Genomic DNA, 57,018 nt, shown 5'->3' with positions numbered 1-57,018 from the left:
GCAGGCTCGGGCCGATCTGGCCTCCCCGTCGGCGGAGAGCCCGATGCACACCTACGAACGGCTCTCCGGTGAGTTGACCGCTATGTCGGGGCGCCGCCGCCGTACTCCGGTGGCGGTCGTGGTGACCAAGTGGGATGTGCTCCATCGCCTGGGCTCGCTGCCGAAGCTGAGTGACGGCGTCGACCTGTGGCTTCGGGAGGTGGGACTGGAGAATCTGGTGCGCGCACTCGAACACGACTTCGGGGCCTGTCTGTTCACCGCGCTGAGTGCGGAGGACGCCGTCGGCGCGCAGTCCTCCGAGACCGAGCGGCGGCGTGCGGCTGAGCCGGTCCTCTGGCTACTGCGCGGAACCGGACTGCGGATCAGGAAAAGCCCCGCAGCGGTTGCTTCCGGTCGGATTCCGCCACGGCCTACCACGGACCCCGGCGTTGCCGAAAGCTCCTGACGACGGCTCAACGTCGCGAGTATCTTCAATGGGGCAGCTCAGAAGAGAGCGAGTCTGCGGAGGGGGAGCCGGAAATGGCGCTGGTGCCCACCCACGTGTGCTGGCAACGCCGCATGATGTTCGGGATGTTCGTGGTGTCGACGGCCGTCGTGCTGCTCTCCCTCGGTGCCCTGGTGTTCGCTGTTGCGAACGGCTAGCCGATCTGACTGAGGGGGACGAACCGTGAGTGACATTCCCGGCGGAGCAATGGCCAATCGTCCGGTCCATTTCTTCTGGATACTGGATTGCTCGTATTCCATGGGGGTCAACGGAAAGATCGGCGCGCTCAACTTCGCCATCAAGGAAGCCCTGCCCGAGATGCGGGCGGTGGCCAAGGACAATCCGGCCGCGTCGCTGATGGTGCGGGCCCTCACCTTCTCCACCACAGCGCGCTGGCTTCAGCCGTCCTCCACCGCGGTGGAGGACTTCCACTGGCAGGACGTACAGCCGGACGGCACCACCAACCTCGGCGAGGCGTTGAAGCTCGTGGCCCGCGAGCTGGAGATGCCGCCCATGCCGGAGCGGGCACTCAAGCCCGTCCTCGCGCTGGTATCGGACGGGCAGCCCACCGACGACTGGCGCTCCGGCCTCAAAGCGGTCGACGCCACCCCCTGGGGCAAGCGCGCCGTGCGGGTCTCGATCAGCATCGGCGAGGACGCCGACAAGGCCATGCTCAAGGACTTCCTCGCCAACCCGGAGCTGGAGCCGCTCGACGCCAACAGCCCCAAGCAGTTGGCCGCCGCGATTCGATGGGCCTCCACCGTGGCGGTCAAGGCGGCCTCCACCCCGATGGCGGCGGCCTCCGATGCCAAAACGCTCGGCGGCTACACACCGTACGCGCCGCCCAAGGTGACGTCGGCCGACGATGATGACGATGTGTGGTGACCGTGCCTGGCGCATCTGACGCGACCAGCCTGTCCTCGGCAGACCACTGGACGACCCTCTGCGAACACGCGGTCGGCCCCCACAAGAAGACGTACCAGGACTTCGCGTACGCCGACCGGATCCCCGGCCAGGACGCGGCCGTGCTGGCAGTCGCCGACGGGCACGGTTCAGCCGCCCACGCCTACAGCCACGTAGGCGCCCTGTACGCGGTAGAGGTCTTCGTCCGGCTCGGCCGGGAATTCGCGGAGCGGGTCCTCCGCGCCCAGGACCGGCTGCCCCGGCTCAAGGCCCATGCCCAGGACCGGCTGCCCCGCGAGTTGGTCCGGCTCTGGCAGGACGAGGTCCTGAAGCACGCCCGCCGCACCGTCACCGAACTGGCCGCGACGCAGCCCGCCCCGGACCGGGTGCGACAGCAGGACCTGCTGCCGTACGGGACGACGCTCATCGGCACTGTCATCACCCCGGAGCTGCTGGTCGGCTGGCAACTCGGTGACGGCGAGCTGGCGATGGTCGACCGCTGGGGAAACATCCGGCTTCCTCTCGACTCCGGCCAACCGGAGTTGGGCGACGAGACGGATTCGCTGTGCAGTCGGCAGGCATGGGAGCTGATGCAGGTGCACTGGTCCCCGATCACCGCTCCGGACAGTTCGCCCGCACTGGTACTGCTCTCGACGGACGGGTTGTCCAAGAGCTTCGTGGACCGCCAGGGCTACCGGGAATTCGTCCGGGGCACCTATGAACGACTCCTGGAGCAGGGTCCCTCGACGGTCGGGGGTGACCTGCCCAAGTGGCTCGCCCAGGCGGCGAAGTACTCGGGGGACGACACGACGGTGGCCGCGGCCTGGCGTGCCGTGGCAGGCAAAAGCGGCACCGCGGCGAGCACATGGACCCGAGCGGAGGAAGAATGACGAACGGCATGCTCCCCACCGGAACCACGCTCACCGCCGAGGACGGCTGGGGCGTCACGGTTGTCGATCTCCTGGGCTCCGGGGGACAGGGAGAGGTCTACCACGTGCGCACCCCCGCCGGGGAGCGCGCCCTGAAGTGGTACTACCCGGGCTGCGCCACCGATCAGCAACTGCAGATCGTGGAAGACCTAGTGGGCCGCGGCTTCACAGACGAGCGGTTTCTCTGGCCCCAGCAGGTCGTCCTCGACAGCACTGGAGGCTTCGGCTATCTGATGGACCTGCGCCCGGACCGCTTCCGGGGTCTGCCAGAACTCTTCCGCCGTCAAGTGCGCACCCACTACCAGGCGTTGGTGACCGCCGGGATCCACATGGTGGAGGCGTACAAAGCCCTGCATTCCCGGGGCGTCGCCTACCGCGACATCTCCTGGGGCAACATCTTCTTCGACCCCGCCAGCGGGGACGTCCTGGTGTGCGACAACGACAACGCGGTGGTGGAGGGGGCCGTCTCGGGCATCTCCGGCACGATGGAGTTCATGGCGCCGGAGCTGGTGCGCGGCGACGACGGCGCGATGCCCAGTACCCAGACGGACCTGCACTCTCTGGCCGTCCTGCTCTTCATGCTTCTGATGAACCATCATCCCCTCAAGGGCGTCGCAGAGTTACGTATCCGATGTCTCGACGAGGCGGCGGAGAAGAAGCTGTACGGCACCAACCCGGTGTTCGTCTTCGATCCCCACGATGCGTCCAACCGCCCCGACTCGCATGAGCAGCCCACTGTGCTGGCCACCTGGGGAGCCGCGCCTCCCGCCCTGCAGGATCTGTTCGTGCACAGTTTCACGGAAGGGCTCAGGGAACCGTCCCGGCGAGTGCGCGAATCGCAGTGGCGGGAGACGCTGAGCAAGATCCGCGACACCATCGTTGTCTGTGCCGACTGCGGGCGTCAGAACATGACGGAGCCCGACGTGCTGACAGCCTCCTCATGTTGGAGCTGCCTGAAGACACTGGTCATGCCGCCCCGGTTGGTGGTCACCACCGCCCATCCGCGCGCCGTTCGCACGGTTCGGCTGGGCCACGACGCCCGTCTCTACGCCCACCATCTGGAGGCGGAGCCCAAGCGCCACGACTTCTCCCGCTCCGCCGTCATCGCGGAGCTGTCGGAGAACCCGAAGCGCCCAGGCCAGTTCGGATTGACCAACTGTTCCCAGCAGGTCTGGCACGCCCGCCGTACAGACGGTACGGCGCAACAGGTCGAACCCGGCCGCTCGGTCTCCCTGCGGTCGGGCCTCGGGGTGGATCTGGGCAACGGGGTAGAGGCCGTGGTCCATTCATCCTGACCATGGTGTCGCGGTCCAGCCGCCGCGGTCACCGGCCCGTACAGCGTTCCCCGCACAGCATTCGGAAGTCAGCCGCCGAGGGCCCGCATGATGCCCTCGGTCAGCACCAGCGCACTGCTGCCGGTACCGACCCCCAGGCTCACGGTATTGAGCCATTCGCGGATCCGGCCGTGATCGGGCGGCTCGTGGCGCTCGGCTGCACGGGCCAGTTCGGCGCGCACGGCTTCGGCCTCCGGCGGCGCCGCCGGGCCGAGTTCACGGACGAGATCGGTGGCAAGCCGTAGCGCTTCGGCGGTCGATATTCCGCTGTTGTACACGGTGTTGTGCTGGGTGTTGTGGTCGCCCGCCTGGATCTCGCCGCTGACGGGACCGTGGAAGTTGAAGGTGCTCATGGGGTGCTGCCTCCTTGGGGAACTACTCACGAACGGCCCGGCGGACCCGGCTGGTTTCCTCCACTTGGCGGGGGCGTGGGCTGCTGTTGGTTGACCTGTTGTAGGTGGCTGCCAAATTGCGCGGGGCCGGTGATCGGGCCGGCGAAGTTGTAGGTCTGCGCGTTGACGATCCGTTTCTCGGTGTCCTCGAAATCGGAGGTGTCGACGCGGTGTTCTCTGAGAAAGGCGCCGGTGGCCAGGAGTACGCCCTGCTCCAGCCGTTTGAAGTAGTGCGAAGTGTCCCGCCGTTCGATGTATCCCATGCGTTCCCAGTCCGCGACGGCCTCGCGCAGCCCGTTCTCCGCGCCGTAGTCCCAGTCCGTCCGGCCCTTGCGGATCTCCTTGCGCACCTGGTTCAGCCTGCGGGCCTTACGACGCAGCCGCGTGCTCTCCCCGTTCAGCCTGCCCGGAGCGCCGAACAGGGTGTGCCGGAAGCCCCGGTTGACCGTGCGGACGGTGTGCCACCGGAGCCGCGCCGGGCCGGTCGGCACGTACTCCACGGCATCGAAACGCTCGGACAACGGCGGGATCACATACGCTGTGACCTCCCACGTCAGTCGGGGCATCAGCAGATGGGCGCGCAGATGCATGGTCACCACCACACGTCCGCCAGGGCCCAGCATGCGCAGACACAGATATGTCTCCGCGCCCGCGCCCGCCTGAACCGCGCCGGTCTTCACCAACTGCTTGGGCACGACGACGGCCGGGGGGCGGGTCGCGTCCGGAAGCACATCCGCCCCCAGGTACGCCACATGGAGTCCGCGGACATAGAGTCGATTACGGGCCTGGAGCGTCTCCAGCCCTACGATCTTGGGCATCTCGACGGCCAGGTAGTGGTGCAGATCGGCGGCGTCGAAGGGAATGATCTTCTCTTCCCTGCCCTGGTCGTCCTTGGCCGGACGGCTCACATCGACCGCGTCCCAGACCGCCTCGGTGATCCTCCAGCCGCTCCCCACGAAGGGATTGATCCTCTCCACTTCGGAGTGGTAAGCGACGAAGTTGGCCCGCTTCATCGACTCCAGCCGCTGTTCCACCGCCGGGTCGACGGCCCGCGCCAGGTCCGTCACCGGGGCTCCCTCACGCCCGAGTCTCAACGCCGCCCGCCGTGCGCTCAGTTCGGCCTCGTACGCCACACCCCAGGCCGCCACCAGCGTGACGGCGGCCACTCCGGCCGCGATCGAGGCCGCATCCTGGGCCCCGACGACGACCTGCCACAGAGCGAGCGCCGTCGCCATCGGCAGCAGGAGTGCCGCCACGGCCAGGCCCCTGTCCCGTCGCCGCCATCGGGCCAAGGCTTGCCCCGTGTGTCGCACCAACGCGACCAGGTTGATCCCCTGCGGCAGCGCCACCGCCTGTAGCCCGTCCTCGACGTATTCCTCCCACACCGCCCGCGCGAGGATCTGGTCGAGGTGCGTCGCGGCGCAGAGCCGGCGCGTGACGAGGTCCGTGCGGTATTTCGGCAAGGGCGTGAGAGTGGTGAGCGGCATACGTCCCCCCGGCTGCCCGGCACATCCCGGAATCCGGGGTTGTGCGCTGCGTCCACGGTAGAGCTTGCAGAGGTCGCAGGGTTAGCACTTCACTCAACTTCCCCCTTGTCGGTCATCCTTGTCCTCTCCCGGGCCGTTTCCAGGGTTCCGGGGACGGTATGCGCCGTACAATCCGCTCAGCGCAATGGCGACCGTGGAGAGCGAATTGGGGGTCACTCCCAACGCGATGAACACGATGCCGGCCGCCAGGACCGCGAGGAAGACGATCAATTCGCTGCGTCGATGCATGGGCGGGCCTTTCGTTGGAACTTCGGATGTCCCACCAAGGTTTCCGCGGCGCGTACATGTTGCGGCAGGTGCAATGGTTGCCAAAAGTCCGCAACATCCGGGGCGAGTCGGGGGGCTTGGCATGCGGCGCTTCAATGAACTGGACGCGGATCTGTCAGTACAGAACCGGGCACTCGCCGAGGCGTTGCGGAACCTGTTCTTCCTTCTCGACGAGTCACTGAACGCGTACGCGAAGCGCCTCCCCTACAACAAGGGAGCCATGTCGCGCTACCTGGCGGGACAGCGGATTCCCCCGTGGAAATGGATCTGCCGGCTTCGCTGCGAAGCCGTGGCGAAAACCAAGGACGATGGATCCGTGATAGCCGAGGCAACCCTGCAGGACCTCTATCTCGCGGTGTTGCGAGCGAGTTCGGGCCTCGGCCATCAGACCACGCTGCTGACAAGCAACTGGCGTCCGCACGAGCTGTTGTTGCGACCTCCGCAACACCCCGAGGAACCGCAACAGCGTCCGGAACCCCAGCCGGAACCGCGCCCCGTGCCCTGGCGCCTCGCCCAGATATCGGCGGAGATCGAGCACGGGCTGCATATGGAGCGGCTGCCTGAACTCATCAGAGAGCTGCAGGCACTTGAGCGGGACGCCGAGGCGCAGGAGCTGCTGACCGTGGCGGCCCGGCGTCCCGTCCCTCAGGCCCTCCACGCACTGCGCTGCTTGGAGAAGGACGGTCTGGCCGGGGAGGCCAACTTCCTCATCGCATTCGCCGCGGCCCGGCCACCGGGAGACGCCGCGAAGCTGGCGGAGACAATGCTCAGCAGTGAGAACCGCAACAACGGCTACCTGTTGAAGAATCTACTGTCCGCGATGTCGCTCCGGGAGCCCGCATCGGTCGCCGACACGGCACAACAACTGGCGCTCGGCGACCGAGCACGTGGTGGTGGCCGCATGCTCTGGTGGGAAATGCTGTCCGCGTCCGGCGACCGACCGGTGGAGAAGGTGGCCGACGTCATGGCCGCACTGGGCGGGACGAATCTGGGAGCGGAGGGCGTGCGTGCGGTGTTCTCCGGGGATTCCTGCCGCAGGAGGGACCGCTGCTCGAAGACCGCCAGGCTGCTTCGTCTCCTCGCTGACAGAGGGTGTACCTGGCAACAGGAAACAGTCATGCAGGAGGTTGCCAAACCGCGCATCGCAATCGACGAGGTCGTCGGCACCGTCAACGCCCTGCATGAGGTTCGGCTGCACCCTCTGGCCGAGGCCCTGGGGCCGCGGGCGGCCCGTGCCCGCGGTGAGGGGAAGTGGCGCGACAAATTGGCCCACGCCCTCCTCCGCGCCGGCCTGACTGCCGAGGCCGAGCTTGTCCGGCAGACGCCACTCGCCTGACGGACCACGGAACAAGACAAGCGCTTCCGTCAGACGGAAGCGGCCTTGCCGAGCCGTGGCTCCCCTCACGAGTGTGGTGACCAACACGGCAGCGCGGGGCGACGGCGCCCCGCTCGAACGGGACGGGACCGCCCATGCCTCACATGATCGCTTTTGCCAGGAACCAGTGGTACGTCGCCGCCTACACCCATGAGGTCGGGCGGGAGCTGCTCGGCCGGACGATCCTCGGCGAACCCCTCGTGTTCTACCGCACCGAGGACGACGGGACGGCCGTCGCCCTGTCCGACCGCTGCGTGCACCGCCGCTACCCGCTCTCCGAGAGCCGGCTCGACGGGGACAAGATCGTGTGCGGCTACCACGGCTTCACTTATGACACGACGGGCGCCTGTGTGTACGTGCCGGGCCAGAAGCGCATTCCGCGTACGGCCCGCGTCGCCTCGTACCCGGTGGTGGAGCAGGACGCGTTCGTCTGGGTCTGGATCGGCGACCCGGCCCTCGCCGACCCGCAGACGATTCCGCGCGCCCGCCACATGGACTCGCCGGACTGGACCACGGTCTCCGGCATGGAGCCGATCGACGCCGACTACGGGCTGCTCGTCGACAACCTCCTCGACCTCTCCCACGAGACGTACCTGCACGGCGGCTACATCGGTACGCCCGAGGTCGCCGAGACGCCGATCACCACCGAGGTCGACGAGGGCGCGGGCATCGTGCGGGTCAGCCGGCACATGGCCGACGCCGCGTGCCCGCCGTTCTACGCACGGTCGACCGGCATCGAGGGCCGCATCACCCGCTGGCAGGACATCGAGTACCACGCGCCGTGCCTCTACCTCCTGCACAGCCGTATCGCGCCGGTCGGCGTGCTGCCCGAGGCGGACGGCAGCGACCCGAACGGCTTCCACACCGAGATCACGTACGCGATCACACCGTCCGGCGACGGCAAGGTGTACGACTTCTGGGCGGTCTCCCGGGACTTCGCGCGCGAGGACGAGGAAGTCACCACGTTCCTGCACGACTTCAACCACACGGTCGTGATGCAGGACGTCACCGCGCTCAACCTGCTGCAGAAGACGCTGGGCACCGAGCGGGCCGGGTACCAGGAGCTGAGCATCAACCTGGACACCGGTGGTCTCGCCGCCCGCCGGATTCTGGCCCGGCTGGTCGAGGAGGGCGAGAAGCCCATGGAGAAGGTCCAGTGACCGCCCCTTCCCCCTTCGGTACCCGCGAGGTCTACCGCATCGACTGGGTGCCGGGCACCGACGTGCTGCACGGCACCTGTCACTGCGGGGCCGAGCACCGCTCGGAGGACCCGATCGAGATGTGGGAGTGGATGCTCGGCCATCCGCAGGGCCACTCCCCCGAGCACGCCCGAGGACACGAACGATGACCCTGTACGAAGCCGAACTCGTCGTCGACCGGCGGGAGGTGGCCGCCGACGGCGTGCTCGCCCTCACCCTGCGCCATCCGCTGGACGAGGAGCTGCCCTCCTGGGAGCCGGGCGCCCACATCGACGTGGCCCTCGGCCCTGACCTGGAGCGGCAGTACTCGCTGTGCGGCGATCCGGCGGACCGTCGCGGCTGGCGGATCGCGGTCCTGCGGGAGCCCGAGGGGCGGGGCGGATCCGCCTATGTGCACGGGCAATTGGCGGCGGGCGACAAGGTCCGGGTCCGGGGTCCGCGCAACAACTTCACCCTCCAGCCGGCCCCCCGCTACCGCTTCGTCGCGGGCGGCATCGGCATCACCCCGATCCTGCCGATGCTGGCGGCGGCCGAGGCAGCGGGCGCGGAGTGGACGCTGCTGTACGGCGGGCGGACGCGCGAATCCATGGCGTTCACCGAGGAGTTGAACCGCTACTCGGCAGGAGGGGAGAGGGTGCGGGTCGCTCCGCAGGACGAGACCGGGCTGCTCGACCTCGACTCCGTGCTGGGCACGCCGGAGCCGGACACGCTCGTCTACTGCTGTGGTCCCGGTCCCCTCCTCGACGCGGTGGAGGAGCGGTGCGCGGTCTGGCCTAAGGGCGCGCTGCACGTCGAGCGCTTCCAGCCCAAGGTCCAGGAGACGGGCGGGGACACGGAGTTCGAGGTGGTCCTGGAGCGCTCGGGCCACACACTGACCGTCCCCGCGGACGTCTCCGTGCTCGACACCGTACGGGCCGCGGGCGTCGAGGTGCTCTTCTCCTGCACCGAGGGCACCTGCGGGACCTGTGAGACGGACGTCGTCGAAGGCACCCCCGACCACCGGGACTCGGTACTCACCGACGAGGAGCGGGAGACCGGCGAGACCATGCTCATCTGTGTGTCCCGGTGCCACGGGAAGCGCCTCGTGCTCGACCTGTGACGGACAGGTCCGCCTCGATCCGGGCGACCGTGGCCAGCAGCGGGGGCAGCAGGTCGCGGCGCACGGACTCGACGGAGTTGCGGCTGGCGTGCACCGGGATGTTCACGGCCGCCACCACCTCGCAGTCCCGGTCGCGCACCGGGACCGCGACCGAGCGCAGCCCCTCCTCCAGCTCCTGATCGACGATGGCGTACCCCTGGCGGCGTATCCGGCGCAGTTCGGCGCGCAGTACGTCGGCCGAGACGATCGTGCGGGCCGTCAGGGGACGCAGGTCCGCGCGGGCCAGCCGGGCGTCGCTCTCCTCGTCCGGCAGATACGCGAGGATCACCCGGCCCACGGACGTCACATGCGCCGGGAAACGGGTGCCGACGGTGATCGTCGCGGTCATGATGCGACGCGTGGGCACCCGCGCCACGTACACGACGTCGTCACCGTCCAGGACGCACAGGGACGACGACTCCCGTATCTGTGAGACGAGTTGCTCCAAATGCGGCTCGGCGATCTCCGGCAGGGTGAAACTGGACAGGTACGAATAGCCCAGTTCGAGGACGCGCGGAGTGAGCCGGAACATCCGCCCGTCCGTCTGCACGTACCCCAGGTCGAGGAGCGTCAGCAGGAAGCGGCGGGCCGCCGCACGGGTCAGATCACAGCTGCGCGCCACCTCGCTGAGCGTCAGTTCGGGGTGGTCGGCGTCGAAGGCACGGATGACGGCGAGGCCGCGCTCGAAGGATCGGACGAAGTGCGGTTCGCGAGCTCCAGCAGGCATCAGCGCCTCCACGGGGCGCACGGAAGTGCGCTCTGCGCACGCTAGGAGCACGGTTCGGTCACTGTCAACGGCCCTGCGCGTCAAGGGCATTGACCCGTTCCCGGCGGCGCTCTACGTTCACGCTGAGCACTTCTGTGCGGTCTGCGCACAGCCTGTCGAAGAGCTGGTCCGGCTCAACTGCCGGTTCCACTAGGGGGAGTCATGCGTCGTCTGCTCATCGGCCTCGCGGCCGGCGCCGTGTTCGTCGCCGCGACAGCCTGCGGTTCGTCCGACTCATCCGACTCGTCCGGGTCGGACGGCGGAGACAAGGCATCCGAGGGCACCACCACGGTCAAGGTCGGCGTCATTCCCATCATCGACGTCGCTCCCCTGTACCTGGGCCAGAAGAAGGGCTTCTACAGCGAGCGCGGCATCAAACTGGAGCTCACCAGCGCGCAGGGCGGGGCGGCGATCGTGCCCGGCGTCGTGGCCGACCAGTTCGACTTCGGCTTCAGCAACACGACGTCCCTGCTGGTCGCCCAGTCCAAGAGCGTGCCGATCAAGGCCGTGGTGAACGGTGTCGCGTCCACCGGCAAGCAGAAGGCCGACTTCGCGGAACTCGCGGTGAAGAAGGGCAGCCCCCTCAAGTCCGCCAAGGACGTGGAGGGCAAGAAGGTCGCCGCCAACACGCTCAACAACATCTGCGACACCTCGGTGAAGAACTCGGTCCGCAAGGACGGCGGCGACCCGTCCAAGGTGGAGTTCGTGGAGATGCCCTTCGACCAGATGCCGGCCGCACTCGACGGCGGCCAGGTGGACGCGGCCTGCGTCGTGGAACCCGCGCTCGCCACCATCAAGTCCAAGGGCGGCACGTCGATCGCGTCGCTCTTCGTCGACGTGTCGCCGGACCTCACCGTGGCCATGTACTTCACCTCCCAGAAGTACGCCCAGAAGAACCCGGAGATGGTGAAGAAGTTCCAGGAGGCGACCGCCGAGTCCCTCGAGTACGCCGACAGCCACCCGGACGAGGCCCGCGAGATCATCGCCACGTACACGAAGATCCCGGGCAACCTGCTGGAGACGCTCACCCTGCCCCGCTGGCCCGCCGAGCCGGACCGCGCCTCCATCGAGAAGCTGGCCGAACTGGGCGAGCAGGACGGCCTGTTCGACAAGGCCCCGGACCTGGACAAGCTGCTGCCGTGAAAGGCACCAACGCCGTCCTGGGCGCGGCCGGGCTCGCGGTCTTCCTCGCCCTCGGCGAGGCGGTACCGCGGCTCGGCCTCGTCAAGGAGGACTACTTCCCGCCGACCAGCCGCATCGCCGACGCACTGGCGACGGAACTCTCGGACGAGGCGTTCTGGACCGCGCTCGGGGACACGCTCACCGGCTGGGGGCTCGGGCTGGTGATCGCCGTGACCGCCGGAATCCTCGTGGGCGTGGTGATCTCGGTGACGCCCTACCTCCGCGAGGTGACCGCCTCGACGATCGAGTTCCTGCGCCCGATCCCCTCGGTCGCGCTGATCCCGCTCGCGGTCCTCCTCTACGGCACGGAACTCCGCTCGGTCCTGCTGCTGGTGGTGTACGCGTCCTTCTGGCAGGTCCTGATCCAGGTGCTGTACGGCGTCCGGGACGTCGACCCGGTCGCCGAGGAGACGGCCCGCTCGTACGGCCTCGGCACCTGGGCGCGGATCCGCCACGTGCTGTGGCCGACGGCCCTTCCGTACGTCATGACGGGTGTGCGGCTGGCCGCGACCGTCGCGTTGATCCTCGCCGTGACCGTCGAACTCGTCATCGGGGCACCGGGGTTGGGCGCCCGCATCGCCGTCGCCCAGACCTCGCAGGCCGTACCGGAGATGTACGCGCTGGTGGTGGTCACCGGACTGCTCGGGCTGGTCATCAACGTGGGTGCGCGCACGGTGGAGCGTCGGGCGCTGGCCTGGCACCAGTCGGTGCGCGGGGAGGTGGCGGTGTGAGGCGTGTACTGCTGCGGGTGTTCTTCGTCGTCGCCCTCCCAGCCGTGCTTCTCGTGGCGTGGTGGTTCGCCTCCGACGGCAGCACGGACATCTACTGGCCGCCGCTGCGCACGATCCTCACCACGTTCCCGGACGTCTGGACGGGCGAGCGGCTGCGCGAGGACGTGCTGCCCAGCCTGCTGCGGCTGAGCGCCGGCTACGCGTGCGCCGCCGTCGCGGGCGTGGCGCTCGGCACGGTCATCGGCTCGTACCGCCGGGTGCGCGCGGCGTGCGAACCCGTGCTGGAGTTCCTGCGGGCGGTGCCGCCGCCGGTGCTCGTCCCGGTCATCATGCTGTTCGCGGGCATCGGCGACACGATGAAGATCGCCGTCATCGCGATCGGCTGCGTCTGGCCGATCCTGCTCAACACGGTGGAGGGTGTGCGGGCGGTCGACTCCGTGATGTCCGAGACGGCCCGCTCGTACGGCATTACCGGCACCGCCCGGCTGCGGCACGTGGTGCTGCGCTCGGCGAGCCCGCAGATCTTCGCGGGCCTGCGCCAGGCCCTGTCCATCGGCATCATCCTGATGGTCATCAGCGAGATGACCGCGTCCAGCAACGGGATCGGCTTCACCATCGTCCAGTTCCAGCGGACCTTCGCCATCCCCGACATGTGGACCGGCATCCTGGTGCTCGGCCTGCTCGGATTCCTGCTCTCGGTTGTCTTCCAGCTGGTCGAGCGGCGGGTGCTCGGCTGGTACCACGGTCAGCGCGACGCCTCCCGGCGGTCGTCGTGACGCTCGCGAAAGGTCGGCCCATGCTGGATGTACGCGGCCTCAACAAGGTCTACGAGGGGTCCGGACGCCGGGTGGAGGCGGTCCGCGACCTCACCTTCACCGTGGACGCGGGCGAACTGGTCTGTCTCGTCGGGCCGTCGGGCTGCGGCAAGACGACCCTGCTGAAGTGCGTGGGCGGACTGCTCACGCCGACCGCGGGCGAGGTGCTGATCGGGGGCCGCCTGGTGACCGGGCCGCCGCCGGACATGGCGGTCGTCTTCCAGGAGTACGGCCGCAGTCTGTTCCCCTGGATGCGGGTGCGCGAGAACGTCGAACTCCCGCTCAAGCAGAAGAAGTTGAGCAGCGCGAGGCGGCGTGAACTCGTCGCGGACGCCCTGGAGTCGGTCGGTCTCACGGACGCCGCGGGCGCGTACCCGTGGCAGCTGTCGGGCGGCATGCAGCAGCGGGTGGCGATCGCCCGCGCGCTCGCGTACGAGCCCGAAGTGCTGCTGATGGACGAGCCGTTCGCGGCGGTGGACGCCCAGACCCGTGCCGACCTGGAGGACCTGGTGCGCGGGCTGTGGCGGCAGCGGGGGATCACGATCCTCTTCGTGACGCATGACATCGACGAGGCCGTGTACCTGGGCGAGCGGGTGCTGATCCTCTCCTCCTCGCCGACCGTCGTCCAGGAGCAGCTGAAGGTCGATCTCCCGGCGGAGCGCGACCAGTTGCACACCCGGGTGGCACCGCGCTTCGCCGAGCTGCGGACCCATGTGTACGAGCAGATCCAGGCGGCGAAGCGCGGGACGGCCGGCAGCCGACTGGACAAGGGCGTCGTTTCGGATACTCCGCCGCCGCACTGAACGGGTCTGCGGCCGGCCGGGATCGGCGGGGCCGTTCAGCCGCGGACACCGCCGGTGTCAGGCGGACAGCGCCGGTGTCGCCGGTGTCACGCGTCCGCGGACGGCACCACGCTGAGATGGCCCGCCGTGCGCCGGGCCCGGCCCGCCCTTCGGACGGCTGTCGGGCGGCGGGCCTCGCGCAGGACCAGCGTCAGCCGTGAATAGCCCATGTCCGCAAGGGTTTTGGGGGTCTCGCCGACGATCCGGCAGTCCGTACGGCCCCAGCGCGGGTCGGGGTGCAGCAGCGGCCGCACCGCGCCGTCGTGCTCCACGGCGTCGGGTCCGACCGAGCGGATCCAGTGCGGCAGGCCGTGCCGGTACGCGGCGTCCATGATCGGGTCCTGGGCGATGTCCCGCAGGATCGCCTGGAGTCCGTGGTCGTGGCCGTGCCGCTCCACGGCGGCCGCGAAGTGCGCGAGCATCGGCAGGCACCAGCTCGACTCGTGCTCGGCGAGGACCGAACCCGCGTCCGGATGGAACAGCACGAACCGGAGGAAGTTGTCGCCCGGCATGGCGGTGGGATGCGGGCCGATCTCACGGAAAAGTGTCTGGAACGCACCGTTCGCCAGGACCACGTCCCAGCGGTGGTCGACGACGACGGAGGGAAAGGAGACCGCCTCCAGGAGCGCGGCGTAGTCCTGGAGATACGCCTGAGCCTCAAGACTCTCGGGGACGGGCCGCGGCTGTGGCCTGGGCCCTCCTGCCTGGTATGCCATCGGGAGGTCCACCCCTCTTGCCTATGCGGCCTTCACGCGGCGTCGTGATCCTGCTCCCCCGGGCGGAGCGGTGTCAACTATCGTGGCATTTGACGCGTGTTGACGGCTGAATCCCGCCACAGTTGTGGCGATGCCTGGATGCGAGTTCGGCCTAAGGGCTACTCTCCGGTCTTCGGGCGGTTCACGCTGCACTTCCCGGATTTCCCGCAGGGACTTCACATCCGGGGGCTCCGGTTTCCCCGGAGCTGTCGACGAGGACGTAGGAGAAGTGTCGGTGACGGATGGCTTCGAGGTTCCGGGCGCCACGGCCACGGTTCTGCTGCCGGCCGTCGTGGCCCGAGTGACCGCGCTCGCCGTCCGGCTCGGCGCGCCTCACGACGAGGTGTTCGACATCCCGCGGCTGTCCGCCGCGTCCGGCGTCCCGGAGGCCGTGGTCGGGTCCCTGCTGAACGGGCGGCCCGCCGGCGAGCCCGACCTGCAGGCCCGTTTCCTGCAGCGCCTCGGCCTGCTGCGCCGCACCCGGCTGAAGCCCAACGGCCGCCGGTACACCCAGCAGGAGATCGCCGACGGCGCGGGCATGTCGCGCCAGCAGGCGGGTGCCCTGATCAACGGCGACCGGCGCCCGACGATGGAGCACTGCGACGCCATCCAGCGCTTCTTCAGAGTGCACGCCGGCTTCCTCACCGCCGAGGACCCGGAGGCGCTCGCCGGCGCCCTCCAGCGCACCGAGCAGGAACTGCTCCAGCGGCTCGCCGACCGGGAACGCGAGGCGGCCCTGGCGGCCGTCGACGACCCACTGGAGCGGCTGCTGCAGGACCACGGGGTGCGCGGCATCGCCTGGCGGGCCGCGCAGCTGCCCACCGACCAGCACCGGGACAAGGTCGCCGAATGGCTGGACATGCTCCTGGAGAGCGTCAAACGGCCCGAGTCGTGAGCCGGGGGATACCTGTGGGCATCGGAAAGGAAATGCGCCGCCTGTGCGGCGAGTTGGTCGAGGAGCTCTCGCTCCCGGCACCGGCGGAGCCCGCCGACCTCTACGCGGCTCTGTGCGACGCCATGAGCAGACGGCGCGGCCGCCCGGTGCAGTTCCGCACGGCCGCGTTCCCGCCCGGCACCGCCAGCGGGCTCTGGCTCGACATGGCCGACCAGGACCTCGTCGTCATCGAGGAACGCACCGCGCCCGACCACCAGTTGGTGATCCTCGGCCACGAGCTGTGGCACATGAAGGCCGGCCACTGCGGCCACCACCTGGAGGGCGCGACCGTCGCCGCGCGCCTGCTGTCCGACGATGCCGACCTGCAGGCGACCGTCCTGAAGGTGGCCGCGCGCACCCGGTTCGACCTTGCCGACGAGAAGGACGCGGAGAGCTTCGGGCTGCTGCTGGCGAGCAAGTGCCGCGGCTGGCTGGCCGGTTCGGCGATCCGCGGTCCCGTGCGGCGCGACGGCCTGGCCGGCCGGATCGAGGCGTCCCTGGGCTATCGCGGGCCGCGGAGCTGAAGCCGCCGGCGCCATGGACGATTCCAGCTACTACGTGCCGGCCGCCGCCATGGCGCTCGCCTTCGCCGTCAAGGCGCCCTCGCTGCTGCGCTCCCGGCGCGATCCGCTGCTGCGCGCCGTGTGCGCCCTGCTCCTCCTCGCGAGCCTGTCGTTCCTGTTCGCGGCCCCGCCGACGATCGCCGAGGTCAACCGCCGCACCGGGATCGCGAACGTGTCGGCGCCCGTCGTCTACTCCCTGCTGACCGCGTTCAGCGCCGCCTGTCTGGTGCTGATCATCAACTGGCGCGGCGGGCCGCCCGAGGTGACCCGGCGGACCTCCCGTCGCTGGATCGCCGGGTACGGCCTGGTGATCGTGGCGCTGAACACGCTCTTCGCCGTCGGGGACGCACCACTCGAACGGCTGCGGGACTTCGACACCCACTACGCGACGACCCCGTTCGTCCGCGAGATGATCGTGCTCTATCTCGCGTCGCTCACGGTCGCGGGTCTCGCGATGTACGTCATGTGCTGGCGCTGGGCACTTCAGGTGCAGGGCTGGCTGCGGGCCGGGCTGCTGATCATCGCGCTCGGCTTCCTGTTCAACATTCCCTACGCGGCGACCAAGCTCATCGCCGTGGTCGCCCGGTGGAACGGCGGAAACCTGGATGACCTGAGCACCTACGCGGCGCCCGTGCTGGCCTCCGTCGGCGCACTGGTCAGCGCGGTCGGCTTCTGTGTACCGCTGGCCTGCCAGCGCATCGGGGACAGCTGGAGCACCTGGTCGACGTACCGTCGGCTCGGGCCGTTGTGGCACGAGCTGAGGTCGGCCTCGGGACACGGGGACCGAGCCGTCCGCATCTCCTGGTGGTCCCCCGCCGAACTCCAGGTCACCCAGCGGGAGTCCGACATCCACGACGGCATGCTCGGCCTGTACCCCTACTTCGACTCCGGCGTGCGGGCGGACGCCTATGCCGCGGCCGTGGCGGCGGGCTCGGACGCCGTGCAGGCCCAGGCGGAGGCCGACGCCGCGATGGTGACCGCGGCGGTGCGGGCCAGGGCCGCCGACCCGGAGGGCAGGATCATCAGCTCGGCGACGACCGACGCACCGTACGCGTCCCCCGAGGGCCCGCGCGACCTCGTACGGATTTCCGCCGCCCTGCGTCACTCAGCCGTCGTCGCGGCCGCCCGATGGCAGGCCGCGACCAGCTCAGAGAGCGACTTCCATGAACGTACCCGCTAGCACCCGCCCGGGTGGGGCGCCCAGACGTGCCGTCGTCATCGGCGCCGGGACGGCCGGAATGCTGGCCGCCGCCGCGCTGCACGCGTACGCCGACGTCACAGTCGTCGAGCGTGACGCCCTGCCCGAGGGGCCCGAGCCCCGCAGGGGTCTCCCGCAGGCCCGCCACGCCCATCTGCTGTGGTCCGGCGGCGTCCGCGCGACGGAGGATCTGCTGCCGGGAGTGACCGACGCCTGGCTCGCCGCCGGTGCCCGGTGGATTCCTCTGCCGACCGGTCTCGTGACCCTGCAGCCGCACGGCTGGCTCCGACGCCGGCCCGGGACGCAGTTCATGATCGCCTGCAGCCGTGATCTGCTCGACTCGGTCCTCCGGGACCGGATCTCCCGGGAGCCGCGGATCACCGTCACGCAGCGCACCGAACTCCTGGGCCTTGAAGGCGGCGCCGCCAAGGTGACGGGCGTGCGCGTCCGTACGCCCGAGGGCCAGGAGCGCGTCCTCGAAGCGGATCTCGTGGTGGACGCCTCGGGGCGCGGTTCACGGGCCGTCTCCTGGCTCGACGCGCTGGGCGTCCCGCAGGCTCCGCTGGAGGAGGTCGACTCCGGACTCGCGTACGCCAGCCGGATCTTCCGCGCGCCCGAGGGCACGGAGGAGTATCCGGTGGTCAGCGTGCAGCCGAATCCGGCAGAGCCGGTGCCGGGCCGGAGCGCGACCGTCGTGCCCATCGAGGGCGGGCGCTGGCTGGTGACGCTGTCGGGCACGCGCGGCGGCCGACCGACCGGTTCCGCCGCGCAGTTCGAGGCGTTCGCGCGCGAGGTGAGGCATCCCCTGGTGGGCGAGCTGATCGCCCGCGCCGAGCCGCTGACGGACGTCGTCACGCGCAACGCCGTGAACCGCAGGCATCTCTTCGAGAGGGTCCGCGCCTGGCCCGAGGGGTTCGTCGTCCTCGGGGACGCGGTCGCCACGTACAACCCGGTCTACGGGCACGGCATGTCGGTGGCCGCGCAGGGTGCGGTGGCGCTGCGTGACCACGTGGTCGAGTACGGGCTCGCGGCGCCGGGGCTCGCGCGGCGGGTGCAGCGTGCCGTGTCGCGGCCGGTGGCGACGGCCTGGCGACTGGCCACGAGCACGGACATCCGGTACCCCGACGCCATCGGCAAGCCGCCCGGCGGCATGGAAAAACTGCTCGGGCGCTATCTGAACCGCCTCGGGCTGACGGCGACCGGACATCCGCCGGTCGCCGAGGAGCTCCTCGGCGTGGTCACGCTGTCCCAGCCGATCACCGCCCTGCTCAGGCCCGCGGTCGTCCTCGCGGTGCTGCGCGGTCCGCGCCGGCCCCCGCTGACCGAGCCGCCCCTGACGAACGAGGAACGGGACGCGGTCCTCGGTGCACCGGCACGTCGGGAACATCAGGAACACGGGAAGGCTGACGCGAGGCGTCAGGAAACACCGCTTCTCGATGAAGGCACCACGAGCACCGGGATTACCGCGGGCACCGGGATTACCGCGGGCACCGGGGTTGCCGCGAGCACCGAGGTTCCTGACAGCACCGAGATCGCCCGCTGAGGAGACCGGGCGGGCGCGGCGTCACGTCGCGCTTCGCTCGCTCGCTTCCCTCAAGTCCCGCTCCACCGCACGGCTCCGGGCGGTGTCCGGCTGACCGGCCGCGCTGCCCGAGCGTCCCTCGCGGAGCAGTTCGCTCCAGTGCTCCCGGCTCCAGTCGGCCGGCCTCGTGGTGCTCGTGAAGTCCTCGACGAGGGACAGGAAGCGCGCGGGGTCGGTGTGGAACGGGAAGTGCCCGGCGCCCTCGAAGATCTCCAGGCGGCTGCCGGGCATCGCCTCGTGCGCCCCGTACGCGTGCCGGACGGGCACCACGCCGTCCCGGTCGCCCCACATCAGCATGGTGGGCATGCCCTCGGTGAGATAGCAGCGGTCGAGCATGGTCACCACCTGGCCGCGCCAGTCGACCACGGCACGCAGGGTACGGATGAAGGCACTGCGCGAGGTCGCGTCGGGCAGCGCGTCCACGAGGGTCAGCAACTCCGGCGCGTCCTGGCCCAGATCGGTGTCGAGGAGCCTCATCAGGTGGGCGAACAGCCGGGCTTGGACACCCATGCCGGGCAACCGCAGCGTGGACAGCATCAGATGGGCACCGGGCAGCGACACGGCTCGCAGTACGGGGTTCACCTCGCGGCCCACCCCGCCGGCGCTGACCAGGATCAGCCGCGAGGTGCGCTCCGGGAACTGGTACGCGAACTGCATGGCGACACCGCCGCCGAGCGAGTGCCCGACCAGCGTGGCCTGTTCTATGTCGAGCGTGGACAGCAGGTCGCGCAGCCCGTTCGCGTACGCGGCGACCGAGTAGTCGGCCCGGGGCTTGTCCGAGGCGCCGTGGCCGAGCAGGTCGGGGGCGATCACCGTGTGGGTGCGGGCGAGATCGGGGATGAGCTCGGCCCAGGTTGCCGAGGAGTCGCCGATGCCGTGGATCAGGACGAGTGCCGGGCCCTCGCCGGCCATGCGGTAGGCGCGGCGGTAACCGTGCACCACACGGTGGCGCAGCCGCAGTTCTCCGTCGCCGACCGGGCGCAGCCGCATGGTGCGCCGCGGGCGCTGTCGTGGGACGTCGACCACCGGATCGCCTGCCCTTCCCGGGCCGCCGCGAGTGCGGTCCAAAACCCTCGGTACCAGCGTAGGCCCCTTGCCCCACAAGGGATTTCGGGGAGGTTTCGGCTCCGCTAACCGGGCGAAGCGGCACGTACGGAAAGGGCATTGTCAGTGGCGGACGGCAAGCTGGACCCAGCGCCACCGCTGTGCGGCGGCGTGGGACCTTCTGACCCGCCGCGGCGCCGTAACGCCGCGGCCGAGCCGAACCGGGAGAGCCGTCCGATGCCGACAGCCGTAATGACCGATCACGAACGCACCGCGGTGCAGGCTTATCTGCGCCTGCTCCAGACGGTGCGGGCCGCGATGGATGCCTCGCCCGGTGCGGGCCGACCACCCCTCGTGCCGCCCGCCGCCCTCGCCGAGGCGGAGCGCGCACTGGCCGCGGCGGGACTCGAGGGCAACGAGGAGGCGTTCTTCCGGCTGCTGCACACCTGGTGCCCGGAGGCGGGATGAGTCTCCGTCAGCTCTTCACCGGGGGCGGGGTGAGTCTCCGTCAGCCACCGACTGCGAACCTGCTCAGCCCCGGTCGGTGTGCGGCACGGTCACCGAGGTGGCCACAAGACCCCGGCTCACCGTCCAGCGTCCTTCGAAGTGGCCGACCCGACGGCCGTCCACCACCGGTCCTGGCACGAGGAGTCCGGCGCGGAAGCCGCCGGACGTCGTGTGTCCGGGATCCATGAAGACGTCGATGTCCGCCTCGGTGAAGTCGAGCCACTTCCCGGTGAGGGGGAACCACGCCTTGTAGACCGACTCCTTGGCGCTGAACAGGAGTCGGTCCCAGTGGACCGCGGGATGCGCTCCGGCGAGGCCGCGCAGCCTGCGGTCCTCGTCGGGCAGCGCCACGGAGGGCAGTACGTTCGCCGGGAGCGGCAGATGCGGTTCCGCGTCGATGCCGAGGGAGGCCAGGTCGGTGTCGCGGGCCAGTGCCGCGGCGGCGTAGCCCTCGCAGTGCGTCATGCTGCCGATCAGTCCGGCGGGCCACTGGGGGGCGCCGCGGTCGCCGGGCAGGACGGCCCGCGGGGCCACGCCGAGCTTCTCCATGGCGCGCCGGGCGCAGCCGCGGACGACGGTGAACTCGCGGCGCCGTTTCTCGACGGCACGCGCGATCAGCGCCTCTTCCTCGGGATACAGCTCGGGGTAGAGCGTCGTGCCCTCGGCCCGTTCGTCACCGTGTGCCTCCACGGCCACGACCGAGTCCGGGAGCAACTCCTCGATCACCGGATCCGACCTCCATCGGCAGAATGCGGCGCAGCTTGCCCGGTGGTTCCGGACGCTTGCGCCACTCGCGGGGGTAGCCCACCGACACCTCTTCGAAGCGGACGCCGTCGAGCCAGGTGGTGCGGGGGATGTGCAGGTGTCCGTAGACCATGGCGGCGACCCGGTAGCGGCGGTGCCAGTCCGCGGTGAGTTGGGTGCCGCACCACATCGCGAACTCGGGGTACCAGAGGATCTCGGTCGGGTGCCGGTCCAGCGGGTAGTGGTTGACCAGGACCGTGGGCAGCTCGGCGGGGATGTCCGCGAGCCTGCGCTCGGTCTCGGCGACCCGGGCCCGGCACCAGGCCTCGCGGCTCGGGTACGGGTCGGGGTGCAGCAGGTGCTCGTCGGTGCAGACGATCCCGGTCCCGTGGGCGTACGCGAGGCCCTCTTCCTTGGTCGTGCAGCCCGCGGGCAGGAACGAGTAGTCGTAGAGGAGGAAGAGCGGGGCGACGGCGACCGGTCCGCCGGGGCCCTCCCACACCGGGTACGGATCTTCGGGGGTCGTCACGCCGAGCTCGCGGCAGAGGTCCACCAGGTACTCGTAGCGGGGCACGCCGCGCAGGGTGACGGTGTCCTTGGGGTGGGTCCACAGCTCGTGGTTGCCGGGTGCCCAGATCACTTTGCGGAAGCGGCGGCTGAGGGTTTCGAGGGCCCAGCGGATGTCGGCGACGGTCTCCGCGACATCGCCGGCGACGAGGAGCCAGTCCTCGTCGGTCTCGGGGCGCATCTCCTCGACGAGGGCGCGGTTCTCCGCGTATCCGATGTGCAGGTCGCTGATGGCCAGCAGCCGGCCCGGACGGTCAGCCGTCGACGTCACCCTCGCCCCTTCCGCGGACCGGCACGGGCGCCTGGCGGCGCGCCTGGATGTGAACACGAGAACACATGTGGTCTCCACGGTACAAGAGCGGCTTCAGGGGGGTGGCAAGGGTTCCGGGCCGCTCCGCGGGACACTTCGGCACGCCCGCGCACACGGCGCCCGAGCGGTGCGCGCGAGCTTCCGCGCGCTCGCGGCGATCAAGGAAGGGCCGGAGTCCGTCGAGGAAGTGGGGCCCAGGAGTCCTGACGTGCCTCGGGAGCCGTGCCGGGCACATCAGGCGAATCCGTAACACGCACGTAGCAGCACCGGGTCGCCGGAAGCCCTATGATCGGCCGTACACAACCGCCACGAACCCCGTTTTCGAACGGCGGTTTTGTGTACCTCCCTACTCCTTGGCCGGGCCCGGCCTGCTCCGCCGTGCCCGTGAACCGTGAAAGGTGGCCTGCATGGTCTCTCGCGTACGCGTCTGGCTCAACCGCACGTACGCGGAGAACGTGTTCTTCATGGATCAGCTGCGGCGAAATCCCTGCGGTCGCGCGGTCGAGATCCATGCCACGCACGGTGATCCCGACTCCCCCATCCTGGCCGCCGCCGACACCGCGGCACTGGAGCCGGAGGGCCTGTCCCCGGCCGCGTACGTCGAGTACGCGCTCGACCAGTGCGCCCGGCACTCCATCGACGTGTTCGTGCCGGTCCTGCACCAGTCGACCGTGGTCGCGCACCGCGAGGAGTTCGCCGCGGTCGGTACGGCCCTGCTGGCGCCGCCCGCCGAGGCCGTGCACACCTTCCACGACAAGGTGACCGCGTACGAGGCGGTCCAGAAGCTCGGGATCCCGGTGCCGCCGTGGTGGCGGGTGCGGACCGAGGGCGAGCTCGTCGAGGCGGTCGACGAGTTGGAGGCGGACGGCTACAAGGCGTGCTTCAAGCCGGCCTCCGGAGCGGGCGGCGTCGGCTTCCGCATCATCACGCGCACCCCCTTCTCGCTCATGCACCTCAACGGATTCCCCAGCCCGTACGTGCCGTTGGACATGGTCGTCGAAGCGCTGCGCGATGCCGACGAGCCGGTCGACTGGCTGGTCATGCCGCGGCTGGAGGAGCCGGAGGTGTCCGTCGACTGCCTCACCGGTCCTGACGGGCGGGTCCGGATGGCCGTCGGCCGCACCAAGAACGGGCGGCGGCGCGGCTTCTCCCTGAACCCCGCGTGGATCGATCCGGCGCGGCACCTCGCGGAGTCGTTCGGGCTGCACTATCTGACGAACATTCAGTTCCGGATGCTCGGCGACGAGCCTGTCCTCATGGACGTCAACACGCGCCCTGCGGGCGGCCTGCACCAGCTCGCGCTGTGCGGCGTCAACGCCCCTTGGGCGGCTGTGCGGTTGGCGCTCGGCGAGGAGCCCGGCGACCTGGTTCCGCCGTTCCTGGCGCCGGACTACACGGTGGTCTCCGGTCCGCGTGCGATCCGGCCCGTGTCGCTGCCTCAGCAGCGCACGGACCTGCCCGCCCACGCGGCCGCACCCGAGCACGAGCCGGTCGTCCGCACGCAGCCGACGCAGCCGGCACCGGCACCCGCATCGGACAGCGCCCTGACCGTCTGACCGACCCACTCCACCCACCCGGTTCATTCGACCGGGTACCCCCAGGACCTCGCCAACTCGGCCAGCCGCGGCGGCAGTTCGGCCGTAGGGTCGGCCGGGCGGGCCTGCTGGATCCGGCCCGACCTGATGGTCTCGCTCCAGTCGCCCAGCTGGGGGCGGAAGGTCCCGTGGTCCTTCTTGCCGTAGTCGAGCATGGCGCTCTCCCAGGGGACGCCGAGGTACGCGCACAGGCCGCGGGTGGTCTGCTCGGGGTCGGCGGTGAGGTCCTCGTACGTGATCACGTGGGCGTCGAGGCCGCGCCGGGCCTCGTCCAGCTTCTCGCTGTAGCCGAGCACCTCGGCGCAGATCTCCTCGTGGTCCGGGTCGGTGCGGCGGTCGGTGAGCGACGCGACGACCGCGCCCGGGTGGCGGAGCAGGACGATGTAGCGGGCGTGGGGCCAACATCGGTGCAGCCGGGGCCACATGAGGGTGTTCGGCGGGGTCTTGTCGACGATGATCTCTTTGCCGCTGCGGGTCAGCTCCAGGTGCAGCACCCGGTCCCAGAGCACGTGCTCCAGCTCGTCCTTGTCCAGCTCCAGCTCGCGCATGGCGTCCGCTGTGAACTCCCGCGCCTGGTGGACGTGGAGCGTGCGCAGATGCATCTCGTGCGGGGCACGGATCCGGCTGTGGCTGTTCAGCAGGACCCGCAGGAGGGTCGAGCCCGAGCGCACGGAGGACAGCACGAAGACCGGCGAGTCGACCAGGCGCGGGGCACGCGGGGCGACGTACGGGTCCTCGGTGGCCCGGGGCGCGGGCATCCCGTCGAGGTTCCGGCGCGGCGGGCTCACCGCCTGGGCCATCAGTCTGCCGCGACGCTTGAGTCCCTTGCCGATCGCGGACATACGTGGGTCCCGCACGGTGGCACCTCTTTCTTCCTTCGCCTTGCCGCGCCATCCCAGGGGGCGCGGGCGAACTTCAGATGTCGCGGAGGCGAAGGGCCGTGGTCACGGCGGGCCGAAAACCCGCCGTGACCAGGCGTCTTACCGCTTTCTTAATTCTTCGTGTAAATGGTGTCAGTCCTTCCGCTTGGCCAGTCGGAGGGTCTGCACCTCGAAGGGACGCAGCGAAACCGGCACCGCCTCGCCGTCCGTGCCGGCCTCCGAGAGGGGCCTCTCCAGCAGGTCGGTGATCTGTGCTCCGGCGAGCGCGAAGCCGGTGCGCAGGGTGCCGGTCGCCCGGCCGCCGTGGGACTCGTAGAGGCGTACGACGACATCGCCGGACTCGTCGTCGGCGAGCTTGACCGCCTCGATCGTGACGCCCTCGCCCTCCACGGACACGACCGGTTCCGGCGTGCCCGCAGAATCCGCCACGCGCAGCGGCAGGTTGAGGGCGTAGCCCTCGGCGACCGCGTCCTCGACGGTGGCGCCCGGCAGCAGCGCGTAGGTGAAGCGGTGCTTGCCCTGGTCGGCCTCGGGGTCGGGCACCCGCGGCGCGCGGACCAGGCTGAGGCCGATCGTGGTGGTCGTACCGCCGTCCTCGCGGACCGTGCGGGAGACGTCGTGGCCGTAGGTGGAGTCGTTGATGACCGCGACGCCGTAGCCCGGTTCGCCGATGTGCACCCAGCGGTGGTTGTAGACCTCGAAGCGGGCCGACTCCCAGCTGGTGTTGGTGTGCGTGGGGCGCTGGACGTGGCCGAACTGGATCTCGGCGGAGGAGTACGGGGCCCGGATGTCGACCGGGAACGAGGCCTTGAGGATCTTCTCGGCCTCGTGCCAGTCGATGTCCGTCTCGACGTCGATACGGCGGCTGCCGGCCCGGACGGTGATCGTCTGCGTGATGCGGGAGCCCTTGCCGAACGGCCGCTCCACGCGGATCGCGCCGATCAGCGGGTCCTGCTCGACGACCGTGACGGACTCCGGCTCCAGCAGGTCCGTGTAGCGGTTCTTATAGTGCTTGTCGATGTCCCAGGCGTCCCAGTAGTTGGGCAGGTCGGTGTGCAGGCGGAGCAGGTTGCCCTGTCCTGCGAGGACCTCGCGGTCCGCGATCAGGTCGCGGACCGAGGCGAAGGTGCCGTCCTCGGCGAGCTCGACCCGGACGAGCCCGTTGTCCAGGACGCGCCCCTCGGTCGTCACCGGCGGCGGCGCGTAGCCCATACCGAGGGGCGCGCTGCCGTTGGCGGGAACCTCGGTGTAGACCGGTGCGCCGTCGGCGGCGCGGACCACCTCGGCCCGGTCCCGCGGACTGGCGTTGAACACCCGCGAGGTGCCGGTCCCGAGCGCGGCGACCGCCGCTGCCGTCAGCTCCTCGACCTCCGCCGCGACCCGCGCGTACTCGGCCTCCGCCTCGCGGTGCACCCAGGCGATCGACGAGCCCGGCAGGATGTCGTGGAACTGGTGGAGCAGGACCGTCTTCCACAGCCGGTCGAGCTTCTCGTACGGGTAGGCGTAGCCCGGCGCGTGCAGCGCGGCCGTCGTCGCCCACAGCTCGGCCTCGCGCATGAGGTGTTCGCTGCGGCGGTTGCCCTGCTTGGTGCGGGCCTGCGAGGTGTAGGTGGCGCGGTGCAGCTCCAGGTAGAGCTCGCCGACCCAGACCGGGGCGTCGGGATACTCGGCGCGGGCGTCGGCGAAGAACTTGTCCGGGTGCTCGACGACGACCTTCGCCGAGCCCTCCAGGTCGGCCAGCCGCCGGGCCCGCTCCATGATCTCGCGGGTGGGACCGCCGCCGCCGTCGCCCCAGCCGAAGGGGGCGAGCGAGCGGGTGCCGCGGCCCTTGTCGGCGTAGTTGCGCACCGCGCGGGACATCTCCTCGCCGCTGAACCGGGCGTTGTAGGTGTCGACCGGCGGGAAGTGCGTGAAGATGCGGGTGCCGTCGATGCCCTCCCACCAGAAGGTGTGGTGGGGCAGCTTGTTGGTCTGGTTCCAGGAGAGCTTCTGGGTCAGGAACCACTCGTTGCCCGCCAGCTTGGCGAGCTGCGGATAGGCCGCGTTGTAGCCGAAGGAGTCCGGCAGCCAGACGCCCTTGGTCTCGACGCCGAAGTGCTCCATGAAGAACCGCTTGCCGTGGACGAGCTGGCGGGCCAGCGCCTCGCCGCCGGGCAGGTTGCCGTCGGCCTCGACCCACATGCCGCCGACCGGCGCCCACTGGCCCTTCTTCACGGACTCCTGAATGCGGCCCCACACCTGCGGGTAGTTGTCGCGCACCCACTCGTACTGCTGGGCCTGCGAGCAGGCGAAGATGAAGTCGTCGTACTCGTCGGCGAGCGAGGTGACGTTCGAGAAGGTGCGGGACGTCTTGCGCTTGGTCTCGCGGATCGGCCAGAGCCAGGCGGAGTCGATGTGCGCGTGGCCGACGCCCGAGATGGTGTGGGCGCTGGCGTGCGCGGGCTTGGCGAGTGCGGGCGCGAGGGCCTCGCGGACCGCCGCCGCCGAACCGGAGATGTCGTCGAGGTCCAGCAGGTCCAGCGCCCGGTCCAGGGTGTGCATGATCTCGTGCCGGCGCGGGTCGTTCTCGTCGAGCTCCAGCATCAGCTCACGCAGCACCTGGACGTCCAGGTCGAGGTGCCAGACGTTCTCGTCGAGGACGGCGATGTCGGCGCGCTGGAAGGTGTAGAGCGGCTTGTCGCCTGCGGTGAGGACATCACCCATGTACGTGATCTTCGAGAAGTTGTCGGCGAGGATGTCCGGGTTGGAGGCCGCCTCGACGAGGTAGTCGATCGTCTCGCCGCCCGTCGCCGGGTTGGCGATCGCCACGTACTGGTTGAGCGGGTTGACCGCCTTGAGCGGCGTGCCGTCGGCGAGGTGGACGAGGGCCTCGGCCTGGTTGCCCGGCCAGTCGCCGACGAAGCCGAGGTCGATGACGGCCTCGACGCGCTTGCCGGCCCACTCGGCGGGCACCTGTCCGCGCATCCGGAACCAGGTCGTGCCCCAGGGCGGGCCCCACGGGGTGTCCATGGCGAAGGGCGCGTACGAGGCCGACGCGGCCTCCTCGAAGGAGACCGGCTCCCCCGGCGCCTGCCAGGCCTCGACCTCGAACGGTACGGAAGCGGCGTAGATGGAGCTCTTGATGCGCTGGTCGTGGACGCGCTGCACGCGCTCTTCGATCCGGCGTCGTTCGTCATGCATGTGCGGGTCTCCTCGGGAGGATCAACTTCAGGAGGCTCTACTACTTCTCTACTTCAGGTACGCGAGGCCGGGGTGGGCGTCGGTGTAGCCCTCGACGAGGCGACGGGCGACGTTCACCGAGTCGACGAGCGGGTGCAGTGCGAAGGCTTTCACAGCGGTCGTGCGGGAGCCCGACTCGGCTGCGGCGAGCACCTCGCGCTCGACCGCCTTCACCGCGCAGACCAGCCCGGTCGCGTGGTCCGGGAGCGGGGCGACGGCGACCGGGTGCGCGCCGTTGGCGTCGACGACGCAGGGCACCTCGATGACGGCGTCCGTGTCGAGCACCGAGAGGGTGCCCTGGTTGCGGACGTTGAGGATCAGCGTGGTGCGCTCGTCTCGGGCGATGGCCCGCATCAGGGCGAGCGCCACCTTCTCGTAGCCGCCGGAGAGGTCGTCGGCGTCGCGCTCGCCCGCGCCGGCCGTCTCCCGGTTCTCGGACATGTACGTGGCCTCGCGCTCGGCACGTGTCCGGTCCCAGGCGGTCAGCGCCGAGGCGTCCGCGCGGCGCATCTCCTCGTAGAAGCGGGCCTGCTGGTCGCGCAGGAAGGCGCCGCGGGTCTTCTCGGTCTCCTGGTAGGCGCGGACCGTTTCCCGGTTGAAGTAGTAGTAGTGCAGGTACTCGTTCGGGATCGCGCCAAGCGACTGGAGCCACTCGGTGCCGAAGAGCTTGCCCTCCTCGAAGGAGCCGAGGAGGTCCGGGTCGGCGAGCAGCCGCGGGAGTTCGTCGCGGCCTGCGACGCGCAGGCCGCGGACCCAGCCGAGGTGGTTGAGGCCGACGTAGTCGATCCAGGCCTCGCGCGGGTTGGCGCCGAGGACCCGGGCGATCCGGCGGCCGAGTCCGACGGGCGAATCGCAGATGCCGATCACGCGGTCGCCGAGGTGGCGGGACATGGCCTCGGTGACAAGGCCTGCCGGGTTGGTGAAGTTGATCAGCCAGGCGTCGGGCGCCAGGCGGGCCACCCGTCGCGCGATGTCGACGGCGACCGGAACCGTGCGCAGGCCGTACGCGATGCCTCCGGCGCCGACCGTCTCCTGGCCGAGGACGCCCTGGTCGAGGGCGACCCGCTCGTCCGCCGCACGGCCTTCGAGACCGCCGACGCGGATCGCGGAGAAGATGAAGTCGGCACCGCGCAGCGCCTCGTCCAGGTCGGTGGTGGCGGTCACAGCGGGCGCGTCCGGCACCCCGGCCGCCTGCTCGGTGAGGACGCGGGCCACGGCCGACAGCCGCCCCGCGTCCAGATCGTGCAGCACGACTTCGGTGACGCGGCCCTCGGCATGGTCCCCGAGGAGCGCCCCGTACACGAGCGGTACCCGGAATCCGCCGCCGCCCAGAATCGTCAGCTTCACGCAACTGCCCTTTCGATGTTCATCGGGGTCCTCACGGTCATCGAGGTCCTCGCGCCGGCGCGCACGCCGCTCACGTCAGCACCACGCGCACACCCGCCTCTTCCAGGGCGGACCGCGTCCCGGCGTCCACCGGTCCGTTGGTCACCACCACGTCCAGTTCCTCGGGACCGCAGACCTTCGCCATCCCCGTGCCCGGGAACTTGGCGCTGTCGGCGAGCAGCACGACCTTGTCGGCCGCCTTGATCATGGCCCGCTTCACGGGCACCTCGACGACGGTCGTGTCCATCACCTGCCCGCCCGGCCGCATTCCACTGGTGCCCAGGAAGAGCCAGTCCGCGTGCAGCTGGCGCAGATTGTCCTCGGTGAGGAATCCGACCAGGGAGCGGTACTCGCGGCGGACCATGCCGCCGAGCAGCACCAGCTCGATGCCCTCGTCGTCCACCAGCTCCTCGTAGACCACCAGGTTGCTGGTGATCACGGTGATCCGGCGGCCGTGCAGCTGCCGGGCCAGCCGGTACGCGGTGGTGCCGATGTCGAGCAGCACCGACTGGCCGTCCTCGACCATCGCGGCGGCCCGCTCGGCTATGGCGTCCTTCTGTGCCACGCGCACCTCGGCGACCTCGGCGAAGGGCTGGTCGCCCTCCTCGGCGACCGCCCCGCCGTGCACGCGGGTGAGCAGGCCTTCCTCCTCCAGCTTCAGAAGGTCACGCCGGACTGTGGCGGGGCTCACACCCAGCTGCTCCGAGAGGTCGGTCACGGCCGCGGGGCCGCCGGAGCGCAGGGCCCGCAGGATGAGTTGATGTCGTCGCTCTGCCAGCACGACGTGAACAGTACTCGTCATTGCCAATCATTTCTATGCGCAGTTCTGCTCGACTCTTGCCAAATCGGCCGGAGACGCGCACGATCCTGTCCACGAAAATGAAGAGTTTTGACGAGAGGATGTGCTCGTGGATGACGAACGGCCCGAAGCGCGGCCGGATGTGCTGCTGACCGGGCTGCTCTTCTACGACCTCGTCCTGACCGGTCTGGGCAAGCCGCCGACCCCCGGCGAGGAGATCTGGACCGAAGGGATGGGCAGCAGCCCCGGCGGGATCGCGAACCTGGCCGTGGCCGCTGCCCGGTACGGCCTGAAGACATCCCTGGCCACGGTGTTCGGAGACGACCACTACGGTGCGTACTGCCGTGACGTCCTCGCCGGCCAGGAGCACATCGACCTCTCGCTCTCCCGTACGGCGGACGGCTGGCACACCCCGGTCACCGTCTCGCTCGCGTACGGCCACGACCGGGCCCTGGTCACCCACGGCCAGGAACCCCCGTACTCGCAGGACGCGCTGATGGGCCACCCGCCCGCCGCGCGCACGGCCCTCGTGCACATCGAGGCCGAACCGCGCGAGTGGCTCGCCAAGGCGGCGGCGAACGGCACGAAGATCTACGCGGACGTCGGCTGGGACCCCACCCAGCAGTGGTCCTCGGCCCTCCTCGACCAGCTCGCCCTCTGCCACGCCTTCCTCCCGAACGAGACCGAGGCGAGGGCCTACACCCGCACCGACACCGCGGCCGACGCGCTGGGCAAGCTCTCCGAGCTGGTCCCGGTGGCCGTGGTCACCCGGGGCGGCGACGGCGCGGTGGCCGTCGACCAGACGACGGGCGAGTACGCGGACGTACCCGCCCTGGACATCGACGTGCTGGACGCGACGGGTGCCGGAGACGTCTTCGGCGCGAGTTTCGTCGCGGCCTCGCTCGGCGGCTGGCCCCTGGAGGAGCGGCTGCGCTTCGCGGGGCTGGCGGCCGGACTCTCCGTGCAGCGGCACGGCGGGGCGCTGGCCGCACCCGGCTGGTACGGCATCCACCGGTGGTGGCAGACGGTCCGGGACCCGGAACTGCGGCGTGCGTACGGCTTCCTGGCCGACCGCATCCCGGCGGACCCGGGCCCACCCGTCCGGTACGCACCCGTGACTCCTCCCGACAGCGCCCGTCCACCGAGCACCCCCCAATGACCTGTCATACGCGAAGACCGAAAAGATCCGAAAGGCGGTGGGAGCTGTGCGGCTCTCACGAAGGGGCCTGCTGCGCGCAGGCCTGGCCGGTACGGCCGCCACGGCGCTGGGTGGCCTGGCCACCGGCTGCGCCGTTCCGACCGGCTCGACCGGGCGGAACATGGTGTTGTGGTACTGGAGCGGCGGGCTGAGCCCCAAAGTCGTCCAGGACGCCAAGGCCCGTTACGACAGCGCGGTCAATCTCCAGGCCATCCAGATCGGCGGTTACTACCGCTCGAAGCTGATGACCACGATGACCGGGCGTGCCCACATCCCGGACATCGCCGGGCTCAAGGGCGAGGACATGGCCCAGTACCTGCCGAACGCCGACCAGTTCGTGGACCTGCGCACGCTCGGTGCCGAGAAGCTCAAGGACCGGTATCTGCCCTGGAAGTGGGACCAGGGCATCGCCAACGACGGCTCGATGGTCGGTTTCCCGATCGACTGCGGTCCGGTCGCGCACTACTACCAGCCGGCCACCTTCGAGAAGGCCGGGCTGCCGTACGAGCCGGCCGACGTCTCCAGGGAGCTGGACACCTGGGAGAAGTTCATGGCCGCCGGTGAGCAGCTCAAGAAGCGGGTCCCCGGTTCGTTCATCCTCACGGACGCCCTCAGCATCTACGGCATCTCGGTCAACCAGTCGACCAAGCGGTGGGTCGACAAGGACAAGCACTTCATCGGCGACCAGGAGCATGTGCGCAGCGCCTGGGACCGGGCCGTCGAGGCCACCCGCCGCGGGCTGGTCTCGAAGATCATCAACGGTACGCCCGACAACATCTCGGCCACCGAGCGCGGCCTGCTGCCCAGTCAGCTGAACGCCTCCTGGGCGGCCGGCGACATCAAGCTCAACACGCCGAAGACCAAGGGCAAGTGGCGGGTGGCGAACTGTCCGGGCGGGCCTTCGAACATCGGCGGCTCGTTCCTGGCGATCACCAAGGCCTGCCGGGAGCCGGAGAAGGCCTTCGAGATGATCACCTGGATGCTCGACGCCGAGAACCAGGCGCAGGGCTTCGTCGACTCGGTGCTCTTCCCGTCGACTCCGGCCTCGTACGACCTGAAGAAGCTGCGCGAGCCCGACCCCTTCTTCGGCGACCAGATCACCATGGACGTCTTCGGTCCGGCGGCGGAGAAGATCCCCATCGCCTACAACAGCCCGTTCGACATCGCGCTGAAGACCCCGATCGACGACGAGCTGAAGAACTTCTCCGTACTCGGCAAGGACCCGGAGCAGGCCTGGAAGGACGCCATGAGGAAGTGCCGGCGTATCGCAGACCACCTGGGGGTGACGTACTGATGGCTACCGCACCTGTGCTGGACACGCCTCCGCCGCCGCTGGCCGAGCCACCTGCCGTCCATCCCAAGAAGGGCATCCTGAGCTACTGGCGGCTGTACGCCGCCATCTCCCCCTTCTATCTGCTGTTCCTGGCCTTCGGCCTGATCCCGGTCGGCTTCTCGCTGTACCTGTCGTTCCACCGCTGGGACGGCCTGGGCTCGATGGAGTTCGCGGGGCTTTCGCAGTACCGCTATCTGATCTCGGACAGCCAGTTCTGGGACTCGATCGGGACCACGCTCATCATCTGGGCACTGGCCACCCTCCCCATGATCTTCCTGGCGATGGTCACGGCCGTGATGCTCAACTCGGCGGTCCGCTTCAAGAACGTCTACCGCTTCGCCTTCTTCCTGCCGAACGTCACCTCGATCGTGGCGGTCGCGATCATCTTCGGCTCGGTCTTCTCCACCAACTTCGGCCTGATGAACGCCCTGTTGGAGGCGGTCGGACTGGACCAGGTGGCGTGGCTGAACACACCCTGGGGCATCAGGGTCGCCATCGCCACGCTCATGACCTGGCAGTGGACCGGCTACAACGCGATCATCTTCCTGGCCGGCCTGCAGACGATCCCCGGCGAGCTGTACGAGGCGGCGCGCATGGACGGCGCCGGGCCCGTGCAGACCTTCTTCCGGATCACCCTGCCGATGATGCGCCCGGTGCTGCTCTTCGTGCTCGTCATCTCGACGGTCACCGGACTGCAGACGTTCTCCGAGCCACAGGTGCTGCTGCAGACCACCGACAACAACTCGTCGTTCGCGGGCGGTCCGGGCCACTCCGGCCAGACCATGGTCCTCTACTTCTTCCAGCAGACCTTCGACAACAACGACTTCGGCTACGGCGCCGCCGTGGCGTGGGGCATCTTCCTCGTCGTCATCATCTTCTCGATCATCAACTGGCGCCTGGTACAGCGCCGGGGCGAAGACTAGGGGGCCCCGTCACCATGGCATCCATCAAATTCGGCACACGTGAGGGCCGTGGCATCAAGGGCGACCAGCGCAGGGGCATCGCGCTCCATGTCACCCTGATCTTCGGCCTGCTGCTCTCGGTCTTCCCGTTCTACTGGGCCGTGATCATGTCGACGCACTCGTCGACCGAGATCTTCTCCTACCCGCCGAAGCTGCTGCCGGGCACGCACTTCCTGGAGAACGTCCGCAACCTCTTCGACAACATCGACTTCTTCGGGTCGATGTTCAACTCCCTGCTCGTCGCCGTCTCGGTGACGTTCCTCGTCCTGTTCTTCGACTCGCTGGCCGCCTTCGTCTTCGCCAAGTTCCGGTTCCCCGGCCGCCGGATGCTGTTCGTGCTGATGATGGCGATCTTCATGGTCCCCGCGCAGCTCCAGGCCATCCCGCAGTTCGTGATCATGGCGAAGCTGGGCTGGATCGGCTCGATGACCGCGCTGATCGTCCCGGCCGCGGCCAACGCGTTCGGCATCTTCTGGATGCGCCAGTACATGAAGAGCGCGATCCACGACGAACTGCTCGACGCCTCGAAGATCGACGGAGCGAGCTTCCTGCGCCAGTACTGGCACGTGGCGCTCCCCGTGGTCCGCCCCGGTCTGGCCTTCCTCGGCATCTTCACCTTCATGGGCCAGTGGAACGACTACGCCTGGCCGCTGATCGCCCTCACCAACCCGGACAACGTGACCCTCCAGGTCGCACTGTCCCAGCTCAACGGCGTCCACGGCACGACCGACTACGGGATGGTCATGACCGGCGCCCTGCTCGCCCTGATCCCGCTGCTGATCGTCTTCGCGATCGGCGCCAAGCAGATCATCGGCGACCTCGGCAAGGGGGCCATCCGCTGATGCGACGCGATCACCTGATCGCCCTGCGCCCCTGGGAGGCACCGGAGGTGACCTCCTGGGGGCGGCTGCGGATGAACGCGGTCGACCGGCGGGCCGGCGCGCTGTCCCTCGACGGCTCCTGGCACTTCCAGCTGCTCTCCTCGCCCGTCGGCTGCTCGGGCGAGTGGACGCGGATCGAGGTGCCGGGCGCCTGGACGATGCAGAGCGCCGACGACCTGCCGCAGTACACCAACGTGCAGATGCCGTGGGGCGAGTTCCCGCCCGCCTCGCCCGCCGCGAACCCGACGGGCATATACGAGCGTTCCGTGGACATCCCCGCCGAGTGGGCCGGCCGCCGGATCGTGCTCCAGGTGGGCGCCGCCGAGAGCGTGCTGCTCGTCCATGTGAACGGCCATCCGGTCGGCGTCTCCAAGGACTCGCATCTGGCGGCCGAGTTCGACCTGTCCGACGTCGTACGCCCCGGAGATCCCGCCACCGTGCGGTTCACCGTCGTCAAGTGGTCCGACGCCTCGCACATCGAGGACCAGGACCAGTGGTGGCACGCGGGCATCACCCGCTCGGTGCTGCTGTACGCCACCGACCCGCTGCATCTGGCGGACGTGACCGTACGGGCGCGGCGGGACGGGTCGCTGCGGGTCGACTGCCAGGTGCGGGACGAGGCGGGTCCGCTGCCGGACGGCTGGTACGTCACCGGGGCGCTGGACGGCCAACTCCTCGTCCAGGACACCGAGTTCGACCGTCTCAACGCCGAGGACGAGCGGGTCTCGGACTTCCTCGGCGAGGCCCGGCTGCGGACGACCGTACGGGACGTGCGCCCGTGGACCGCCGAGACACCCGAGCTGTACTCACTGACCGTGCGGCTGCACCGCGCCGACGGCTCGGTCGCCGACACCTCGCACCACCGCGTCGGTTTCCGGGACGTCGAGATCCGCGGCCGGGACCTGCTCCTCAACGGTGAGCGCGTCTACATCCGGGGCGTGAACCGGCACGACTTCCACCCCCTCACCGGGCGCACGGTCACGCCGGACGACATGCGCGCGGACCTGGTCGTCCTCAAGCGCTTCGGCTTCAACGCGATCCGCACCTCTCACTACCCGAACGACCCCGCGCTGTACGACCTCGCCGACGAGCTGGGCTTCTACGTCGTGGACGAGGCGAACATCGAGTCGCACGACCACGCCCACGAGATCGCCGACGACCCCCGCTACCTGGGCGCCTTCGTGGACCGGGTCTCACGCATGGTCCTGCGTGACAAGAACCACCCGTCGATCATCATCTGGTCGCTCGGCAACGAGTCCGACTACGGCGCGAACCACGACGCGGCGGCGGGCTGGGTACGCCGCCACGACCCGACCCGCCCGATCCAGTACGAGGGCGCGGCCAAGCTCGACTGGGCCGACCTCTCGCTCGCGTCCGACATCGCCTGCCCGATGTACGCGCCGATCGAGGACTGTGTCGCGCACGCCCTGTCCGGGACGCAGACCAAGCCGCTCATCCAGTGCGAGTACTCGCACGCGATGGGCAACAGCAACGGCACGCTGGCCGACACCTGGGCCGCCATCGAGTCAACCCCGGGACTTCAGGGCGGTTTCATCTGGGAGTTCTGGGACCACGGCATTCTCCAGCGTGTGAACGACGCAAGACCGGCCGGACGCGAAGGCGTGGGGCGGTATGACAACGGTGTCGCCGGGCCCGGCCTCCGCTGGGCGTACGGCGGCGACTTCGGCGAGACGATCCACGACGGGGCGTTCATCGCCGACGGTGTGGTGTTCCCGGACCGCACTCCGAAGCCCGTGATGTACGAGCACCGTGAGATCGCGGCCCCGGTGCGGCTGACGTATGACCAGGACGTTCTCCTCGTCCACAACAAGCAGCACTTTCGCGGCCTGGAGTGGCTGGCCGCCGAGTGGCACCTGGTGCGCGCGGACGGCGGTACCCAGACGGTGCCGGCCGAGCTGCCGGACGTACTCCCCGGTGAGTCGGCGGCGGTGCCGCTGCCGTTCCCCCTTCCCGAGGCTCCTGGGTCTTCCGAGCTTTCCGGGAGCGAGGCCTGGCTGACGCTGCGGGTCACCACGGCGGACGACGAGGCGTGGGCGCCGCGCGGCACGGAGGTGTGTCTGCCGCAGGTCCTGCTGCGGGCGGCGGCCGCCGAAGTGTCTCCTGAACCTGCCTCCGGTCCCGCTGTCACGGTGGACGGGGACGCGCTGCTGGTCCATCCGCTGCTCACGTCCGCGCCGGTGCTCTCGCTGTGGCGGGCGCCCACCGACAACGACGACATCGGCGGTATGGCGGCCCGCTGGCGCGACTGGGGGCTCGACGCGCTCGTACGCAAGGTCGTGGACGTACGGCAGGACGGCACCCGGACCATCGTGCTCGCCGAGTACGCGACCGGGGCCGGGCCCGTCCGCCACGAGCAGGTGTTCACGCCGGTCGCGGGCGGCCTCCGGGTCGAGGAGTCGGCCGAGCTGCCGGACGGGCTCGACGACGTGGCGAGGGTCGGCACGGTCTTCGAGACGGTCGCCGGGCTCGACGTCCTGGAGTGGTACGGGCAGGGGCCCTGGGAGTCCTACCCGGACCGGAGCGCGGGCGCGCCCGTCGGGCACCACTCGCTCGCCGTGGACGAGCTGTTCACTCCCTATCTACGGCCGCAGGAGAGCGGCGGCCGGCACGGTGTGCGCCGGTTCACGCTGTCGGCGCCGGATGCCACGGGGCTGACCGTGGAGCTCGGGGCGCCGGGCCAGGTTTCCGTCAACCGGTACCGGGCCGAGGACCTGGCCGCCGTCGCGCACCATGACGAGCTGGTGCCGCGGGCCGGCTGTGTCGTGCACATCGACACCGCGCACCGGGGTCTTGGCACGGCGTCGTGCGGGCCCGACACCTCGGCGCGGTACCTCGTCGCGCCGGGCACCCACCACTGGGCGTGGACGCTGCGCGTGCTCTGACCCGGTTACCCGACCCCTTCGACGGCCGCCCCCTCATCACGCCGCCCCCCCCATCACGCCCTTTCGCGCATCCCACTTCACGGAGCAGACGTGTGCACTTCGCATGAGCACGACCCGGCGGCCGAGGCCGAACAGGCCGGCGCCGGCAGACGGAACTTCCTGCGGGCGACCGCGCTGATCGGTGCGGCCACGGCGGCGGTCGCACTGCCGACCGTCACGGCGCAGGCATCACCACAGGCGTCGCCCGCCTCTAAGGCCCGCTGGAAACCCGACTCCAAGAGCCGCCGCTTCACGTTCGTCGTGATGCCCGACACGCAGTACCTCTTCGACGGGCCGAGCATCAACCCCGCCCCGATCGAGGCGTCGCTGCGCTACATCCTGGAGCAGGGCAAGGACGAGAACATCGTCTTCCTCTCGCACCTGGGCGACCTCACCGAGAACGGCGCGCAGGCCGAGATGTCCGCGGCGAGCAAGGCGTTCGAGCTGCTCGACCGGCGGGGCGTGGGGTACAGCGTGCTCGCGGGCAACCACGACGTCCGGTCGTCCACCACCGACCAGCGGGGTTCGACCCCGTACCTGGAGGCCTTCGGCCCGCAGCGGTTCAAGGACAAGTCCACCTTCGGCGGCGCCTCGCCCGACGGCTACAACACCTTCCACCTCTTCAAGGCGGGCGGCCGGGAGTGGCTCGTGCTCGCCCTGGACTGGCGGCTGTCGGACAAGGGCTACGCGTGGGCCGAGGACGTCATCGCGGCGCACCCGAAGACCCCCGTCATCCTCACCACCCATGAACTGCTCTACGAGGACGACGTCCTGTCCGCGTACGGACAGCAGCTCTGGGACCGGCTGGTCAAGAAGCACGACCAGATCTTCCTCACGATCAACGGGCACAACTGGCCGGCGGGACGCGCCGTCCGCAAGAACGCGGCCGGGAACGACGTCCATCTGCACCTGACGAACTATCAGAACCGTTACTACGGCGGCGCTGCGATGATCCGCCTGTACCGGTTCGACCTCGACCGCGACACCATCGACGTCGAGACGATCTCCCCGTGGATCCTGGGCCGGGCGGGCGACGGCCTCAACGAGCTGGAGCGGCAGGAGATCGAACTGTCCGGCCCCGACGACCGGTTCTCGGTGGCCGTCGACTTCGAGAAGCGCTTCTCGGGCTTCGCTCCGGTGCCTGCGCGGCCTTCCCGGCCCGCCTCCAAGATGCTGGTGCGGGGCACCGTCGCGTACTGGCGTTTCGACGGGCACGAAGAGGGCGCGGCCATGGACGGCATGGTCCGCGACCTGTCGGGGCGCGGCAACGACCTGACCGTGGTCAAGGTCGGCGACAGCTCCCTGACCTGGTCGTCGGGGCACCACCCCGACCAGCCGGGGCACGGCAGCCTGTTCTTCCACGGCGACAAGTCACCGCTGCGGGGCTCCTATCTGCGGACGGTCGAGAAGGCGCCGCTCAACTCGGCGACGTTCAGCCGTGGTTACACCATCGAGGCCTTCTACCAGCTGCCCGCCGACTGGGACCCGTCCCGCAACGCCTGGGCGGGGCTGGTCAGCCGCACCGGTACGGGCGGGGCCGCGGGCAAGACGGCGGACGACCCGGACGAGCCGCTCGCCACGCTGTCGCTGTCGGAGGGGCCAGGCCCGCAGTGGGCGGTACGGCCGCTCAACCAGGAGGGCATCGCCACCAACTGGGGCGACGAGACGCGGACGGAGGTGTGGTGGCACGTCGCCGTCGTCAACGACGGCTCGCACACCACGCTGTACGTCCAGGGCTGTCCCGTCGCCCGCAATCCCACCGCGCGCTCGGTGGGACTCACCTCGGTCGGGCTGCCGTGGCTGCTCGGCGGCTACGAGTACGGCGGAAAGATCGACCAGATCCTGCACGGGCGGCTCGGGGATGTACGCATCGTCGAACGCGCCCTGCCTGTCACCTCCTTCATGAACCACTGACACCGCTGCCATCCCAGATACCGCCGGCAGCACGACAAGAAACGTGAAAGAGACCATGCCAGAGCAGCAACTGCCCGACTGGGCCGATCCGTTCGTGCCTCCCACCGCGCTCGATCCGCAGGGCGTCTCCAGACGCCAACTCATGCGCCGCGCGGGCCTGTTCGGCGCCGCATTCGCCGTCGGCCCGCTCGCCGCGCCCGCGGCCGCGAGCGGCAGGCACCTCGGCGGCAACGACCCGCGGCTCGCCTACCTCGTCGGCGACCACCACGTCCACTCCGTCTACAGCCACGACGCCAAGTACACGTTCGACCAGATCGCCCAGGGCGCCGCCGACTACGGCCTCGACTGGATGGTCTTCAACGAGCACTCCAACTTCGGACACGCCCAGTACGGGGCGAAGATGGAGCACGAGGAGATCCTCAAGGCACGCGCCGCGAACCCGCGCCAGCTGATCTTCCAGGGCCTGGAGTGGTACATCCCGGGTGCCGAGCACTGCACGATCTTCGCGGCGCCGGGTCCGCACGAGGTGGACCTGCTCACCCGGTTCGAGCTGGCCTACGACGGCAAGCTGCTCAACTACACGGCGGGCGGCCCGAACCACCCGGACACCCCCCGCAACGAGGCACACGCCGTCAAGGCCATCAAGTGGCTCGCCGAGCAGCGCCGTACCGGGTACGTCGACGACGTGCTGGTCTTCGCCAACCACCCGTCCCGCCTGGGTATCGACTCCCCGCACGAGATGCGGGGCTGGCGTGACGCGGCCCCCGAGATCATGGTCGGCATGGAGGGCGCGCCCGGTGCGCAGGGCGGCGGCATCCCCGGCTGGCGCGGTCCGACGTCGATCCGCGGCGAGTACGAGAACAAGCCCTCGGAGAACTCCTGGCCCGGTTACCCCGCGGACGGGTATCTCACCTACGGCGGTTTCGACTGGATGACGGCCACCGTCGGCGGCATGTGGGACGCCATGCTCGCCGAGGGGAAGCTCTTCACGATCACCACCAACTCCGATGTGCACCGGGTGGTGTTCGACACCTGGAAGAACGGCGACTGGCTGCCCGGCCAGACCTTCGACAACACCGGCCGGCTGCCCGACCCGGTGAACACCACCGAACCGCAGCCGGGCGGCGACTTCTGGCCCGGCCAGTTCAGCCGCACCCACGTGGGCGTGACCCGCTACGGCTACCGCTCGGTGATGGCAGGCCTGCGCGCCGGCCGGGTCTGGCTCGACCACGGGCATCTGCTCGACGGTCTCGACGTACGGCTGAAGCGGTCCCGGGACTTCGGCCCGGGTGTGACGCTGGGCGGCCGCCTGCGCGTGCGCCCCGGGGACAAGCTCACTCTGAACGTGACCGTGACCACGGCCTCGCGCCCCAACCCGCACGACATCCTGCCCGAGCTCGCCCACGTCGACGTGATCCGCGGCGCGGTACGCGGACCGGCCGCCGACCGGGACGACTGGCGTGCGCCCGACACCAAGGTCGTGCACACGGCGGACGTGTCCGGCCGCAAGGGCACGTACACCCTGCGCATTCCGCTGGTCGCCGGCGAGGAGTCCTTCTACGTGCGACTGCGCGGCAGCGACGGCAACCGGCACGGCGCCGGATATCTGGGCGCCTCGATCGACCCCCACGGGCCGATCGCGCACGAGCCCGGGAACGGTGACCCGTGGATCGACACCTGGTTCTACTCGAACCCCGTTTTCGTGGAGGTGGCGGGAAGCCACTGAGAAGCCGGGAGGCCGGTGCGGGCGAGGCCGGTGAGGGAGGTACGGGAGCGGCACGTGAGCCCGTACCTCCTGGTCACAAGCTGATCGGCCTGGCGTACCGTGGGCCGGGTGACCACGGTGACCACTGACGAGGCGCTGCGACCCCAGTCCCTCATGCTGTCGTTCCTGGGCGACCAGGTGCTGGGCCGTGACGTCTGCGTGTACTCCGGGAGCGTCATCGACGTCTTCGGGCGCGCGGGCGTCGGCGAACACGCGACCCGCTCGACGCTGACCCGCATGGTGGGCCGCGGCCTGCTGCGGCGGCAGCGCGAGGGGCGGCGCATGTACTTCGGACTGACCGACCGCTCGGAGGCCGTGCTGCGGGACGGCGAGCAGCGGATCTGGGAGGCAGGGGCGGTCAACCGCCACTGGGACGGCACCTGGACGCTGCTCGGCTTCTCACTGCCCGAGTCCTGGCAGCGCCAACGGCACGATCTACGCGCGCAGTTGACGTGGACGGGCTTCGGCCCGCTGTTCGGCGGACTGTGGATCGCGCCCGGCGAGGTCGACGTGTCCACGCTCGTCGCCGAGCTCGGCCTGTCCGCCCATGTGAAGGTCTTCCGTGCCCACGCGGACGCGGGCATGGACATCGGCGCGATGATCGAGGACACCTGGGAACTGGGTGAACTGGCCGCACGCTACGAGGCGTTCGTGCGCGGCTGGCAGCACTGGGAGACGACGTCACCCGAGCCCGACGAGGCCCTCGCACTGCGCTTGCGCCTGTCGACCCAGTGGCTCCAGGTAATCCGCCAGGACCCCCGCCTACCGGTCAAGCACCTACCCGACAACTGGCCCGCCGAACAGGCCGAGAAGACGTTCAGAACGGTCTACGACCGCCTGACCCCACTGGCACGGGAGTCAGCAGAACGCCTCCTCGACCTGGTCCCGGTACGGGCCCCGTAAGGGGCGCGGGGCTGTGACATTTGCGGCTCCGCCGCGGGGCGCGACCAGCCACACCGAACCCGCAGCCAAAATCGGCGCCACCCAGCGGGGCGCTTACGCGTAGAAGCGGGACAGGCTCTGCAAAACAGCCGCCGGCTTGGGCGCGCCCTCCACCTCGATCGTGCCGTCGACCGTGACCTGCACGCCGCCCTTCACGTCCTCCACCTCCGCCAGCTTCGCAACAAGCCGGATGCGGGAGCCAACCTTCACAGGCGAGGGGAAACGCACCTTGTTCAGCCCGTAGTTGACCTTGGTCGTGACACCCTGCACGTCCAGCAGCTCGGTGAACAGCGGAATGAAGAGGGACAGGGTCAGATACCCGTGGGCGATGGGCGCCCCGAACGGCCCCTCCTTGGCCCTCGCTTCGTCGACATGGATCCACTGGTGATCCCCCGTGGCATCGGCGAACGTGTTGATCCGCTCCTGCGTGACGTCGATCCACTCGCTGGTGCCGAGGTCGCTGCCGGCGAGCTTCTTGAGGTCGTCGATGCCGTTGACGGTGATGCTCATGTGGCGTTCCTTAGATGGGAGTTGAGGCTAAGAGTCGGAGCTCGGAGCCGGGGCTAAGAGCTGGTGCCGTACCGCGTGCGGACCCGGGCCTTGAGGAGCTTGCCGGAGGCCGTACGCGGCAGCTCGTCCGCGACCACCACCGACTTCGGGATCTTGTACTTGGCGAGGCGTCCGGCCAGCGACGCGAGGACCTCGTCGGGGTCGAGACCGGCGCCCTCGCGGGGCACGACGACCGCGCGCGGCACCTCGCCCCACTTGTCGTCGGCGACACCGATGACCGCGCACTCGACGATGTCGGGGTGGGCGAGAAGCTGGTCCTCGATCTCGGCGGGGTAGATGTTCTCGCCGCCCGAGATGATCATGTCCTTCATGCGGTCGACGATGAAGACATAGCCGTCCTCATCGATCCGGGCGGCGTCCCCGCTGCGGAACCAGCCGTCGCTGAACACGGCGGCGGTCTCGTCGGGCAGCCCCCAGTACCCCGGCATGACGTGCGGCCCGCGCACGACCACTTCGCCCGTCTCGCCGACCTCGACCGGCGTGAAGTCGGGCCGTACGACGCGTACGTCGCTGAAGAAGTGCGGCACTCCCGCCGATCCCGCCTTGTCGACCGCGCGTTCGGCGTCCAGGAAGAGCGTGCCGGGTGAGGCCTCGGTCATGCCGTATCCCTGGAGGAAGGTGAGCCCGCGTTCCTGGTAGGCGGCGATGAGCGGCGTCGGCACGGGCGAGCCGCCGCAGGTGAGGATGCGCAGCGAGGACAGGTCGGCGGCGGCCCAGCGGGGATGGCGGGCCACCTGGTCGAACATCGTCGGCACCCCGAACATGAAGGTGATCCGGTGCCGTTCGATCAGGTCGAAGGTGGCCGCCGGGTCGAAGGCCTCGACCAGGACACACGTACCGCCCTTGAGCAGCACCGGCAGGGTGAGCATGTTCAGCCCGGCCGTGTGGAACAACGGGGCTGAGACCAGGGCGCGTTCGTCGGCGATCAGGTCGTGGTCGACGAGGACGTTGACCGCGTTCCAGGTCAGATTGCCGTGTGTGAGCATCGCGCCCTTGGGACGGCCCGTGGTCCCCGAGGTGTACATGATGATGCAGGTGTCGTCGGCGGTGACCGGCTGGTCGATCGGCTCGGCGGACGCCCCGGCCACCAACCCCTCGTAGTCGGCGCCCACTTCGATGTACGTACGCACATCGCTGTTGCCCGGCAGTCCCGCGACGAGCCCCGCGAACGACGGCGCGTACACGAGGGCCTTCGCGCCCGAGTCCGCCAACTGGTAGGCGATCTCGGGGCCGACCAGGCGGGTGTTGAGCGGCACGAAGACCGCGCCGAGCGTGCCCGCCGCGAACAGCGTCTCCAGATAGGAGGGGTGGTTCGGGCCGAGGTAGCCGATCCGGTCGCCGCGCCGGACACCGGCCGCGCGCAGGGCGTGCGCGAGGCGGGTGGTGCGCTCGTGCAGTCCGGCGTACGTGACCGTGGTGTCGCCGTGGATCAGCGCGGTGCGCTGCGGGGTCTTGCGGGCCCGGCGTGCGGGCCACGACCCCAGTCCCTCATTGCGCATGTCCGTGCCCCTGTCCTTCGTCGCACATGGGGTGCCCCTTATGGCTTCGTGAGTCCGAGCAGGCGGGCCGCGTTCTCCTTGAGGATCTTCGGCCTGACCTCGTCCTTGATGGGGAGCTTCGCGAAGTCGGCCAGCCAGCGGTCCGGGGTGAGGACCGGGTAGTCGGAGCCGAACAGCACCTTGTCCTTGAGCAGCGTGTTCGCGTACTGCACGAGCTGCGGCGGGAAGTACTTCGGGGACCAGCCGGAGAGGTCGATGTGCACGCCCGGCTTGTGCGTGGCCACGGCGAGGGCCTCGTCCTGCCAGGGGAAGGACGGGTGCGCCAGGATGATCTTCATGTGCGGGAAGTCGGCGGCAACGTCGTCCACGTGCAGGGGGTTGCTGTACTTCAGCCGGATTCCGCCGCCGCCCGGGACGCCCACGCCGATGCCGGTCTGGCCGGTGTGGAAGAGCGCGATGGTGCCGGTCTCCTCGATCACCTCGTACAGCTCGTACGCGACCGAGCGGTCGTTGGGGAAGAAGCCCTGGATGTTGGGGTGGAACTTGAAGCCCTTCACCCCGTACTCCTCGACCAGGCGGCGGGCCTGCTTGACGCCGGCCCTGCCGCGGAAGGGGTCGATGGAGGCGAAGGGGATCAGCACGTCCGGGTTGGCGGCGGCCGCCTCGGCGACCTCCTCGTTCGGGACGGGCTCGGTGCCGGTGGCGGACTCGGCGTCGACCGTGAAGATCACGGCGGCCATCTTCCGCTCGCGGTAGTACGCGGCCGTCTCCTCCAGGGTCGGCTTCCGCTTGCCCTCGACCTTGAAGTAGGCGCTGGAGGCGTCGTGCAGGTCGTCGTCCAGCGAGGACGTGCCCTTGGAGGAGATCTCGGCGTGGGTGTGGACGTCGATCGCGACGAGTTCCTCGACGTTGAGGTTCGTCATGGTCTACGCCTCCGGGAACTTCGGGGCGGGGACGCCGACGGTCTGCGGCTCGGCGCCCAGCGAGGTCGGCCAGGCTTCGGCGAGGGCGTCGGGGGTCCAGCCACCGTCAGCGTACGCCGCCTTGATCTCCTGGGGGTGGGACCACAGGGTCACCTTGTCGCCGCCGATGCCGATGGCCTGGCCGGTCACCCCGCGGGCGGCCTCGGAGGCGAGGAACGGGACGAGGGCGGCGCAGTCCTCGGGGCTGCCGAAGCCCTCGCCCTTGCGGAGGAAGTCGGGCAGCGGCTCGCCCTGCTTCATGGCCTCGATGTAGGGGGCGAAGGCCGGGATGGTCTCGGTCATCGCAGTGGCCGCCACCGGCACGATCGCGTTCACGGTGATGCCGGCGCGGCCGAGCTCCATCGACCAGGTACGGGCGAAGGCGGCGATGCCGGCCTTCGCCGCGGAGTAGTTCGTCTGGCCGAAGTTGCCGCGCTGGCCGGCCGGGGAACCGACCAGGATCAGCGTGCCGCCCTCGCCCTGCTCGCGCATGCGCACGGCGGCGGCGCGGGCGCAGGTGAAGGTGCCCTTGAGGTGGGTGGTGATCACCGCGTCGAAGTCGTCGTCGGACATCTTCCACAGCACCTTGTCGCGCAGGATGCCCGCGTTGGTGACCAGGATGTCGAGGCGGCCGAACTCCGCCACCGCACGGTTGACCAGCCGGTCGGCGGCCTCGCTGGTACCGACCGGGACCACCTCGGCCACGGCGGCGCCGCCCGCCTGGGTGATCGCCTTGACGGCCTGCTCGGCGACGGCCTCGTCCACGTCGTTGACGACCACGGAGGCGCCGGCGGCGGCGAGAGCGTGCGCATAGGCCAGGCCGAGGCCACGGCCCGAGCCGGTGACGACGGCGACCTTGCCGGTGAGATCGATGCTGGGCACGAGGGGGGTCCCTTCAACGCTGGGATGGCGCGGCTCCGAGAGCCGAGCTGCGACTACGAGATAGAAGCTAAGGACAATAATTGTTGACGTCAATAGTTGTTGCTGCCCGGTCCGTGCGTCATGCTGTGCTCAGTACGTACGCACCGCCCCGCCCGGGGCCCGGCCCAGGGAGCCCGTCATCGCAGGCCAGCAGCACGCCACGGAGAACGCCGTGGGCCCTGTCCCCATCGACGACCAGGAGCCGTGGATGCGCGGACTGCACGCGGACACCGGCTATCTGCTGTACCGGCTGGGCCTGCGCTCCGGGCAGCTGTTCAACACGTTCCTCCAGGAGTCGGGGCTGCGGCTGCGCCACTACGCGCTCCTGCGGTTCCTGGCCACCTCCGAGGGCGCCCTCCAGCGCGAGCTGAGCTCACAGCTGGGATACGACCCGAGCGCGATCGTCGGCCTGGTCGACGACCTGGAGAAGCTGGGTTTCGCCGAGCGCCGCCCCTCCCCCGACGACCGCCGCAGCCGCATCGTGGTCCTCACCAAGGACGGCCGGGTCTTCCTGCGCGACACCGACGAGGCCGGCCTGCGGGTGACAAATGATCTGCTCCAGCCCCTCGACCCCGCCGAGCGGGACGTACTGCACGGGCTCCTGCAACGGGTCGCCGAAGCCGAACTGAGCTGAGTTGAGTTGAGTTGAATCGAGTGGAGTGGAATGGAACTGACGCCATGCCCATGACCGCAGACGCCGTTCCGCCCCAGTCCGCGCGCTCGGCGCCCGACCGGCTCCTCGCCGTGCTCGCCGCCTTCGACCACGACCACCCGGCGCTCTCCCTCACGGACATCAGCCGCCGGGCCGGCCTCACCCTCACCACCGCACACCGGCTCGTGGGCGCGCTCAGCGACTGGGGCGCCCTGGAGCGCGACGCGTCCGGCGTCTACCACGTGGGCCTGCGGCTGTGGGAGATCGCGGCACTCTCCCCCCGGGGCCTGGCCCTCCGCCAGATCGCGCTGCCGTACCTGGAGGACCTGTACGAAGCCACGCACGAGAACGTGCAGTTGGCGGTCCGCGACGGCTCCGAGGTCGTCTACATCGAGTGGATCTCCGGGCGTTCGGCGGTCGGCGTCCACATCCGGATAGGCGCCCGCTGGCCCCTGCACGCCACCGGGGTGGGCCTCGCGCTGCTCGCGCACTGCGAGTCCGGCGTCCAGGAGGCGTACTGCGCCGAGCCGCTCGCCTCCTTCACCCCGCACACCATCACGGACCCGGCCGCCCTGCGCCGCGTACTCGCCGAAGTCCGGCGCTCCGGCGTGGCGGTGAGCAGCCGTCAGGTCACCGACGACGCCCTGTCGGTGGCCGCGCCGGTGCGCGGGGCGGGCGGCTCGGTGGTCGCTGCCGTCTCGGTCGTGGTGCCCGAACGCGACGCCCAGACACCGGCGTTGATCCCGGCGGTGCGGCTCGCGGCGCGCGGCATCTCACGGGCACTGGGCTGGCAGCCGGAGCCGTCCTGAGGTCACCGCGCCCTCCGGTTCCCCCTCCCTCACCCCTCCCCACCGAGCCGGACACGCGGGTACTCGACTCCTCGCGGCGAAAGTGGGACCTTTCGGGACATGAAATGTCGCGCCGGTGCCGGTGTCCGGGAAATCCGCGGAAAACTGCTGTTGGCCAGCGCGACCATGCTGTTCGTCGAATTGGCCCTGATCCGCTGGACGGGCGCCAACATCGTCCATCTGAGTTACTTCTCGAACTTCATTCTCCTCGGCTCGTTCCTCGGTATCGGTCTCGGGTTCCTCATTCCCGCCGACCGAGGGCAATGGCTGAAACGCTGGGCGCCCGTCCCGCTGACCGTCCTCGTCGTCCTGGTACGGGAATTCCCGGTCCAGGTGCAGCAGACCAGCGGTGAGGTCATCTACTTCACCGCCGTGAAAACCACGGGACTGCCGGAGTGGGTCACCCTGCCGGTCCTGTTCCTGCTGGCCGCTGTCGTCATGACGGCCATCGGCAAGATCACCGCGGACCTGTTCCGGCAGCTGCCGTCCCTGGAGGCGTACCAGTACGACCTCCTCGGCGCCCTCACCGGGTCCGTGGCGTTCGCCCTGCTGTCCTGGCTGAGCGCCCCCTCGGTCGCCTGGGGAGTCATCGCCGGACTGGCCATGCTCGTGCTCGGCGGACGACACAACAGCGTGCGCTACGCCGTACCGCTCACCGCGATGGTGGCGGTCCTGGCCTTCGAATCGGCGGCGCCGGGCATCTCCTGGTCGCCGTACTACAAGATCGAGGTCAAGCGGCCGCCGGCCGGCAGCAGCAACCGCGACTACAAGATCTCCGCCAACGGCGTCCCGCACCAGAGCATCGCGCCGCTCAGTGTCCTGATGAAGGCGGGCTCGCCGTACGAACAGCCGTACCGCGAGACACCCGGCAACCCCTACCGCAGGGTCCTCGTCATCGGCGCCGGCAACGGCAACGACGTGGCCGTCGCGCTGGCCCACGGGGCCAAGCGGGTGGACGCCGTCGAAATCGACCCGAAGCTGCGGGAGATCGGCGCGCGGCTGCATCCCGAAAAGCCGTACGACGACCCCAGGGTGCACACCCATATCGACGACGGCCGCGCATTCCTCGAACGGACCGATGCGCGCTACGACCTGATCGTCCTCGCGCTGCCGGACTCACTGACGCTCGTGTCCGGCGCGAGCAATCTCCGTCTGGAGAGCTATCTGTTCACCCGGGAGGCATTCCGGGCGGCGCACGAACACCTGGCCCCGCACGGTGCGTTCACGATGTACAACTACTACCGCAAAGACTGGCTGATCGACCGGTTCGCCGGTGATCTCACCACCGTGTTCGGACACGCCCCCTGCATGACCGAATACGGCGGCAGAAAAGCCGTCTTCGTGGCCGGCCGGACCACAGCCGACCAGACCTGCGCGAAGACCTGGCACGCCAGCGGCCCCGTCCCGGAACCCGCGACCGACGACCACCCCTTCCCCTACCTTCTGCAGCGCACCATCCCCAGCCTCTACCTGGGCGCACTCGGGGCCATCCTGCTGGTCACCGTCCTGTCGGTGCGCCTCGCCGGAGTCCGCGTCCGGCGCACCGTCCGCTACGCCGACATGTTCCTGCTCGGCGCCGCGTTCATGCTTCTGGAGACCAAGAGCGTCATCGGCTTCGCCCTCTACTTCGGCACCACCTGGCTGGTCAACGCGTTCGTCTTCATCGGCGTACTGCTGGCCGTACTGGCCGGCGTCGAAGTGCGCCGCCGGACGGGGCGGCTCAACCAGCCCGTCATGACGCTCGTCCTGCTCGCCACCCTGGCCGTCGCCTGGCTGGTCCCCGCCGAGTCCGTCCTGTCGCTGCCCTTCGCCGGACGGCTCGCCGCGGCGATCGCCCTCGCCTTCGCACCGATCTTCTGCGCCAACCTGATCTTCTCCGACCGACTGGCCTCCGCCCCCGACCCCACGGCCGCTTTCGGCGCCAACCTGCTCGGCGCCCTCACGGGCGGCACCCTGGAGTATCTCGCCCTGCTGACCGGCTACCAGACGCTGCTGCTGATCGTCGCCGCCCTGTACCTCGGCGCCTACACGGCGATGCGCCTCACCGGCAACGGCCCTGACCCGTCCGCCCGGCCCGAACCCCGGCCACTGGAGTCCGGGGCGCGGCCCTAGCCAGTGGCTTGTCATGCAGCTCGCCGCGCGTGGGCGGTCATGACGTAGGGTCGATGGATCGGAGTAAAAACGTGCTCTGGGGCCGGGCAGATAGCCGGACCAGGAGTACGCGCACACGCGGTATCGGACGATCCGCCACTTCTTCCGCGGAAGGAGTGCGTCATGAGGGCAGCACAGTTCAGCCGGTTCGGCGGCCCGGAGGTTCTTGAGATCGTTGACCTCCCCGATCCCCATCCCGGTACCGGAGAGATACGGATCAAGGTCCGTGCCGCGGGGATCAACGCCGGCGACTGGAAAAATCGTCAGGGCCTGATGGACCAGGAACTGCCACAGACCCTGGGCTACGAGGCTGCGGGCATCGTTGACGAGATCGGCGGCGATGTCTCGGGTGTCACGATCGGCGACCGGGTCTTCGGAGCCTCACCATACGGAGCCGCCCAAGCGGAGTTGGCCGTGCTGTCCTATTGGGCCCCGATCCCGGACTCGCTCGACTGTGCGAGGTCTGCGGCGATCCCCGCGGCAGCCGAGACCGCGGCGCGCTCGCTCGACCAGCTCGGCGTCACAGCGGGCAGCACCGTGCTCATCAACGGGGCGTCCGGCAGCGTCGGGAGTGCCGCAGTCCAACTCGCCATGGAGCGCGGCGCGCGCGTCATCGGCACGGGCAGTCCGGGCACGCACGATGCCCTCCGCTCGCTTGGGGCCGAGCCGGTGGCATACGGCGACGGGATGCCGGAACGCGTCCGGGCAATCATGCCGTCGGGTGTCGATTTCGCGCTGGACGTCGCCGGCAGCGGCGTCCTTCCCGAACTCCTGGAACTCGTGGGCGCGCCCGAGCACGTGATCACGGTCGCAGACTTCCGCGGCGCGCAGCGGACGGGCATCCGCTTCAGCCGCGGCGACACCGGCCGCGCCACCTACGTGCTTGCCCAGGTCGCCCGAATGGCCGAAGCCGGACGATTCTCCGTCCAGGTCGGCCAGACCTTCCCCCTGACAGAGGTGGCCCACGCACACCGCGTCGGCGAAGCCGGGACGGTGCGCGGCAAACTCGTGCTACTCGTGGACTGACCGGTCTTCAAAGGTGCATCGGCTCGCCCCGACAGGTGTCGAGCGCTGTCTTCGGGCTACCGGTCGGACATGGGTGAGACTCTCGTCGGTACCTGTTCGTGGACGGACCCGAAACTCATGTCCAGCGGCTGGTACCCGCCAGGACGGCGGAACGCGGCAGGAAGGCTTCGGTACTACGCCGAACGCTTCCCCGTGGTGGAGGTCGACGCCACCTACTACGGCCTGCCCAACGAGCGCAACAGTCTCCTGTGGGCCGAACGGACGCCGGACGGCTTCCAGTTCGACGTCAAAGCCTTCTCACTCTTCACCGGTCACCCCACACGGGCCGCCGCCCTGCCTCCCGATCTCCGGGACGCCCACGGCCGGAACAGCGCCGACCCCGAGGTGCTGGACGAGCTGTGGCGGCGGTACGCCACCGCGCTCGAACCACTGCGGCGGGCGGGACGGCTGGGCACCGTACTGTTCCAGTTTCCCCCGTCGTTCAAGCCCGGTGACCGGGCCGGGGCAGTCCTGCGAGAGTGGGCCCGGCGGGCGGCCGGATGGCCGGTCGCGGTGGAGTTCCGGCATCCCGGATGGTGGCAGGCGGACCGGCGGCAGGCCTCCTCGGACCTGCTCGGGCGACTGGGTATGAGCGCTGTCGCCGTGGACATGGCGCAGTCCGCGGCCGGCGCCATCCCTCCGGTCGGTGTGGTCACCACGCCGCGACTGGCGGTGGTCCGCTTCCACGGGCGCAGTGAGTCGTGGGGGTCCGGCAGCAAGGAGGACCGCTTTCGGCACACGTACACCAGCGAGGAGTTGGCGGCCTGGCTGCCGCGGCTGCGCTCGATGGCCGAGCGGGCCGACGAACTCCACGTCCTGTTCAACAACTGCTGCGCCGACGCCGCCGTACGCGCCGCGGAGACGATGCGCCGGCTGGTCGGACCCGTTTGAGGAAACGGGTCCGACCGCCTCGCGCACCGCCCGAGACCGGTGTCAGCCGGCCCTGTTACCGAAACGGCGGAGCAGCACGAAGCCGGAGATCAACAGGACCGCTCCGGCCGCGGCCGGCCACAACTGGGTCCCGGTGTCGGCCAGGCCTCCGGTGCTCGCCTGCGGCTGGCTCCCCGAACCGGTCGTCGGTTCAGGGCCGGGCACCGCACTGGCGTAGTCACCGCTGTCACCGTAGTCACCGTTGTCGGTGCCGTCGGTGCTGTCACCGACCGAGCCGCCCGCCGACGGGGACGTCTCGATCTTGGGCTCCGGTGCCGGAGCCGCGTTGTCGCCGCCACCGTCGGGGCCGCCCGCCGGTTCGGTGACCTGCGTGCTGGTGGAGGGCTCCGGCGACTCCTGGCCACCGGTGTCCGCGGGCTCTTCGCCCTTGCCACCGTTGTCCGCGGGCTCGTCGTCCTGGCCGTTCCCACCGGACGGAGCGTCAGGGGACGCGGTCGGGGTGGGAGTCGGCTTCGGCGTGTTCCCCGGTTCCGGTTCCTCGCCACCGGGAGCCGCGGCGTCGCACTGCCGGCCGTCGTTGATGCAGTCCACCATCTCCCGCATGAGCTCTTCGTCGAAGACGTTGATGAAGTCGCCGTGGTCGGTGACCGGCTTGTGCACCTGCTCGGGGAAGGAGTCGACCGCGAACAGCGGGGTTGTCCGGCCGCCGTCCTCCAGGCTGGGCGCGTCCACGTCGTAGACGATGCGCTGCACCAGCTGCGGAATGGCCTTGAAGCCGCTCGCGCAGCTGCCGTCCGCGGCGGCGAACGCCACGTGCGTGCGGTGGTTGGCGCTGTCGATGTTCTTGCCGTCCCAGCAGCTCTGGAACTTGAAGGTGCGCACCACGTCACTGCCCGACGGGCAGAGCGGGTACTTGTCCTTCAGCTGCACCTTGTTCTCGAACCCCGTGCAGCTCCAGGAGGCATTGGCGTTGGCCGTGCCGTTGACGAACGCCTTGGCGTCCCCGGTGATGATGCGCAGCAGCTTCGGCATGGCCGTGACCTCGCTGCGCGGGTTGCCCACGAACGCCATCGTGACCTGCCTGGGCGTGACGATCTCACCGACGTTGCCCTCGATGCCGCCGCCGGGAGAGGCTGCGTCCTGCTCCTCGGTCCCGTTCTGCAGGCGCAGTACGGGCCAGAAGTACGAGGACTTGTCACCCTCGTTCTCGCAGGTCGTGTCGGCGTTCGCCAGGTCCTCGTCGCTCGCGAAGGCGTCGTTGGACTGGTTGCCGACGTAGTCGTGGAAGTGATGGGCACCATTGGTGACACCGGGGGCCACGATCACGTTGTCGGAGTTGAACAGGCCGTTCGCGTTCACCCCGCAGCTGGTGGTGAAGGTGCCGCGGGAGGCGTCGCCCTTCTTGTTCGGGCTCTGCACGTTGGGCCGGACGGTGGTGATGTCCACGAAGTCCGCGGCCACCGGCCCGTTGCCGGCCTGACCACCGTTGCCGCCCTGCTGGCCGCCCTGGTTCTGGTCCTGACCGTCACCTTGGTTCTGGTTCTGACCTTCCTGGCCGTCGCCGCCCTGGCCGGCGTCCTGCCCGTCCCCCTGGCCGCCCTGCTCGGTCTGGTTGCCGGAGGCGCGCAACGTACAGGGCGCGAAGGCGTCGAGACCCTGTGGGGCGTCGCCCACGCGGTCGATGGCGATCACGATCCGGTCGATGGTCGCGGCCCGCTTCTCCTTCAGCGGATTCATGATCGAACTGTCTGCGAAGCCGCTGTCCTGCCGGACGGCCTGCGCCGAGCTCTGCAGTCGCTGGTAGGCCTCGGTGATCTGCTTGTCCAGGAGGGCGAGTTCCCTGTCGACCTCGGTCTTCACCTGGTCCGGCACCGCCGTCAGCTGACCGCCGACGTCCGGGCAGTCGATCGTGGCGGCGCCCGAAGCCAGCACCTGGTCGTTGCGGTTCGCACCCGACTCCGCGGTCGAGTCGTCCTCGGAGGCCGTGGCGTAGACGTTCGCCGCCATCAGTCCACCTCCGCCCAGCATCAGCGCGACCGCTGCGAAGGTCGCGCGTCGTCCGCCTGTCGGGCGTCTTCGCGTGTTGCGTCCCAAGGGAGTTCTCCTACGCTTCATTGCGGCTCGGCATGGCATTCCCCCCTCCCCATACGCGGCAGAGCCCAGGTGTGTTCAAGCGCCTCACAGATTCATAGGAATCCCTCACACACAAGATCGCCCCGAGGGGCACCTGCGTGAAAGCGCGGCATGCCGACCCGGAGCGCATCGACATCATTACCGTTGATAACAAATCCTCGTTTCCGGTGTTTCGTTATCATCGATAGCCTGTTTTCATTGACGTTGATACACCGCCGGGCGGTGCGGACCGTCCATGCACCCTCCCGTCAACTGCCAAGGAGACAGCGCCACATGCCGGAGAACGGGCAAGTCCCAGCGGGCGGGCACAGCCGCCGCAGCGTGCTCAGAGTCGGTGGTGTCACCACTGCGGTGCTGGTCACGATGGACGGGGTGGCGGCGGCCGCGGTCCGCCCCGCCGCCACGGACGGCGTGGCGTCGTCGGCATCGGCGGCCCCGGTATCGACGGCCGAGGTGACGCTCCGCATCAACGGCCGGGAGCATCCGCTCACCATCGAGGCCCGGGTCACCCTCCTCGACGCGCTGCGCGAGCGTCTCGGCCTGACCGGCACCAATCCGGGACCTGCCCATCACTCCGGACAAGCCGATCCGAAGGGCGGGCACACGTTGAACGCCATTAGAGTCGATATCGAAGATCTGTTAGCGTTGGAAACATGGACGCGAAGAACAGCCGGGACCGGATCATCGAGGCGGCCGCCGCCCTGCTCACCGAGGGCGGCCGGGACGCCGTGTCGACCCGTGCGGTCAGCGCGGCGGCCGGCATGCAGGCGCCGGCGATCTACCGCATCTTCGGGGACAAGCAAGGCCTGCTCGACGCCGTCGCGAGCTACGGTTTCGCGACCTACCTGCGCAGCAAGACCGCCAACCGGCCGACAGACGACCCGGTGGCGGACCTGCGCCGCGGATGGGATCTCCACATCGGCTTCGGCCTCGCCAACCCCGCGTTCTACACGCTGATCTACGGCGACCAGCGTCCGGGCGTCGAACCCCCGGCCGCACGCGAGGCATTCGTCATCCTGGCCGGCACGGTCCGCCGCATCGCCGAGGCGGGGCGCCTGCGGATGAGCGAGGACCGCGCCGCCTTCCTCATCCACTCCACCGGCCGCGGCGTGACCCTCACCCTGATCGCACAGCCCGAGAACGAACGCGACGCGTCCCTGTCGGCCATCGCCCGGGAGTCGGTCATCGCCGCCGTCACCACCGACCCTGCGCAACACGTACTCCCGAACGGCGGCCCGGTCGCCCACGCGATCGCACTGCGCGCCGCCCTCCCGCAGACCAGTGCCCTGACGGACGCCGAGGGCACCCTGCTCACCGAGTGGCTAGACCGCATCGCCACCACCGACTGAGCTGTCCCCTCAGCGCCGCGCGGGAATCGCCGCGGCGCCGAACCGCCCGCCGGCGGCCGGCGGCCGGCGGCCGGCGGTCAAGCGCAGGTCATGCCCGAAAGGAGCCGGGCCGGAGAAGGCCGTCACAGGCCAGGCCCCGAAGCAGGCTGGTCTTTCCGCACGCCCTGCGCTTCCGCTGCCCGGCGGTCTCGTTGCGGCTCCGGCGTCCGGGGCCGACCTCGCCACGACCGGCCCGGGTCCGCAGGATCGGCCACCACCGGGAGAGGACACGGCGGACCCGCCCAACGGACGCAACGGCTGAGCCCGTCCCGGCCGGACCGGCAGGCAGGCAAGGCAGGCAGGCAGGCAGGCAGGGCAGAGAACAGGCGGGGAGCGCTCTCCGCACTCCCCACCCCTCCCCTCCTTCACGGCCTGAACTCCCCGCCCCCATAAGGACTTTCTCGGCTTTACCTCTTGACGACCGGAGTGCCGAAGAGCACATTGGCCCGCGCAGCTGCGATGAGAGCGCTCTCAAAAACACCCGCGCACCCCCACTCCGTACCCGAAGAGGCACCCATGAGTGAAACTTCCGGCACACCGGTGAGACCACCCGCAAGGCCACCGTCAAGGCGCAGCCCACTCCGGCGCGTACTCATCGCCCTCGTCAGCGTCCTGAGCCTGGCGGCGGCCGGAGCCTCGGCCGCCCGGGCCGACGCGCCCACCCCGCCGGCCGGCTGGACCCAGGTGTTCGTCGACGACTTCAACGGCGCCGCGGGCACCGGCGTCAACACCTCGAACTGGCAGTACGCGACCGGTACCGGCTATCCCGGCGGGCCCGCCAACTGGGGCACCGGCGAGATCGAGACGATGACCTCCAGCACCAACAACGTGGCGCTCGACGGCTCCGGGAACCTCCGGATCACCCCGCGGCGCGACGCCTCAGGCAACTGGACCTCGGGCCGCATCGAGACCAACCGCACCGATTTCCAGCCGCCCGCCGGGGGCAAGCTGCGTGTGCAGTCCCGGATCCAGATGCCGAACGTGACGGGCGCCGCCGCGCGGGGCTACTGGCCCGCGTTCTGGATGCTGGGCGCGCCCTACCGCGGCAACTACCAGAACTGGCCGAGCGTCGGTGAGCTGGACATCCTGGAGAACGTCCAGGGCGTCAACACCGTGTGGGCCACCATGCACTGCGGCACCAACCCGGGCGGCCCCTGCAACGAGACGACCGGTCTCGGCGGCTCCACCGCCTGCCCGGGCACGACCTGCCAGGCCGGCTTCCACACGTACGGCATGGAGTGGGACCGGTCGACGAGCCCCGAGGAGATCCGCTTCTACGTCGACGGCACCAACTACCACACCGTCCGGGCGAACCAGGTCGACGCGACGACGTGGGCGAACGCCACGAACCACGGCTTCTTCATCATCCTGAACGTGGCGATGGGCGGCGCCTTCGTGGACGCCTTCGGCGGCGGCCCGGACGGCGCCACGGTGCCGGGACACCCGCTCGTCGTCGACTACGTCCAGGTGCTCCAGGCCGGTGGCGGCGGCACCACGCCTCCCCCGACCGGCAACCGTGACGCGTACACCGCCGTCCAGGCCGAGTCGTTCGACGGCCAGAGCGGTACGAGCACCGAGTCCACCACCGACTCCGGCGGCGGCCGGAACATCGGCTCGCTCGCCAACGGCGACTGGGCCCTCTACAGGGGCGTCAACTTCGGCTCCACGGCGGCCAGGCAGTTCTACGGGCGGGTCGCGAGCGGCGCCGCGACCGGCGTGGGCGGCCTGGTCGAGGTCCGCCTGGACAGCCGTACGAGCGCCCCGATCGGCAGCTTCTCGGTCGCCAACACCGGTGGCTGGCAGAGCTGGAGAACCATCCCGGCGAACATCAGCAACGTCACCGGGACCCACGACGTCTATCTGACCTTCACCAGCGGCCAGCCCGCGGACTTCGTGAACGTGAACTGGTTCAACTTCGGGCGCTGAGAAGGAAGCCGCCTTGGAGGGGCGGGGCGTCTCCTCGTCGAGGACCATGTGGTCGCCTTCGACGCAGTGCGAGGACACGCAGCGGCC

At 69.8% G+C, this 57,018-nt stretch carries 50 protein-coding genes (1 of these 50 only partly in view); 34 read left to right on the top strand and 16 right to left on the bottom strand.

Features of this window, described 5'->3' with window-relative positions; genetic code table 11:
• The 5 genes from AB0I18_RS29590 to AB0I18_RS29570 all read left to right on the top strand — a co-directional run.
• Positions 1-445: the final stretch of a hypothetical protein gene (locus AB0I18_RS29590; protein WP_363108661.1), read on the top strand. It extends 1,199 nt beyond the left edge of the window; only the last 445 of its 1,644 coding nucleotides appear in the window; its start codon lies beyond the left edge, outside the window; it ends in the stop codon at positions 443-445.
• Between the two features lie 74 nt (positions 446-519).
• Entirely contained in the window at positions 520-642 is a 123-nt protein-coding gene (locus AB0I18_RS29585; RefSeq protein ID WP_363108660.1) for a hypothetical protein, read from the top strand.
• 49 nt (positions 643-691) lie between these two features.
• On the top strand, positions 692-1,369 hold the full coding sequence (locus tag AB0I18_RS29580; RefSeq protein WP_363108670.1) for a tellurium resistance protein: 678 nt from the start codon (positions 692-694) through the stop codon (positions 1,367-1,369).
• Between the two features lie 2 nt (positions 1,370-1,371).
• Positions 1,372-2,277 (top strand): protein phosphatase 2C domain-containing protein, encoded by a 906-nt coding sequence (locus tag AB0I18_RS29575; protein WP_363108659.1) that lies wholly within the window; start codon positions 1,372-1,374, stop codon positions 2,275-2,277.
• Positions 2,274-3,611: a protein kinase gene (locus AB0I18_RS29570; protein WP_363108658.1), complete on the top strand. Its 1,338-nt coding sequence runs from the start codon at positions 2,274-2,276 to the stop codon at positions 3,609-3,611. The genes AB0I18_RS29575 and AB0I18_RS29570 overlap by 4 nt, the downstream gene beginning before the upstream one ends.
• A gap of 68 nt (positions 3,612-3,679) precedes the next feature.
• Here the strand turns inward: AB0I18_RS29570 and AB0I18_RS29565 are convergent, their stop codons facing one another.
• Both AB0I18_RS29565 and AB0I18_RS29560 read right to left on the bottom strand, forming a co-directional pair.
• Positions 3,680-4,003 (bottom strand): hypothetical protein, encoded by a 324-nt coding sequence (locus AB0I18_RS29565; RefSeq protein WP_363108657.1) that lies wholly within the window; start codon positions 4,001-4,003, stop codon positions 3,680-3,682.
• 26 nt (positions 4,004-4,029) lie between these two features.
• Positions 4,030-5,505, bottom strand: a complete 1,476-nt coding sequence (locus AB0I18_RS29560; RefSeq protein ID WP_363108656.1) for a hypothetical protein — start codon at positions 5,503-5,505, stop codon at positions 4,030-4,032.
• 208 nt (positions 5,506-5,713) lie between these two features.
• On the opposite strand from AB0I18_RS29560, the gene AB0I18_RS29555 reads away from it, so the two are divergent.
• From AB0I18_RS29555 to AB0I18_RS29540, 4 genes are all read left to right on the top strand, one after another.
• Positions 5,714-7,192, top strand: coding sequence for a hypothetical protein (locus AB0I18_RS29555; RefSeq protein ID WP_363108655.1), 1,479 nt, complete (start codon positions 5,714-5,716; stop codon positions 7,190-7,192).
• Positions 7,193-7,326: 134 nt separating this feature from the next.
• Complete coding sequence (locus AB0I18_RS29550; RefSeq protein ID WP_363108654.1) at positions 7,327-8,391, top strand: aromatic ring-hydroxylating dioxygenase subunit alpha; 1,065 nt, start codon at positions 7,327-7,329, stop codon at positions 8,389-8,391.
• Complete coding sequence (locus AB0I18_RS29545; RefSeq protein WP_363108653.1) at positions 8,388-8,579, top strand: hypothetical protein; 192 nt, start codon at positions 8,388-8,390, stop codon at positions 8,577-8,579. The genes AB0I18_RS29550 and AB0I18_RS29545 overlap by 4 nt, the downstream gene beginning before the upstream one ends.
• Positions 8,576-9,529, top strand: a complete 954-nt coding sequence (locus AB0I18_RS29540) for a PDR/VanB family oxidoreductase (RefSeq protein ID WP_363108652.1) — start codon at positions 8,576-8,578, stop codon at positions 9,527-9,529. The genes AB0I18_RS29545 and AB0I18_RS29540 overlap by 4 nt, the downstream gene beginning before the upstream one ends.
• Here AB0I18_RS29540 and AB0I18_RS29535 read toward each other — a convergent pair.
• Complete coding sequence (locus AB0I18_RS29535; RefSeq protein ID WP_363108651.1) at positions 9,480-10,295, bottom strand: IclR family transcriptional regulator C-terminal domain-containing protein; 816 nt, start codon at positions 10,293-10,295, stop codon at positions 9,480-9,482. The two genes, AB0I18_RS29540 and AB0I18_RS29535, sit on opposite strands and share 50 nt — an antisense overlap.
• Before the next feature lie 201 nt (positions 10,296-10,496).
• On the opposite strand from AB0I18_RS29535, the gene AB0I18_RS29530 reads away from it, so the two are divergent.
• Genes AB0I18_RS29530 through AB0I18_RS29515 form a run of 4 tightly spaced genes read left to right on the top strand, consistent with a single transcriptional unit; the run spans position 10,497 to position 13,865 of the window.
• The gene (locus tag AB0I18_RS29530) at positions 10,497-11,477 is read left to right on the top strand and encodes an ABC transporter substrate-binding protein (protein ID WP_363108650.1); all 981 of its coding nucleotides are present in this window, start codon (positions 10,497-10,499) and stop codon (positions 11,475-11,477) included.
• A complete protein-coding gene (locus AB0I18_RS29525) occupies positions 11,474-12,247 on the top strand; it encodes an ABC transporter permease (RefSeq protein ID WP_363108649.1) in 774 nt (257 codons plus the stop codon). Before AB0I18_RS29530 ends, AB0I18_RS29525 begins: the two co-directional genes overlap by 4 nt.
• Entirely contained in the window at positions 12,244-13,023 is a 780-nt protein-coding gene (locus AB0I18_RS29520; protein ID WP_363108648.1) for an ABC transporter permease, read from the top strand. Before AB0I18_RS29525 ends, AB0I18_RS29520 begins: the two co-directional genes overlap by 4 nt.
• 20 nt (positions 13,024-13,043) lie before the next feature.
• On the top strand, positions 13,044-13,865 hold the full coding sequence (locus AB0I18_RS29515) for an ABC transporter ATP-binding protein (RefSeq protein WP_363108647.1): 822 nt from the start codon (positions 13,044-13,046) through the stop codon (positions 13,863-13,865).
• Between the two features lie 86 nt (positions 13,866-13,951).
• Here AB0I18_RS29515 and AB0I18_RS29510 read toward each other — a convergent pair whose 3' ends face one another.
• Positions 13,952-14,620, bottom strand: a complete 669-nt coding sequence (locus AB0I18_RS29510) for a hypothetical protein (protein ID WP_363108646.1) — start codon at positions 14,618-14,620, stop codon at positions 13,952-13,954.
• Positions 14,621-14,894: 274 nt separating this feature from the next.
• On the opposite strand from AB0I18_RS29510, the gene AB0I18_RS29505 reads away from it, so the two are divergent.
• The 4 genes from AB0I18_RS29505 to AB0I18_RS29490 are packed head-to-tail and all read left to right on the top strand — an operon-like array spanning position 14,895 to position 18,897.
• Positions 14,895-15,554 carry a helix-turn-helix transcriptional regulator gene (locus tag AB0I18_RS29505; RefSeq protein WP_363108645.1) on the top strand — a complete coding sequence of 220 codons (660 nt, stop codon included), beginning with the start codon at positions 14,895-14,897 and terminating at the stop codon, positions 15,552-15,554.
• A 32-nt stretch (positions 15,555-15,586) separates the two neighbouring features.
• Complete coding sequence (locus tag AB0I18_RS29500) at positions 15,587-16,117, top strand: toxin-antitoxin system, toxin component (protein ID WP_363108669.1); 531 nt, start codon at positions 15,587-15,589, stop codon at positions 16,115-16,117.
• Positions 16,118-16,130: 13 nt separating this feature from the next.
• Positions 16,131-17,336, top strand: coding sequence for an MAB_1171c family putative transporter (locus AB0I18_RS29495; RefSeq protein WP_363108644.1), 1,206 nt, complete (start codon positions 16,131-16,133; stop codon positions 17,334-17,336).
• Entirely contained in the window at positions 17,320-18,897 is a 1,578-nt protein-coding gene (locus tag AB0I18_RS29490; protein WP_363108643.1) for an FAD-dependent monooxygenase, read from the top strand. Before AB0I18_RS29495 ends, AB0I18_RS29490 begins: the two co-directional genes overlap by 17 nt.
• A 21-nt stretch (positions 18,898-18,918) precedes the next feature.
• Here AB0I18_RS29490 and AB0I18_RS29485 read toward each other — a convergent pair whose 3' ends face one another.
• On the bottom strand, positions 18,919-19,962 hold the full coding sequence (locus tag AB0I18_RS29485) for an alpha/beta hydrolase (RefSeq protein ID WP_363108642.1): 1,044 nt from the start codon (positions 19,960-19,962) through the stop codon (positions 18,919-18,921).
• A 255-nt stretch (positions 19,963-20,217) separates the two neighbouring features.
• On the opposite strand from AB0I18_RS29485, the gene AB0I18_RS29480 reads away from it, so the two are divergent.
• On the top strand, positions 20,218-20,448 hold the full coding sequence (locus AB0I18_RS29480; protein ID WP_363108641.1) for a hypothetical protein: 231 nt from the start codon (positions 20,218-20,220) through the stop codon (positions 20,446-20,448).
• A 63-nt stretch (positions 20,449-20,511) separates the two neighbouring features.
• Here the strand turns inward: AB0I18_RS29480 and AB0I18_RS29475 are convergent, their stop codons facing one another.
• Positions 20,512-21,213 carry a 4'-phosphopantetheinyl transferase superfamily protein gene (locus tag AB0I18_RS29475; protein ID WP_363108640.1) on the bottom strand — a complete coding sequence of 234 codons (702 nt, stop codon included), beginning with the start codon at positions 21,211-21,213 and terminating at the stop codon, positions 20,512-20,514.
• Complete coding sequence (locus AB0I18_RS29470; RefSeq protein WP_363108639.1) at positions 21,161-22,069, bottom strand: metallophosphoesterase; 909 nt, start codon at positions 22,067-22,069, stop codon at positions 21,161-21,163. Before AB0I18_RS29470 ends, AB0I18_RS29475 begins: the two co-directional genes overlap by 53 nt.
• Before the next feature lie 446 nt (positions 22,070-22,515).
• On the opposite strand from AB0I18_RS29470, the gene AB0I18_RS29465 reads away from it, so the two are divergent.
• Positions 22,516-23,664, top strand: coding sequence for an ATP-grasp domain-containing protein (locus AB0I18_RS29465; RefSeq protein ID WP_363108638.1), 1,149 nt, complete (start codon positions 22,516-22,518; stop codon positions 23,662-23,664).
• A gap of 23 nt (positions 23,665-23,687) precedes the next feature.
• On the opposite strand, the gene AB0I18_RS29460 is transcribed toward AB0I18_RS29465, so the two are convergent.
• The 4 genes from AB0I18_RS29460 to AB0I18_RS29445 form a co-directional block, all read right to left on the bottom strand.
• Complete coding sequence (locus AB0I18_RS29460) at positions 23,688-24,560, bottom strand: sulfotransferase (RefSeq protein ID WP_363108637.1); 873 nt, start codon at positions 24,558-24,560, stop codon at positions 23,688-23,690.
• A gap of 156 nt (positions 24,561-24,716) precedes the next feature.
• Positions 24,717-27,764, bottom strand: a complete 3,048-nt coding sequence (locus AB0I18_RS29455) for a glycoside hydrolase family 38 C-terminal domain-containing protein (protein WP_363108636.1) — start codon at positions 27,762-27,764, stop codon at positions 24,717-24,719.
• 48 nt (positions 27,765-27,812) lie between these two features.
• Positions 27,813-29,150, bottom strand: coding sequence for a 6-phospho-beta-glucosidase (locus AB0I18_RS29450; protein WP_363108635.1), 1,338 nt, complete (start codon positions 29,148-29,150; stop codon positions 27,813-27,815).
• Between the two features lie 70 nt (positions 29,151-29,220).
• Positions 29,221-29,970, bottom strand: a complete 750-nt coding sequence (locus tag AB0I18_RS29445; protein WP_363108634.1) for a DeoR/GlpR family DNA-binding transcription regulator — start codon at positions 29,968-29,970, stop codon at positions 29,221-29,223.
• Between the two features lie 127 nt (positions 29,971-30,097).
• Between AB0I18_RS29445 and AB0I18_RS29440 the strand changes: the two genes are divergently transcribed.
• From AB0I18_RS29440 to AB0I18_RS29405, 8 genes are all read left to right on the top strand, one after another.
• The gene (locus AB0I18_RS29440) at positions 30,098-31,147 is read left to right on the top strand and encodes a carbohydrate kinase family protein (protein ID WP_363108633.1); all 1,050 of its coding nucleotides are present in this window, start codon (positions 30,098-30,100) and stop codon (positions 31,145-31,147) included.
• Positions 31,148-31,193: 46 nt separating this feature from the next.
• Positions 31,194-32,480 carry an extracellular solute-binding protein gene (locus AB0I18_RS29435; RefSeq protein WP_363108632.1) on the top strand — a complete coding sequence of 429 codons (1,287 nt, stop codon included), beginning with the start codon at positions 31,194-31,196 and terminating at the stop codon, positions 32,478-32,480.
• The gene (locus tag AB0I18_RS29430; RefSeq protein ID WP_363108631.1) at positions 32,480-33,442 is read left to right on the top strand and encodes a sugar ABC transporter permease; all 963 of its coding nucleotides are present in this window, start codon (positions 32,480-32,482) and stop codon (positions 33,440-33,442) included. The genes AB0I18_RS29435 and AB0I18_RS29430 overlap by 1 nt, the downstream gene beginning before the upstream one ends.
• A gap of 14 nt (positions 33,443-33,456) precedes the next feature.
• Positions 33,457-34,323, top strand: coding sequence for a carbohydrate ABC transporter permease (locus AB0I18_RS29425; protein WP_363108630.1), 867 nt, complete (start codon positions 33,457-33,459; stop codon positions 34,321-34,323).
• The gene (locus tag AB0I18_RS29420; protein ID WP_363108629.1) at positions 34,323-37,265 is read left to right on the top strand and encodes a glycoside hydrolase family 2 TIM barrel-domain containing protein; all 2,943 of its coding nucleotides are present in this window, start codon (positions 34,323-34,325) and stop codon (positions 37,263-37,265) included. Before AB0I18_RS29425 ends, AB0I18_RS29420 begins: the two co-directional genes overlap by 1 nt.
• Before the next feature lie 90 nt (positions 37,266-37,355).
• Complete coding sequence (locus tag AB0I18_RS29415; protein WP_363108628.1) at positions 37,356-39,218, top strand: LamG-like jellyroll fold domain-containing protein; 1,863 nt, start codon at positions 37,356-37,358, stop codon at positions 39,216-39,218.
• A gap of 55 nt (positions 39,219-39,273) precedes the next feature.
• Positions 39,274-40,944 carry a PHP domain-containing protein gene (locus AB0I18_RS29410; RefSeq protein WP_363108627.1) on the top strand — a complete coding sequence of 557 codons (1,671 nt, stop codon included), beginning with the start codon at positions 39,274-39,276 and terminating at the stop codon, positions 40,942-40,944.
• A gap of 117 nt (positions 40,945-41,061) precedes the next feature.
• The gene (locus tag AB0I18_RS29405; protein WP_363108668.1) at positions 41,062-41,886 is read left to right on the top strand and encodes a PaaX family transcriptional regulator C-terminal domain-containing protein; all 825 of its coding nucleotides are present in this window, start codon (positions 41,062-41,064) and stop codon (positions 41,884-41,886) included.
• 93 nt (positions 41,887-41,979) lie between these two features.
• Here AB0I18_RS29405 and AB0I18_RS29400 read toward each other — a convergent pair whose 3' ends face one another.
• The 4 genes from AB0I18_RS29400 to AB0I18_RS29385 are packed head-to-tail and all read right to left on the bottom strand — an operon-like array spanning position 41,980 to position 45,838.
• Complete coding sequence (locus tag AB0I18_RS29400; protein WP_363108626.1) at positions 41,980-42,435, bottom strand: MaoC family dehydratase; 456 nt, start codon at positions 42,433-42,435, stop codon at positions 41,980-41,982.
• A 53-nt stretch (positions 42,436-42,488) separates the two neighbouring features.
• Complete coding sequence (locus AB0I18_RS29395; RefSeq protein WP_363108625.1) at positions 42,489-43,994, bottom strand: long-chain fatty acid--CoA ligase; 1,506 nt, start codon at positions 43,992-43,994, stop codon at positions 42,489-42,491.
• Positions 43,995-44,032: 38 nt separating this feature from the next.
• Complete coding sequence (locus tag AB0I18_RS29390) at positions 44,033-44,917, bottom strand: amidohydrolase family protein (RefSeq protein WP_363108624.1); 885 nt, start codon at positions 44,915-44,917, stop codon at positions 44,033-44,035.
• Positions 44,918-44,920: 3 nt separating this feature from the next.
• Positions 44,921-45,838 carry an SDR family oxidoreductase gene (locus AB0I18_RS29385; protein WP_363108623.1) on the bottom strand — a complete coding sequence of 306 codons (918 nt, stop codon included), beginning with the start codon at positions 45,836-45,838 and terminating at the stop codon, positions 44,921-44,923.
• 211 nt (positions 45,839-46,049) lie between these two features.
• Between AB0I18_RS29385 and AB0I18_RS29380 the strand changes: the two genes are divergently transcribed.
• The 5 genes from AB0I18_RS29380 to AB0I18_RS29360 all read left to right on the top strand — a co-directional run bounded on the left by AB0I18_RS29380 (position 46,050) and on the right by AB0I18_RS29360 (position 51,484).
• Positions 46,050-46,511 (top strand): MarR family transcriptional regulator, encoded by a 462-nt coding sequence (locus AB0I18_RS29380; RefSeq protein ID WP_363108622.1) that lies wholly within the window; start codon positions 46,050-46,052, stop codon positions 46,509-46,511.
• A 50-nt stretch (positions 46,512-46,561) separates the two neighbouring features.
• Positions 46,562-47,338, top strand: coding sequence for an IclR family transcriptional regulator (locus AB0I18_RS29375; protein WP_363108667.1), 777 nt, complete (start codon positions 46,562-46,564; stop codon positions 47,336-47,338).
• A gap of 99 nt (positions 47,339-47,437) precedes the next feature.
• Complete coding sequence (locus AB0I18_RS29370; protein WP_363108621.1) at positions 47,438-49,489, top strand: spermidine synthase; 2,052 nt, start codon at positions 47,438-47,440, stop codon at positions 49,487-49,489.
• 162 nt (positions 49,490-49,651) lie between these two features.
• Entirely contained in the window at positions 49,652-50,554 is a 903-nt protein-coding gene (locus AB0I18_RS29365; RefSeq protein ID WP_363108620.1) for an NADP-dependent oxidoreductase, read from the top strand.
• Between the two features lie 69 nt (positions 50,555-50,623).
• A complete protein-coding gene (locus tag AB0I18_RS29360) occupies positions 50,624-51,484 on the top strand; it encodes a DUF72 domain-containing protein (protein WP_363108619.1) in 861 nt (286 codons plus the stop codon).
• A gap of 42 nt (positions 51,485-51,526) precedes the next feature.
• Here AB0I18_RS29360 and AB0I18_RS29355 read toward each other — a convergent pair whose 3' ends face one another.
• On the bottom strand, positions 51,527-53,491 hold the full coding sequence (locus tag AB0I18_RS29355; protein WP_363108618.1) for a DUF1996 domain-containing protein: 1,965 nt from the start codon (positions 53,489-53,491) through the stop codon (positions 51,527-51,529).
• 779 nt (positions 53,492-54,270) lie between these two features.
• On the opposite strand from AB0I18_RS29355, the gene AB0I18_RS29350 reads away from it, so the two are divergent.
• Together AB0I18_RS29350 and AB0I18_RS29345 are read left to right on the top strand one after the other, a co-directional pair.
• A complete protein-coding gene (locus AB0I18_RS29350; RefSeq protein WP_363108617.1) occupies positions 54,271-54,966 on the top strand; it encodes a helix-turn-helix domain-containing protein in 696 nt (231 codons plus the stop codon).
• Positions 54,967-55,521: 555 nt separating this feature from the next.
• On the top strand, positions 55,522-56,931 hold the full coding sequence (locus AB0I18_RS29345; protein ID WP_363108616.1) for a glycoside hydrolase family 16 protein: 1,410 nt from the start codon (positions 55,522-55,524) through the stop codon (positions 56,929-56,931).
• Positions 56,932-57,018 lie beyond the last annotated feature (87 nt).

Origin of the sequence: Streptomyces sp. NPDC050704 (assembly GCF_040654355.1) — a bacterium.
GTDB lineage: Bacteria > Actinomycetota > Actinomycetes > Streptomycetales > Streptomycetaceae > Streptomyces.
The sequence above is the reverse complement of the archived record's forward strand: the minus strand, read 5'-3'. Positions and strand labels throughout refer to the sequence as shown.

What these genes read in the sequence shown, in the direction of transcription:
- AB0I18_RS29425 (WP_363108630.1), top strand. Translation starts at nt 33,457, where the DNA reads ATGGCATCCATCAAATTCGGCACACGTGAGGGCCGTGGCATCAAGGGC.
- AB0I18_RS29430 (WP_363108631.1), top strand. Translation starts at nt 32,480, where the DNA reads ATGGCTACCGCACCTGTGCTGGACACGCCTCCGCCGCCGCTGGCCGAG.
- AB0I18_RS29495 (WP_363108644.1), top strand. Translation starts at nt 16,131, where the DNA reads ATGGACGATTCCAGCTACTACGTGCCGGCCGCCGCCATGGCGCTCGCC.
- AB0I18_RS29515 (WP_363108647.1), top strand. Translation starts at nt 13,044, where the DNA reads ATGCTGGATGTACGCGGCCTCAACAAGGTCTACGAGGGGTCCGGACGC.
- AB0I18_RS29355 (WP_363108618.1), bottom strand. Translation starts at nt 53,491, where the DNA reads ATGGCGGCGAACGTCTACGCCACGGCCTCCGAGGACGACTCGACCGCG.
- AB0I18_RS29345 (WP_363108616.1), top strand. Translation starts at nt 55,522, where the DNA reads ATGAGTGAAACTTCCGGCACACCGGTGAGACCACCCGCAAGGCCACCG.
- AB0I18_RS29395 (WP_363108625.1), bottom strand. Translation starts at nt 43,994, where the DNA reads ATGCGCAATGAGGGACTGGGGTCGTGGCCCGCACGCCGGGCCCGCAAG.
- AB0I18_RS29350 (WP_363108617.1), top strand. Translation starts at nt 54,271, where the DNA reads ATGGACGCGAAGAACAGCCGGGACCGGATCATCGAGGCGGCCGCCGCC.
- AB0I18_RS29465 (WP_363108638.1), top strand. Translation starts at nt 22,516, where the DNA reads ATGGTCTCTCGCGTACGCGTCTGGCTCAACCGCACGTACGCGGAGAAC.
- AB0I18_RS29365 (WP_363108620.1), top strand. Translation starts at nt 49,652, where the DNA reads ATGAGGGCAGCACAGTTCAGCCGGTTCGGCGGCCCGGAGGTTCTTGAG.
- AB0I18_RS29580 (WP_363108670.1), top strand. Translation starts at nt 692, where the DNA reads ATGGCCAATCGTCCGGTCCATTTCTTCTGGATACTGGATTGCTCGTAT.
- AB0I18_RS29410 (WP_363108627.1), top strand. Translation starts at nt 39,274, where the DNA reads ATGCCAGAGCAGCAACTGCCCGACTGGGCCGATCCGTTCGTGCCTCCC.
- AB0I18_RS29555 (WP_363108655.1), top strand. Translation starts at nt 5,714, where the DNA reads ATGGCGACCGTGGAGAGCGAATTGGGGGTCACTCCCAACGCGATGAAC.
- AB0I18_RS29375 (WP_363108667.1), top strand. Translation starts at nt 46,562, where the DNA reads ATGACCGCAGACGCCGTTCCGCCCCAGTCCGCGCGCTCGGCGCCCGAC.
- AB0I18_RS29390 (WP_363108624.1), bottom strand. Translation starts at nt 44,917, where the DNA reads ATGACGAACCTCAACGTCGAGGAACTCGTCGCGATCGACGTCCACACC.
- AB0I18_RS29550 (WP_363108654.1), top strand. Translation starts at nt 7,327, where the DNA reads ATGCCTCACATGATCGCTTTTGCCAGGAACCAGTGGTACGTCGCCGCC.
- AB0I18_RS29455 (WP_363108636.1), bottom strand. Translation starts at nt 27,764, where the DNA reads ATGCATGACGAACGACGCCGGATCGAAGAGCGCGTGCAGCGCGTCCAC.
- AB0I18_RS29370 (WP_363108621.1), top strand. Translation starts at nt 47,438, where the DNA reads ATGAAATGTCGCGCCGGTGCCGGTGTCCGGGAAATCCGCGGAAAACTG.
- AB0I18_RS29400 (WP_363108626.1), bottom strand. Translation starts at nt 42,435, where the DNA reads ATGAGCATCACCGTCAACGGCATCGACGACCTCAAGAAGCTCGCCGGC.
- AB0I18_RS29490 (WP_363108643.1), top strand. Translation starts at nt 17,320, where the DNA reads ATGAACGTACCCGCTAGCACCCGCCCGGGTGGGGCGCCCAGACGTGCC.
- AB0I18_RS29570 (WP_363108658.1), top strand. Translation starts at nt 2,274, where the DNA reads ATGACGAACGGCATGCTCCCCACCGGAACCACGCTCACCGCCGAGGAC.
- AB0I18_RS29500 (WP_363108669.1), top strand. Translation starts at nt 15,587, where the DNA reads ATGCGCCGCCTGTGCGGCGAGTTGGTCGAGGAGCTCTCGCTCCCGGCA.
- AB0I18_RS29530 (WP_363108650.1), top strand. Translation starts at nt 10,497, where the DNA reads ATGCGTCGTCTGCTCATCGGCCTCGCGGCCGGCGCCGTGTTCGTCGCC.
- AB0I18_RS29510 (WP_363108646.1), bottom strand. Translation starts at nt 14,620, where the DNA reads ATGGCATACCAGGCAGGAGGGCCCAGGCCACAGCCGCGGCCCGTCCCC.
- AB0I18_RS29360 (WP_363108619.1), top strand. Translation starts at nt 50,624, where the DNA reads ATGGGTGAGACTCTCGTCGGTACCTGTTCGTGGACGGACCCGAAACTC.
- AB0I18_RS29535 (WP_363108651.1), bottom strand. Translation starts at nt 10,295, where the DNA reads ATGCCTGCTGGAGCTCGCGAACCGCACTTCGTCCGATCCTTCGAGCGC.
- AB0I18_RS29480 (WP_363108641.1), top strand. Translation starts at nt 20,218, where the DNA reads ATGCCGACAGCCGTAATGACCGATCACGAACGCACCGCGGTGCAGGCT.
- AB0I18_RS29540 (WP_363108652.1), top strand. Translation starts at nt 8,576, where the DNA reads ATGACCCTGTACGAAGCCGAACTCGTCGTCGACCGGCGGGAGGTGGCC.
- AB0I18_RS29565 (WP_363108657.1), bottom strand. Translation starts at nt 4,003, where the DNA reads ATGAGCACCTTCAACTTCCACGGTCCCGTCAGCGGCGAGATCCAGGCG.
- AB0I18_RS29585 (WP_363108660.1), top strand. Translation starts at nt 520, where the DNA reads ATGGCGCTGGTGCCCACCCACGTGTGCTGGCAACGCCGCATGATGTTC.
- AB0I18_RS29420 (WP_363108629.1), top strand. Translation starts at nt 34,323, where the DNA reads ATGCGACGCGATCACCTGATCGCCCTGCGCCCCTGGGAGGCACCGGAG.